Below are 57,671 nucleotides of genomic sequence, written 5' to 3' on the forward strand. Positions count from 1 at the left end.
CAGGAGCACTTCGTTGCAATCTGCGGCAAAGTCGCTGGCCTTCTTCATCCAGAGTTCCGTGGCCTCTTCGCGGGTCTTTGGCTCCCAGACACGTGGCGGGGCAGGCTTTTCGATTTTTGATTTCGGGGAAAAGGCCCCGCCGCAGTACTCGTTGACAAAAGAGCGGAAGCCTTCGGCGTCGTCGGTGGCCAGCCCCTTGCAGTGGCAGTAAAGCCCCACCAGGTCTTCGTTGGTGCTGCACCCGAAACAGTGGGTCACATCTTTTTCAACGTCGTACTTGAAGGCCCCGCCCGGCGTCTCTTCCTGGTGAAAGGGGCAGTGCGCCCACAGCTCGCTGCCGTTTTTCAGGTGGGACTCACACCCGCTCAAAAGGGTGCGCGCGATGCTCTCTCTTTCAGATGCCGTCAGCTTATCTTTTGCTATTCCCATATCCGGTTCCCCTTGGGATGGTTGTAGGATGGTCTAAAGACCATCGGTCGTTGAAAAACGGATTGTGTAATTGTCTGTTTTTATGCGGTTTGTTTAGGGCGTTTAGACGGTTTAGACTGTTGTCCCGCCTCCTGGCTTATTTCCCACCGCCGGTTTTCCCCTCTTCCCCGCCTTTTTAATTCACTTTTCCACCCCCACTTTTTTAAAGAGAAGGTCTAAAAGGTCTAAACTGAAAAAGAAGCCGGAGAAAAAATAGGGCCTTGGCCCGTTCCTTCCCCTCTTGAAAAGGTCTGCCGGGGAAGGTCTAAAGGGTTAAGGCTGGGTCTGCTCGGCGGCAGAGCATCCCGCCTTGACCTTGATTCCGAAGTAGTACACGTAGTTGGTCTTCTTCTTTTCGAAACGTTGTTGCAGCTGCTCGCCAAAGGTGCGTTGGGTGGGGATAAACGCCTCCGCCTTTTCCAGAACATTGCGGCAATAGAGCTTGAAGGAGTCGTAAAGATCTTTGGCTTTGGTCTTGTAGGTTTCGTTGTGCTTGTCCACCAGACACCACTCGGCCACCCAGCGGCCTATCTCGTCCATATCGTCCTGGTACTGTTCGATCTCTTCCGCCACTTTTAGCGGGTACTTAAGGGTCTCGTCTGCGAGGTACTTCCGTGCGCACCGAACGATCCAGGCCAGGATGGCCGGGCCATCCTTCTGGAGCTGGCGGTCAATGGTGGTTCGCGGGATGCCGGGGTAGATGTGGCGGGCCAGATCCACCTCATCCGGGTTGCCGACAAACTGGGCGTCAAAAGGGATGATGCGCATCCGGTTGAAAAATGCCTGATCGGCCTTGGCCACTTGGGGGGTAAAGTTGGCGTGGATAAAAAGCTTGCTGATGGCCATGAACGTGATGTTGTCCATATAGAGGCCGCGCGTGGTGATGCGGTCTCCACCGGTGACCATCTTGATCACCTCTTTATCGAACTTGGAGCCTTGTTCCGGCTCGCTGGCGATGGCCATGCGCAGGCCGTCCAGCATGAGGAGGTCAGGATCTGCACCGGAGCCCTGGTTCTTTTTTTGAAGGAGCACCTCTTTTTTAATGGTGCCGGCGGCATCACCTAAGGCCATCTGGATGGCATCGAAAAAGGTACTCTTGCCGTTGTTGGCCGTGGGGCCTTTTGCCACGTAAAACTCTTTGTGGGAAACCAGGCCCGTGGCCGCATAACCCACGACGCGCTCCACGTAATCCATCATTACGGGATCCCAGCACATGATCTTTCCGAAGGTGTCATGCCAGGAGGCGCTGTAGGCATGAAGTCCAGGGAAGTTAAACGGGCTTGCCTTGCGGATGTAATGCTTGGGCTCGCCTTTGTAGAGCTTGCCGGTTTCCAGATCAATCACCCCGTTTGGACAAGCCAACAGGGTGGGGTGTCGATCCCAGGTGGAGTCGTCGCCGGAGATGCCCATGGAGTCAGCGCCGGAGGTGGCCATGTTCAAAATCCCGGCGATGCGGCGATCGCCGCGCAGCTTTTTGGCACGATCGGAAAAGAGCTTTGCGTCTTTGCTGCAGGTCGTTGCTTCTTCGCTCGCCTCCTTGATCTCCTGATCGGCTTTCTTGGCGGCCTCTTCGTTTTCCTGTTCTTCTGCCTCTTCCTTCTTTTTTTCTGCGCTTTCGGATTTCTTCGCAGCGCTCTTTTTTGTTTTCCGTGCTTCAAAAGCCGCGCGGTCAAAATGCTCTGCCAAGGCCACCACCTCCGCGCGGATCTGGTTGACGCCATCCTCCACCCAGTGGGTGCCCACGTTGCGGTACCACTGCTTGCGTTTGTGGTCGAAAGTGTAGCGGTCGCCCACACGGTCTATGAGGAGTTCGGCATCACCCAGCTGCTCCCGCCAGCAAGCCTGCCTCAACCTCTCCACCCGGGGGCCGCGTCGCTCCACAACCCGCTCCGCCGTCCAGGGCATATGCTCCGGCGGTGGCTTCGGCTCGTCCGTGAGCTTCTTCGCCTTCTCGGTGTTGTGCTTTGCCTGGGCTTCCTTCCACGCCGCCAGTCGTTCCGCCTCAACGTCGGCCCGGATTTCCGCCTGCAATTCGTTGGTGTCCGTCTCGATCATCGTCATCTCCACGCTTGGTCATGGTCTCGTCACGGTCTGTTCCGCCTCAACACATCCCGCCCCGGATCGCCCCGGGCCCGCCGTGAAACACTGACCACTCCCGCCCACAGACGCACGATTTTCAAATTTTCAAAAAAAATCTCACCCCCCAATCGGCCAAGAGTTGGGGCTCGCAGTCCCCGTATGGGGGGGAAGCCTGGACAGGACCCAAAAAGCCCGCCCAGCTCCTTTAGACTTTCGCCGGTTTTCTTAAGAAGGGGGAAGGGGGGAAGGGAAGGGCGGGGGGCACAACTCGCCCCCTTCGGGGGCTCACCCTGTTCGGAGTCGTCGCTCCGCTCCTCCGGCATTTGGATTTGCCGGAGAAAAGGTAATGGCCATCTATAGAGAATTGGGGCCAAATTGGGGCCACCGGGGCAATCACATTGTATGGTGGGGTTGGTTATGCAGGTTGACACGGGCGCTAATAGCCCGTAGGTAATGTGTATAGTTGACTGGCGGGTTAGTTTGGGAAGGTGGATTTTGCTTAAACACTTCGAATCCGTAGGTCGCAGGTTCGAATCCTGCCAGGCGCGCCACTTGGAAGACCAAAGCCCCTTCTGCGGAAGGGGCTTTTTTGTTTTGGTCAAGTCCTTCACATTCCACGGGATCTCTGTGGTATTGCATGCCAAGGATTGTCTTGGGATCGCCTTTCGTTTTACCTCTCTGTGGTCGCTCCACTCCTCGCTTGAAATCCTTTGTGTGATATTCTCAAATTAAAAAAACTGGGGACATGTTGGGGCCACATTCGATGGCCCGTAAATCACGCCGTGACACCCCGGGGAAAGAGATAGGAGAAAACTCTGTGGGTATGGTATATATTGGCCGTTTTGCAGATCAAAGGAAAAGGCCAGGATGTTACGATGGATGCACTGCTGATAACCAAATTCCACATGCCGCCCCTGCCGGATGAGGCTGTTCCAAGACCACGCCTGAGCAACAAGCTCTCCCCAACGACCAGGGTATCCCTTATCTGTGCACCGGCGGGGTTTGGAAAAACCAGCCTGGCCATCGCCTGGCTCAGCCGGCAGACATGGCCGGTGGCCTGGCTTTCCCTGGATGCGAATGACAATGGGGCGCATCGCTTTTTCAGCTACCTGATGACCGCCCTGAACCGTTGTGTGCCCGGGGTTGCCAGTAAATCCCTTGGGCGTTTGTCCTCCCCTTCCTCACCTGATCTCATGGCTGCCATGACGCAATTGATCAATGACCTGGAGCAGGCGGGACGCCATGTTGTCCTGGCCTTGGACGACTATCACCTGATTGAAAATCAGGAGATTCATGCTGCCGTCAGTTTTCTGATCAATCACCAGCCGCACTATCTGCACCTTATTCTTATCAGTCGCACAGAGCCACCGTTGCCCATTGCCAGGCTCCGTTCGAAAAACCAATTGAATGAGATCAGGACCGAGGAGCTGCGCTTCAACACGGACGAGGCCCGCAGTTTTTTTAATCGGTCCATGTGCCTTGGCTTGACAGGGGAGCAGATCGCCAAACTGGAGAAGCAGTCCGAAGGGTGGATTACGGGATTGCAGCTCGCGGCCCTGTCCCTGAGGGAGCACCTGGACGCAAACGGGTTCATCGACGGCATGTCGGGAAAAGACCGGCATGTTGCGGACTACCTCGTCAGTGAAGTTCTTGCCCATCAGGGGCCGGAGATACAAAATTTTCTGATGCAGACATCCATTCTCAAGCGGTTTAACGCAGATGTCTGCGACGATCTCCTTGGCATTGAAAACAGCCAGCAGGTTCTGGAGCAACTGGAGAGGGGCAACCTCTTCATTGTCCCTCTGGACAGCAACCGGTGCTGGTACCGGTATCACCACTGGTTTGCCCAGATGCTCAGCAATCGCCTTCGCATGTGCGGCAGGGAAAATGTCACACGCCTTCACCGCCAGGCAGCAAGCTGGTTCATGGCCCACAGCATGTGGGAAGAGGCCATTGATCATGCGCTGGAGGCAAAGGACTACGACCGGGTTATCACGCATCTGGAAACGCACATCGACCGGATACTGGCCCGTGGGCATTTTAATATCTACCTGCAGTGGTTTAAAAAGGTGCCCGAAGACTACATGCCTTTGACCCTGACCTTGCATCAGTTGTTCTTTTTATATGAAATGGGGGAGTTTGAAGCCTTTGACCAATGCCTTCAGAGCATCGAAAAGCAGCTTGACCCCCTTGGTGAGGTCAAGGCGGGGGTAACCCCCGAACAACGAGGTGTTTTTTTGGCCATCAAAGGCATTCGCAGTGCATCTCTGTTTGCCGTGGACGAAGCAAGGGACCATTTTCATGGCGCCCTTGATGTGCTTCCTGAAGAGAAACGTTTCTGGCGAACCCTGGCACTTGGCGGCTACGGATTCTGCCAGCGGGTCAGCGGCGACCCTGCCGCAGCGATACAGATTTTCAGAAAAGCTGTCTCCATGGCCTTCAATGAGAATCTCTCTTTCTGCTTTTTTATGTATTCCATTGCGTTGGCAAAACTCTACATGGAATATGGACAACTTCAGCGGGCGCTGGAAACCTGCCGAACACTGGTGGACTACCAGGGGGCCGACGACGGAGGCGTCCCTTTTTCAGGCCTTGCCCATGTTGTCATGGGGCAGGTGTACTACCACTCAGGTGAACTTCTCCAATCCGAAAAATACCTTAAGCACGGGCTCAAAAAGATCATAAAAGACGGTGACGTCTTTTCCATTGTGGACGGGTACCTCGTTCTTGCTCTGTGCCTTCTGGATCAAGGCAAGCCGGATGAAGGTATCGAGGCCATGGATGAGATGAGTGCCTCCATTGACAACTTGACCCCACCGGATTCCGTGATCCTCATGGCTGCATCGTGCAAGGCACTGATCCATACACTGACCGGCAAGCCAGCTTCGACGAAGAGCGGGTTTTTGCCGCAAGGTGGCCGGGATCTTGCCGGTAAGGAATATCCCGACTTATCTCCCTTGAACTTTCAGGGCATCTACCGAACCGGCCAACAACCGTTGACATGTTACTCAAATGTCATCCAGCTTTTCGCTGCAAAAATGGCTGTGGAAACCCATAGGGCCGACGAGTCACTCTCCATACTCACTGAGCTTATCTCAACATTTGATGATACAACCAGCCTTCTGTTCAGGGCGGACGTGTTGATCCAGATGGCGCTTGCCCATCGCCGGCTTGGCAACGATGCCCTGGCGGTGGAGAGTCTTAAAAACGCTGTGGGTCTGGTTGCGCCCGAGCATTATTATCAGATATTCATGCGGGAAGGCCTGCCGGTCTGCGAGATGCTCAAGCAGGTCGGCAGCAAACTGGGTCCCGACAACCAGGAGGCAGCGTGTTTTATCGAGCGCATGAATGAAAAAGCAGCCGAGCCCTCCCCGTCCCGAAAGTCACGGCACGCTTCCTTTGACCTGACGCCGCGTGAGCTGGAGGTTCTTGCCTGTCTGGCCAAAGGCGCGAATTACGCAAAAACTGCTGCGCAGCTCTTTGTCTCTGTGAACACCTTGAAAACGCACATCAAAGGGATCTACGGCAAACTGGCTGTGGGCAACCGCACCCAGGCCATCAACAAAGCCAAGGAGTTCAGGCTTCTCCCGCCTTCGTAATGGCCGTGGATAAAACGGCGCTCTTCTCCCACCACCGCCTCAATACATCATGATGTTCTCACCCTTTTGTGTGACGTGCGGCTGTCTGCAAAATCACCCTCAGGGGTGATTTTTTTTCTTCCGTCTCCCTTTACTATGAACAGAGACAACATACACACGCAGGGGCACCCCCTGCAGATTTTTGTTCATGACTGGGAGGTGGAAATATGAGTGGGTCGGGTTCTCGAAAATCAACCTATCACTCGACAGTGGGGCGTCGCGATTTCATGAAGATGCTCGGGATTGGTGCCGGAGCTGTGGGAGCAGGGGCTGTCGGCCTTGGGTCAACGGCCACACCGGCCTTTGCCGATCTGGATGAGATGATGGCATCGCCTTATGCGGAACGCAACTTGCCCTGGTGGGTCAAAGAGGTCGATGAGCCCACCGTAGAGATCGACTGGGAGCATATGGAGATATTTCCTGGAGTCCATAAAACCCTGTTTAATCCCGAAGCGTGGGATAACAAGAAAGAATACAAAGCGATCCACGCGCGCAACATAGCCTCCACAACCGAGAAGGTTAAAAAGAACGTGCCGGGCTATTCCATTCGCGATCGTGCCCTGGGTGATGCCAACTGCTGGGGGTGGGGGGCCCTGAGTTCCATCGCCCCGTCGTGGACCGGGCCTGAGGTTGCGTCCTATAACGGGTGGGAGCATCCGACCATGTTCTATACCCCCGATCAGTTCGGGGTGCCCCGGTATGAAGGCACGCCGGAAGAAAATTCGCGTATGCTTCGGGTTGCCGGGCGTATCTTCGGCGCTGCGGACATGGGGTTTGTCAAACTCACGAAGAAAACCAAAAAGTTCCTTTATGGGAATATCCGTTTTGAGAAGGTCGACAAGGGCTACGATGCCGGAAACGGTACGGTCGTCCTGCCCGATAAGGACTTGTGGGTTATCTGTGCGGTCATCCCGCAGTCGTTGTGGATGGCTCAGTACACCGACCGCATGAGCTGGGCCTCGTCCAACACCGCAGCATACTCCAGGGCCAATATCTACTCCAACCGCATCAATGTGTTCCTGCACGGCCTCGGGTACCAGCACTACGGCGGGGATACGACCGCCGTTGGCCGCAGTGTCGGCTTCGGCATCATGTCCGGCATGGGGGAGTACGGACGTGCCGGTATCCTTGTCAGCCCCCAGTGGGGCACCAACTTCCGTACGGTCATGCTCACCGTAACAGACCTGCCCCTGGCAGAAACCAAGCCCATTGATGCCGGAATTGTTAATTTCTGTAGGGTCTGCAAGAAGTGCGCTGAAATGTGTCCGTCCGGCGCCATTCCGAAAACCGATGAACCTTTCTGGGGGGGAGACAAGTCCTGGCAGGCCAAAGGCATCAAGGGCTGGTATCAGGACGCCAAGAAGTGCTTTGCCTATATGCTCGGCGGCGATCCGGATTGCAGCCGCTGCCAGGCAGTCTGCCCCTTTACCAAGTTTGATGAAGCCGTCATGCATGACCTGGTTCGCATGTCCATTGCCAAAGCCCCGGCCCTCAACGCGGCCATCCGGAAGATGGACGACGTCTTTGGCTATGGGCAGGAACCCCCTTTGGAGAAGTCTCCCTGGGAAGTCGACCCCATGGATATTCCCCTGTTCGGTCTCGACAAATCACGCTCTTAGGAAAAGGAGAATGTCATGCGTATCGTTAGCTGGAACTGGTTCTGGTATGTGCTGCTCGGGTTTATCATGGGAGGGGGGGCTGTTTACCTCTTCACGCTGCTAAAAGAGAAGTGCGTGAGGCTGGTCTGGTATGAATGGGTCCTGACCCTTTTGGCGTTTATCACCTTTATGCTTCTGGGGCAGACCTTCATTGGCTCCTTCAACGAAGGCGAACCCCGGGCTGCCTGGTTAAGCGTTGTTTTTATGGGGCTGCCCATCGTCATCATGGCTGTCGTGACCTTACGGTCGGTTCGTGCCAGGCAGGCTTAGTTAACAGGCCGGGCTCCTTCCGGTCATCGTTTTGTGTTTTGGTGGGCATGCCCATGGAAGGCGGAGGGTCAGAAAGGGCCCTGGGTAAAAAAAGATGTCATCTGAATCCATGATCGAAAAGAAAAAGCCAGCCTGTAGCCACAACAGCTCCCGAAAAAGGGACCGTGTTTTAGCTGTGGGGACCCTGCTTCTCATTATCGCGGCCTGGGCTGCGGGGTTTACGTTGGAGCATGCAGATACGGAGCCCTGCCTGTATCAGGCCATGCCCGGGGCGGACCGTATCGAACAAACATCCCAGGGAAGCTATGCAGCCTATGGGGCTGACCAACTGATCGGCTACATAGGCGTCGGGGAAGGAACCGGTTACGGGGGGCCCATGAGCGTGGCGGTGGCAACGGATCTTGACGGCAAGATCACGGGTCTTGCTGTGATTCGTCACAGGGAGACGCCCGAGTGGTTTAAGCGCGTTCAGGAAAGCGATTATTTTTCCTGTTTTATCGGGAAAAAATTCAGCGATCCCTTTGGGCTTGGCGACGATATCGACGGCATTAGCGGGGCGACATACACCTCCCGGGCAGTGGCGCGGGCGTCCCTTGAGGGAAGCCGATTTGTGGCTGAAAACAATCTGGATCTTCCGGTTCCAGCCAGGAAACCCGTACAGGTTGTCTTTGGACCGCCGGAAGGGGTGCTGCTTGTGCTGTTTGCCCTTGGCTTCCTTGGCCGCCGTAAATCGTTTCGTTACAAGAAAAAGGTGCGTTGGCTCAGTATGCTCACCGGCATGATTGCTTTGGGGTTTATGTATACCAACCCGCTGACCCTCTCCCTTGTCAACAAAATGCTTTTGGGGTTCTGGCCCGATTGGCACACCCATCTGTATTGGTATGTGCTGCTCGGTGGAATCCTGTTTTGCCTGATATCGTTCGGAAAAAATCCCTATTGTGAGTGGTTTTGCCCCTTCGGCGCTGCGCAGGAGTGCCTCGGCACAATCGGCGGGGCCAAATCCCATGCCGTTCCCCGCTACAAGCTGTTCTTTACGTGGACTCAGCGCGGTCTGGCTCTGGCGGCCATTCTCATTGCCATGGTGTATCGCAATCCGGGGATATCCAGTTATGAAATTTTCGGCACCCTGTTTGACCTGAAGGGAAGTATCCTGCAGTTTTTCCTTTTGGGGCTGGTGGTGTTGGCGTCCCTGTTTATCCGTCGCCCATGGTGTCGCTACCTTTGCCCGATCAGGCCCATTGAATCACTGATCAGGTTCCTCAGAAAGTGGGTGAAAAGCAATGACTCAGCAAAAACACAGGTTCCGTAACGCAAAAGAGAGACTGGTGGTTGCCTTTGTGCTTCTTGGGTCCCTTCTGATCATGCTCCATGTTGGAAAAAACCTGACAGATGAACTGCGGGAAACATCGCACATGGATCCACCATCCTCGTGGTCTGCAGCGCAGTAAGCAAAAATCAGCACAAGCCAGGCACCGATAATCGGTCATCTTCACGGTGTTGTCGCCCAAGATCCGGGTGTCCTGCTTCGGGGGGAATACATCTTTTTTCATTGCCTCCGGCGGGTCAGCCGGAGGCAATTCAGGGCAGGCGCGTTACATCAAGTCCACATCCTTTGCTTCGGCGATTTTTACCAGGCGCTCTTGCAGGTTGGGGCTGAGGTTGTCGATGATGTCTTCCAGGTCGATATCATCAAAGCCATCGGCTTCGAGGAATTCGTCGTCAGAGATACCGCATTCGATGAGGGTTTGGATGGATTCAAAATCCGTGTCACCTCGTAAGTAGGTGTCGAACCGCTCCATCCAGGCCTCCTTGTAATCTATCTGCTGGAGCGCTTCCAGGTCCTCGATAAGTGCCTGCGGGCAACTAGCATCCGTGATGAACAGATGATAGGCGGTGATGCGGTCGTCTTTTTTGTGCTCGTTGCACCACAGGCCGAACCGCAGCATCTTTGCATTGCAGAGAAACCTCATGCCCCGGGTGGTTTTTTGAATCACGCACCATTGGTAGTGGGCGTTCTGGTGGTCCTCTAAAATCTCGGCTTTTATCTCCTCGTAGCGATCTTCGGTGATGGCGTCGTCTGAGGGAGGGTATTCGGGCACGAGAAAATCCTTCAACTCGTCGCCGGAAACCGGTTCTTCGTCGTAGGGGATCTGATGTTGCTTTAACCGTGCTTCGAAATAGTGGGGCAGGCGGGCGATATTTTTTTCCAAGGAACGACGCACTTTGTCTAAGGCCATCTTATCGAGTTCTGCCGTGAGCCCCTCCTGGCTGCCCAGGACGCGGGTGGCATGGCGATAGATTTTCATCAGGCGTCGCCGCGGCAAGCGGTGCACACCTATCCGGAGTTCCGAACGGATCGCATCAAAGGGGGCATCCAGGTAAGGCGAGCTCTTTTTCATCGCCTGTGCGGGTGCTGTCCCTTGGAGGTAAAGGGTCAACAATTGGAGGTAATGCAGTTGCGCAGCGGAGAGGTCACCCGGCCGTTCCGGGTCGATGTCATACACATCCCCATCGTCGTATATCCTGTAGAGCTGATAACTCCAATAGGCATCCTCTTCCAGGCCCAGGGGCTTTAAAGACGAGAGAGTGTCCATAAAAAGCTCCATATCGTCTATGTTTTCCAGTGCCGGCAGCATGCCGCTGAGCTGGGAAATCACCTTCATCGGAGCCATCTGAAAGGCGATCTTTAAAAACCTCCGGAAGATCTCCACCCCTTTGAGCGAGGGGATCTTCACAGCCCAGTAGGCCATGACCATGGCAAGGGTTGTCTCGTCCTGTGACCCATCAATCCATCCATACCGGGGCTGGTGTTTTGCAATCTCATCGTCGTCGATCTCGGCGTACCGGTTGAAGTACGCCACAAACGCATCCAGGGCCTTCTGGCCCGATTTTTTTTCAAATTCCCCTGTGCGGACATAGTGTTCCACCGGTTTCCAGTGGTGGTAGTTTTTAAGGATCTCTTTTTGGTGATTCTGCCGGTATTCGGTATCGTACACTGCATCTTTTTCGCTTTCGTACTCATCAAAAAGGGTCCATTGGCCCTGGCTCCCCAGGCAGGAGAGGATGAACCGGGGGCCGTAATCTTCAAGGTACGCCATGGCTGCCGTGGTAAGGTCACCAAACGCTTTGTCCCGGTTATCCCGAACGGCGAGATAGCTGGCCATGACGGCGGCAGCTGGCGGGGAGGCCGGGCAGGTTTTTTTTCCTTTTTCTTCAGTTTTTGGCTTTTCCAGGGCGAACCATTCCAGCAGGTAGGGGGCCGCCTGTTTTTCGTTTTCCTGCAGAAGCCTGAAGAATTTCGGCAGTGTTCGGTGGAGGTCGCTGAACTGGTACCAGTCCCTGACGTTGGTTGGCAGGACCTCGAATTGTTTTTTATAGGTGGTGGGGAAACGCTCTTCCAACTCCTCGTCGGTGGCAATGTTCAGCTCGTCCACAAGCCCGCGACGGGTCTCGCAATAGATGGGGGGAGAGGCCATGCATCGGTGCATCACATCGTAGAACCGGAAAATTTGCTCTTTTCCCAGGATGGGATCCTGCGCGAGGCACTCTTTTGCATAGGCGCCCATCTCCCTGAAAATCCACTTTTCCATGGGAGCATATTTTGCCTGCAAGGCCAGGTCGGAAGCCATGGCGCACTTGGCTTTTTTGGCCCCTTTTGCCAGGTCGGTTTTTTTGACGGCGTCCTGCACCTCCGGCCCTTCCCCCGTGGCGATGTAGTGCCAGAGGGCCTCTCCGTCCGGCAGCACCTTTGTGATTACCTCCTGCCAGGCATCGGCTTGCGGAGTGGCCTGCTGCTCTTTTACTTGATCTTCCAGAGCTTTCTCTTGCTCTTTTTCATCCAGGGATATGACAACCGGGCGCCCCAGGCGCTGTTCCACATCGGCCTTGAGCTCCTCGGCTTCCTGTTTGGCGTCGGTGGTCACAAAGGGCTGAGAGAGGTAGGCATCGGCGTCGAAATCATCGTCCCAGAAGTCCACGGTTCCCAGGACGTACAGCATCTCCATGACCAGGGTGCGAAGCGGGGTCTCGTTGTACTCGTCGAGGTCCTTAGAATACTGGAGAAGCGGCATCTCCCGGTAACGGTCTGCCAGCATCTGCTTGAATGTGTCGTAGGCGTCCGGGTGTTCCCGGAAGTGGGTGATCAGGTCGAAATTGCTTTCGATGGGGTCCCCGCTGTCGTCGTACCCGTCATAGGAGTCATACCCCAGCATGTTTTCCCGAACCGTGGCGTTGTCGGCATAGCAAAACGCCTTCAAGGTATCTTCGGTGATGCCCAGATTGTTTTTCCAGGCGGCCAGGCGATAGAGGGGTTCGTGCATGTGCTCGTCATCCCAGTACGGCACCAGAAAGCTGGCCAGCAGGTACCCGTATTTTGGGTAGCGGGTGGCGACGATGTGCAGGGGCTCGACCCCGAAGGGGGTTTCCACGGTGATCCACATTTCGGACGAATCGTTTAACTCACGGGCGTACCGAACCATGGCTTCACAGGTCGTTTTTATATCCTCTTCCAGTTCGGGATGAATCACAGCGCACAGGAACAACAGGTCTTCTCCGGTCATGGATGCCTGGAGGTTATCCATGTCGGAATCCTTATGGAAGTAGTAGGCGTCTTCCATGAGGTATTTTTGAAGGTCCGGATGATCGTCAAAGGCGGAAAACGGAATATTGTCACCGGTATGGTAAAAATGGGCAACACAATAGGAGGCGGTAAATGCGTCACCTGTTTGGATCAACTCTGTATATCGTTTTAACGCACGGCGCATGCTGGCAATATCTGCCGGGTGATAATTTATGGCATATTCCGGTGTGTATTCTTCAAGTCTCATCTGAACCTTTATCTTTGCATGTGTTTTTATGAACAGCACCAGGGGTGGTCATCAATTCTGGCTTTGCCCGGATATTTCATGAGTCGAGTGCACCCGTATTCAAGGCATCAGAGCGGCAGGTCCGGGTCAGGGGGTGGCCGGATAAAAATCACGCATACCAATGTGTATTTTTTACTTTTGCCATAGCCGCTGTGACGAGTGCTATAATTACTTAAAAAATAGTTTTAATTCGGGTTTGTTTTAGCAAAGTGTCCGATTGATGTATACCGTTTTTGATGGGGTTCGACATGGAAAATCAAGGACAAGCGGCTGTGCTGAAAAGCATTGGTCTAACATAGGGTCACATGCAAATGGAAATAACCTTTCGGGACATGCATCAATACTCTGGTTTTGTGGAGAAGGAACCTTGTGCATGAAACCTCTCTCTCCGTGGGCTTCAATGCGTAACCAAAAAGTAGCATAAGACTATCTCTGTTTTAATTTCTTGCTTGTGTGACGTGAGCTTTTTTCGTATCACGGAGCGTTTAGCAACGGGGCTGTTTCACGCCCTCTATACACCCTGATTCATTTCGCGATAAAGATGTCTGTGTGGTGTGATTTTTTTGATCTGTATTAAGGATGTGTTATGGGACTGTTGGGTAAGTTGAAGGCCGTGAAAAACGCCGTGACGGGCGGTGCTGCAAAGGTGTGTGTGGAATGCGAGGACTTCTCTTTTACCAGGCCTTTCACGGTCACCGTCGTGGCCCAGACCATGGATGCCCCGGTGAAGATGAGTCGGGTCTATATGAAGGTCCAGGGGCAGGAAGAGGTCGAGTTGACCGATACGGATGTGGTGTTTGATTCGGACGGGGACTCGAGTTGCCGTGTGGAGACGATCTCTGCGTCCCATGTAACGGTGGATTTGCAGTACACCGTGGCCGACGGCCAGGAACTTGAGGCCAATACGACCTACCGTTGGGATGTGCAAGTGGCGCTTCCCGAAGATGCGCCGCTCATTTACATCGGGCACAATTGCAAACACACCTATTGTGCCTATGCCGGTCTGGATTGCAGGGGAAACGACCCTGATTCCGGCTGGGTGGACCTGGTCTGACGGGCTTGCCCTGCTTCGGCACCTGTGCAACCCATGTCGAGCTGGCTCCCAGACAAAAAAGGCCCGGGAAACATCCCCGGGCCTTTTTTATTCCCTGTGAGCCGGCACCCCCGCCTTTGGTGCCGGGTCGTTACTTATCCGATGGAATCACACGGCATCGAGAAGCATGTAGGCGTTGGAGAAGCGCCCGCTTTCCGGGATAAAGCAAAGAACCTTGTGGCCTTTTTTCAGGTTGCCGGATTTGAAGAGTTCTTCCAGCATCACGTAAATGGAGGCGGAGCCCGTGTTGCCCTTGGTGCTCAGGTTGGTGAACCACTTTTCGTAGGGGATGTGGAAACCAATTTCCTGCATCCCTTTGTAGAGGGGCTCTTTGAAGAAGTGGGAGGAGAAGTGGGGCAGGAACCAGTCGATCTCGTCGGCGACGAGCCCTTTGTTCTCCACCACTTTTTTCAGGTGGCGGTGAACGGCCATGTTCACGATGTTGTCGCCGAGGAGCCGGGTGTCCTGCTTCAGGGCGAAAAAGTCGTTGTCCACGGCTTCTTCAAGGGAGCTGGTCTGCCGGAATCCCACCATTTTTCCTTCTTTGTTTTTCCTGCCGCCGGAGTACATGCACGTGTCGTAATCGCTGGCAAAAGAGATGTGGTCGATCCAGTCCACCTTGAGGGAGAGCCCCTCGGGGTTCTGCTCATTGGACATGTAGACGGCACCTGCCGCATCCGAGAGCATCCATCTCAGGAATTCGGCGTCAAAGATGAGCTCCGGGTTTTTGTCGATGTCTTTGGTGCCGTTGGTCTCTTTGTGTCTGAAAAAATTGGAGCGCAGGATGGAAGAGGCGATTTCAGAGCCCGTGGTCACGGCGTTTTTGGAGAAACCGGACGCCACGTTCATGTAACCGAATTTCAGGGCGCTGATGCCGCTCAGGCAAATGCCTGCCGTTGAGATCACCTCGCAAGGCGTGGATTTGAGCTCGCCGTGTACCATGAGGCCATGGCCCGGTGCCGTCACGTCGGGCACGGTGGAGCCGCAACACAGGCACTCGATGTCGCTGGCCGAAAACCCGTTGTAAGGCTTGAGGCCCTTGATGGCCTCGGCCGTGAGCTCGGCGTTGGTGTGGGTCATCTCCCCGGTATCCTTGTCCACGGCATAGTATCGGGTCTTGATGCCGTTGTGCTTGAGGATCTTGTTGCGGATTTTCGACGGGGTTTCGTTGATCATGCCAAGAACAGATTCCATCTCGTCGTTTCCAACAGGGGCATTGGGCAGTGCAACAGCGATGTCGTTGATGTAGACGTCTTTCATGGTTGGCTCCTTTGTGTTGAAGGTGAAACGTTATGGATTGACGACAATAACATCGGGTACGCTTAGAAAAGGGTTCGACTCTTTTAGGGCCATGCCAAGAATAAATTACACATGACGGGATCATCCCATAAGTCCTCAGCATGATTTTTTGATCGTTGATTCGATACATATCGAATTTATGTCGGAGTATCGTTATGTATTATTATTTTAGGGCATAGCCCTTACGTGCTTCCTTTTTCCGTGGCAAAGGGGTTGTGAAGGGAGGACAGGTAGGCCCCCACGCGGCCCTGGAAAAAGAGCCGGAGCACCAGGCTTCCCACCAGGCACAGGGGCACGATGACCAGAATCGAGAAAAACAACGAGAGGAAAAACAGGAACTCCATGGGGTAGCGGAGCCCGTACCAGAGGCGGCCGGAGAGTCTTGCCAGCTTGGCCCAGGGCCAGAAGAGGAGCAGGCCGAATTTTTCCGGCAGCATGTATTTGCCGCTCACCTCCGGCACCTCGTCGCTTAGTTTGACCAGGCGGCATTCATCTAACTCATCTTTTTCCAGGGCCACGGCAAGGCGATCGCCAACGGCCTCCAGGGAGTCGATGTCGCGGGTGGAGACCCCGGCGGCCGGCAGGGAGCGGATTACCTGTTTTTGCCCGGTGAAGAGCCACAGGGGGGTGGTAAGGAAGGTGGCCGAGGCGGGACCCTGGTCGATGAGCACCACATGGCCGATGATCCGGCCCCCTAGTCTCCGGACGAGGGTGCTGGCCTGGAACCAGGCGCGGTGCCACATGTTCCGGCAGGCATTGACCATCACCACGGGGGTCCCTTCAAGAACTTTAGCCCCCATGGTGTGCAAAAATCCCAGCATGGGAAGTGAGAGCTTCAGGAACCACACATGGTACCCTAGGATGACCAGGTCGTAGTCCCCCGGGTTCAATTCCATTTCAGGTGTCTCCATGGCCGGCGGAACTTCGAGGTAGGCTTCGGGAAACACATCGAAGAAACGGAAAAAGGTCCAGGGGTAGGGGTAGGCCTTTTTCGGGGAGAGAACCAGGGTCTCAACCTCCACCCCCTCCAATGCTTTGAGGGGCCGGGTCAGGGAATCCAGGCACTCACCCAACTGGCCGCTTTGGGAAAAATAGATACACAACACGCGTTTCATTCATCCGACTCCTTTTCTGGTTCTGTTGACGGGTAAGGGCTCGGTATTTGCTCATCATGCAGGAAATGGGCTCCATCTATTGCCTCACAATACCTGGCGATGAGAAATCCGTTGTGGAAAATTAAGCCCTCCAGGGGCGCGTCATTTTGCTCCCTGAGGATGCAGGCCACCCTCGGGGGTGTACAAAGGGACTGGGCGGAAAAAAATGAGGTTTCGTTTATTGGGATAAGGAGAATAAGGAAGGGTCGCCAACTTGACACACCTCGGGTGTATCTATATATTGGCTGGTAACAGTGAGAATACTTCTCTTATTCTCATGCCTTGGGGGTACAGGGTGTGGCCGCACTCTGTGCTCCCTTTTTTATTTTTTATAAAACTATACAGTATCAAGCAATGAGAGAGGTACCCGGCAACGGTGTAAATACCATCGTCGTATTTCTGGAAGGTCAGTCTCGTGTGTTCGGTGGTGGTCGTTTACAGGTGTTGCGAGGCTTAAACAGGAACAATGGTTCGTTGTTTTCAGTTTATAAATTAGATGGTTTTTCTTTGTCAAGCCATTTTGAATGACTTTTTTGCTTCCTGTTTTCTTATGGGCTTTGATGGCGTGTTTGGACCTTTTTGTCGGTAATGAAAAAGCATTGTTTTTGTGTTGTTCTTGGTCGTATATATCTGTTTATATTCTATCTATCGTTGTGGGTTCCGATTGCGGATGTTGTTTTATGAGGTGAATTGTTCGCTATGTTAGAAATGAGTTAGAGACAAAATTTGTCTTTTCTAACGGTGTTTTTTTATCGTCGTTTCGCGTGAAGGTACCCTTTGCGAGATCTTTTGGATTTCCTTTGTTAAGCTGCACGAAGAAATATGTCGGAAAAGGACCGGCACAGAGGGCAAGCTTTTAGGCCCTGGTGCGTCAATACTTGTTGTAAGATATTCTTTAATAATAATATCTTGTGAAGTTTTGCTTAGGGTGTCGAAATCATTGCCCGTGCCATTTTGTGTGTTATGGTGTGAAATGGTTTGCTTCTCGTGGGCACCCCTGTAGCAGGCTTTTGGGGTTGTCCGCGATTTCTGTGACAGAAAAAAGCCGGGGCATACCCGATTTTCTGGATGCACGCCGGTTGGAAATCCCTCGTTCCACCAAAATCCCCCCTTTGGGTCTCTTTAATTTGACAGTGTGCTGTCAATATGGGAGGGTGCTGTCATGGATACGGAAAACCAAACAAAACGGACAGACGCAGCTGAAAGGTTCACACAGATCATTCTTGAAACCTTTCGCTTCAACGGAGCTCTCATTGCGGCGGGGGATCAGTTGACGAAGGAGTTTGGGCTGACAAGTGCCACGTGGAAGATACTGGGGGCCATCCAGGAGGAGCCATTGACCATGGCACAGATTGCCCGTGACAAGGGGCTTACGCGGCAAAGTGTCCGAAGGACGACGGCTCTGCTTGAATCCAGGGGGTTCGTCGAATTGCAGGAGAATCTGGACCATCGTCGGGCCAGGCTGGTGACCCTGTCTGAAAAAGGGGGCGCTGTGCTGGCGCGGGTCACTGAGGTTCAAGCCGTGTGGGCCAATGCCATTGCCGAGGGGATGGATCCCGAGGCACTGGCCGTGACCCTTCGGACGTTGAGGGCCCTGTCTGCAAAATTGTAAACCATCGTGTATCGAAAACCACGTTGGCCAGGATAGGTGAAATATCCGGGTTAGGAGGCAGCCATGAAGACCATGAGCCGATCGCAGCAGAACATGTTGAAAGCGGTCCACCTTATTGCAGCGGGCCTGTGGCTCTCAAGCGTGATCATCATCGCGGTGATGCCGTATGTTTCGAAAGGCATCTCAAGCGGTGAAGCCCTGTACATGTACAATCTGATTTTTCATTTTATCGATATGAAGATCCTTACCCCGGCAGCCGTGGTGACGCTGATCACCGGTCTGCTCTATTCCCTTTTTACCCGATGGGGTTTCTTCAAACACGGCTGGCTGATTTACAAATGGGCAGCCACCCTTGCCATCATCCTCAGCGGCACCTTTTATCTCGGGCCCATGGTGACCCAGAGTATGGTGATATCGGAGCTGAAGGGCATGGCGGCGCTTCAGGACCCCGTTTATCTTCATGGCTTGACGGTGGGGGCCTGGGCAGCGGGTATCAACACGCTTCTTCTTGGCCTTGCCGTTGTCTTTTCCATCTACAAACCCTGGAAGAAAAAAAACGGATAGGGGTGCCTTTCTCTAAAAGGCAAAACGGGCGGCTCATCTGAGCCGCCCGTTTTTATTTTACGGGGCGTTTGGTGCCTTGCGTTTCAGTACACCGCATCTGTTTCTGGCTTGCGCCCCTTGTGACCACGGGCCTTTGGCCTACTGGTATGACACGGTAAGGCTCACGCCGGAAAAAGCGGAGTAGGCCCGGATGCCGATGTAGGTGGCCCCGGCATTGGGGGAGGCATTGGTGCAGGTTTCGTTGTTGCCCCACTTGTATGGTCTGCAGTCGTAGTCGGACTGGGTGGGCTTTTCGCCGAAGCGGGTATAAAGGTCCGCGTCACCCGAGCCGTTGTCGATGTCAATGGTGAGGTTTGAGGCCCCTGCCGGGAGAAGGACCTTGTAGTAGAGCCAGTCTCCCTTTGCAGCGGAAAGGTTGGTAAGGGTCTCTCCGTTGGCGATGACCGGGACCCCGTCGTCGGCCGTTACCATCACCTGACGGGTTGTGGTGGCGGTGAGGCCATCGTTGTCGGTGACCGTGAGGGTCACCGTGTACGACCCTGCCGCGCCGTAGGTGTGTTGCGGGTTGGTCTGGGTGCTGGTGGTCCCGTCTCCGAAGGCCCAGCTGCGGGAGGTGATGCTGCCGTTGTCGTCGCTGCTTTCGTCGGTGAACTGAACGGCCAGGTCTGTGGCTTCAAAGGAGAAGGCGGCCGTGGGCGCTCCGGGTTGGGTCACGGTGAGGAAGACGGCGCTTACGGCGCCCCAGTTGTTGGCGGTATCTTTGGCGTGCACGAAGATCATGTGTTCGCCGGGGGGAAGGCCCGAGGTGTTCACCGTGCCGGTGATGCCTTCGGAGGTGGCGTTAAAGGAGCCGTCGGCGGCATTGAGGGGGTAGGTTACGGCACCGGAGGCCCATGGGGGCGTGTCCACGGAGTATTCGGCAGCGGCGATGGCCTGGGAGGCTTCCGTGCCGTTGGCACTGCTGTACCGGGTGTCCACGGCCGTGGCTGTCAGGGTGTGGCTAGCGTCCAGGGCCAAGGTGACAACGTCCGGTCCTGCCGGGATTTTGTATGGGGCCCGGGCCACCTTGGCCGCGTAGATGAGGGCGGGCAGGTTGCCGGGGAGGATCTGGTTTTCATAGGTTGAGCAGGACTGGAAAAAGGCGGTGCCAAGCTCAAAGCAGTACCCGGCGATGCCCAATTCGCCGTAGGCGTAGTCGTCGGTGGTGCCGGTGGTGGGGTAGAGGCCCACGGCCTGCTGGGGGGTGTACTCGTTGAAGTAGGCGAACTTCCTGCCCAGGGTCTGGAGCTGGGTGCCGTTGGGGGCGGGGTTGCTGGTGTCGCCCCAGGGCCAGAGCACCAGCTCGCTGTAGCTGTGGATGTCGATGTACAGGCCCGAGGCGTCGTCGGACACCAGGCCCCCCGGAGTGCCTCCGTTGTGGTCCTCGAAGATGGCCTTCATGTAGTTCTGAACGGCCTGGGTTTCGGGTTCGGACGCGGCGTGGGAGCCCCGGTAGGTCTGGTCGCAGGTGTAGGTGCTGGCCCCGCTGCCGCCCCAGTGAAAGTCAAAATTGCGGTTCAGGTCCGCGCCGGGGGTCTGGTGGGCGCAGTAGTCGGTGTTGTGGTTTTTCCGCCAGGAAGCACCGCCCTCGGCCTGTTTGCGCCCGTCGGGGTTGGCGTGGAGCATGAGATGAACTTCATGGTGATCCAGGATCCACCTGCTGTCTGCATCCGTCTGGTAGGTTTCCAGGAGGCGGTGGGCAAAAGCCAGGGCCAGGGGAGATGTGGTGTACTCCCGCGCGTGGAGGGCACTTGTGATGAAGAGTTTGGGTTTGTCTCCGGTGAGGGTTTTGTTGGTGAGCTTCAGGACAAACAGGTCGTAGCCGCCGCTGGTGTTCTCTTTTTTCCAGGAATCCCCGGCATCGATGATCTCAGCCAGGTTGGGGTTGGACGTGACCATGGCCTGGGCGTCGCTGAAGGTGGCTTCCACGGTCTTGTAGCAGGGGTATCCGGGGATGGTGTCCGCTGATTGTGCGGACAGGGCCATGGGGGCTGCGGCATCTTTCCGGTGGAGGATGTACCCTTCATGGGGTTCGATGCGGAACCCCAGGGATGTGAGGTAGGCTTCGTCTTTCACGGTAGCGTGAATCACCAGAAACCCCTCGTCGTAATTGATCTCGGGCGGGGTGGGCTCAAAGGACTTGATCACGTAAAGGGCGATCTCTTTGTCCGTGAAATAGGCCTTGACGTAGCGCCTTGTCTCCTCGCTCTTTGCCTGGTCGGCAAAGGCTGCGGTCCCTAAGGTCATCAGAAGAACACTCGCGAAAAACAGGCATAGACATTTGGATCTCATGCACATCTCCTTTTCGATGGGTTGAACGTCCGGTGCGTGGAACAGGACCTCTTTTGATGGGACGGAGACGCCCAAATGCATGGGGCTTCGACCCATCACGACAATCGGGGGGGAGAACATCGTAAGCACATCGCAGGGCGTAGCGGTGACCCGAGCGCGATGTGCGTCATGGGTTTTCGCATTACCGGCAGGGCCATGGGGACCGGGGTCCGGTTTTTTGCTTCTATCTGTTGGTTTTCAACGGCCCTTGGGCCGGAGGCGTGATGCTTTTTTACAGATACCGTGAGTCAATGGCAGGAAGGCTATGGCTTGTGTCGTGATGACAACAGGCGTTTGATTTCGTTGGGTATTATATCGTCGTTTTTTCGGATGTCAAGGCGGCGGGACTGGGGGAGGGGGGCAGGTGATGGCGGAGGAGCACGTTTTATGGTGACGCCCGGAGCACCGCACCTCCGCGCGTTTAAAAAAAACGCGTGGGTGCGACGACACCGGGCACAACAGGTGAGTCGGGCGGCAGTGGCTTAAGGTTCGTACGCTCTCAGGCCATATGCCGGGCCGTGATGGCGTGAACGCCGCCCGACCCCATGTTGCACCTTACTTTTCGGGGTAGAGGAAGGCAAAGGCCTCCTCTTTGAAAGCGGTTCTTTCGTGCATTTCGGCTGTGGCCTTGTCGATGTTGCCTGCAAGGACGGGCACGGCATGTTCAAGGATCGCCAGGTAGTGATCGGCGTCCTGGGCGGTAAAGGCCGGGATCTTCCAGGTCTTGACGGTCTGCTCTGAGACCACCATGGAGAGAACCGCGCACATGCCGGGCATGATGCCGCCGCCGCCCACCAGGTTGTGGAGGTCAGAGGACATGAAGGTCACCCCTCCGGCGTCCTGGCTGACGATGGTGGCCAGCTCGCCCACGATGCGGACTTTTTCGCGCGCCGTGTCTGCTTCGGCAAGCGAGTTGCCCAGGGCGGCGATGCGCTCGCCCAGCTCACGGGTGCCCTTTGCCATGTCTCCTTTTCCCCTGGGAAAGGCGGTGTCGGAGTGGGTGCAGGGAAGGCCTGCCGCGTTGATCCCTTTGATGAGGGCTTCAAAGACCGAGGGGTTGTCCACCTCTTTGTTCATGCGTACCCAGAACATCTCTTCCCGGTTGTCCTTGAAGACGGCAGGGGCATAGGCCTTGCTCTCCAGAACAAAGGTGGGCAGGGCGTCCAGGCCCAGCTCTTTCATGACCCGGCCCTTGTCTCCGAGCATGACGTTGCCTTCCAGGTCCTCATCGGGGCCCAGGCCGCCTTCGCTGGCGTTGATGACCGCCATCACCGAAACGGGGATGCCGTCGATGTCCAGGACGGTACCCATGATTTTTCCCACCTTGCCGGGCATGTCCTCAACCCCGGTGACGAACTGTCCCGGGTATTTTTTTTCAAAGGTGTCCACCACGGCCAAGCAGGCGGCGGTCTGAAGGGCCACGGGCAGCTCCAGGACGCCCTGGCCGTAGATCCGGCCAAAGGCGGTGCAGGCCACGGTCTGGCTGTAGATGGCATCCATGCCGATGGCAAGGCGGGCCAGGGTCGCCTCATACGGGGTGATACCCCGGCGGGTGCTGGCTGTGCCTGTGCCGCCGTCCTCTGTGGTGACGGTGACGGTTCCGGTCTCAATGTCCGCATCCACCGAGGCGATGGTGGTGCGTGCGGGAAAGGCTTTTCGCAGAAGGGCGGAGACGACGGCAAATCCTGCGGAGTCGTCCTGGACAAACCCGAAGTTGGTGTGGACATGGCCCGCGCCCACATGGCCGGTGATGCCTAACGTACCGCGGGATACGTTGCTTTTGGAAATCTTCATCATGCTGGCTCTTTTTTTAACTGTTGAGAGTAGGGGTGCCGGCTGCGGTTATGCAGGCGGCACAGGCGATACAGAGAAAAAACGACAAAATCTGCCTCCGGCTGGTCGCCGGAGGCAGATGCACGCTGAGTCGTTTCCCCGGTGTCCCGGGGAAAAGTCCGCAAGGTGGGGTCTTTTTTTATTACAGTCCCGGCAACCAGAGGGCCAGGGACGGCACAAAGACGATGGCCAGAAGGGCCAGCACCATGGTGAGCAGGAACGGGAGTACCGCCACACTGAGCTTTTCAATGGACAGGTTACTGATGCTGCAGCCCACGAAGAGGTTGACGCCCACAGGGGGAGTCAAAAAGCCCATGGAGGAGGTCACGATCATGACGATGCCGAAGTGGATCGGGTCCATACCCAGGTGCTTGACCACGGGAAGGAGCAGGGGCGTCAGGATCAGGATGTTGGCCAGGGCGTCCATGAAGGTTCCCATGACAAGGAGAAATACCAGGATAATGGGAATCAGGATGTACCTGTTGTCCGAAATGCCCGTGAGGATGTCCACAAGCTGGTTCGGCAGGTTGTAGAACAGGAGGATCTGACCCAGGGCCGTTGCTGTGGCCACCACGAGGAAGATGGAGGCGGTGGTCAGGGCGGTGCCCTTGAACACGTCGGCGATTTTGCTCCAGCTGAGGGTCCTCAGGAAGATCCCTTCCATGATGAGGGAGTAGACCACGGCAATCACGCCCGCTTCCGTGGGGGTGGTAAAGCCGCCGTAGATGCCGCCCAGAACAATGAGGGGAACCATCAAGGCAGGCAGGGCCGACTTGAGGGAGGAGAGTACCTCGGAGACAGGGGCGCGTTTCCCGGAACCGGTGAACCCGTATTTTTTTGAGAGGATGTAGCTGCACAGCATGAGGCAGGCACCCACAAAGAGGCCGGGGATGACACCTGCGATGAAGAGGTCGCCTACGGAGACACCGGCCGTGGTGCCGTAAATGATCAGGGGAACGCTGGGGGGGATGATGACCCCCAGGCAGCCTGCGGCGGTGTTGACCGCGGTGGAAAAGGACTTGCTGTACCCTTCTTCCTCCATGGCAGGCACCATGATGCCGCCGACAGCGGCCACGGTGGCGGGTGCGGAACCGGAAAGGGCCCCGTAAAACATGCTCGTGAGAACGGAGATGTGAGCCATGCCCCCTGTGATATGGCCCACCAGGGACCGGGACACCGCCAGCAGTCTCTGGGCCATGCTGCCCTTCTGCATGATCTCGCCGGCCATGATGAAAAAGGGAACCGCCATGAGGGGGAAGACATCCAGGGACGTGACCATCTTCTGGATGAGAAATTCATACGGAAGCAGGTCGCTGAAGGTCATCCCCACGGTGACGCTCAACCCGATGGCGATGCCGATGGGCACGCTCAACAGGAGAAATGCCGCAAGTGAAACAAACGTTAAAATAATTGCCATATCCATAGGGCAGGGTCTTCCTTAATTGATTTCCATGATTGAAGGGTCGTACTTGCCCGTGATGACCCCCCAGAGTCTCTCCAGGGTACGCAGGGCCATGAGGCCTAAGCCCACCGGAACGCTGAGAAACACCCAGTACATCTGCACTTCAAGGGCCGGTGTTTTCTGGCCCGTGGTGGCCAGGAACTGAATGAACTTGATGCCCCAGAAGGTGGCGCAGGCGCAGAACACCAGGGTGCAGAGGTGAGCTGCGATGGTGACGGGCTTGGCAAATTTTCCCCCGAACATGTTCCGGATCACCGTGACTTCCAGGTGGCGGTTCATCTGGGTGGCGTAGCTGCATCCCACGTAAACGGCCCAGATAAAGAGATAGCGTGCGACTTCCTCGGACCAGTCGAGGGAGTTCTGGAGCACGTATCGGTTGAAGACCTGGACAACGGTGATGCCTGTCATCAAAACCAGCGCCAACGAGGAGAAGATCTCCTCGGATCGGTTGATGACGGATTTGGTCGATTTAATCATGCGGATGAACTCCTGTGGCCGGGTATGCCGGAGGACCGGCATACCCGGGTGTTCTTCATTACTCGGCGATGGTTGCCTTGGCCTGTTCGATCAGCTCTTTGCCGATACGTTTTTCAAACTTTTTGTAAACACCTTCGGTGGCTTTCTGCCAGCGCGCACGCTCTTCGGGGGTGAGAACGGTGACGTTGACCCCTTTGTCTTTCAGGTTGGCCAGGATCTCTTTTTCGCCGTCACGGATGAGCTTGCGCTCATAGAGCTTGACCTCTTCGAAGGTGGTCAGGACGAGCTCTTTCTGCTTGGGAGTGAGGCTGTCGAGGAATCGCTTGGAGATCATGACGAGGTGGGGGCTGTAGAAGCTGTTGACGATGGTAACGTTGTTGTTGACTTCAGGGAAGTTGTTGTGCCATGCCAGGTTCAGGTCGATGTCGATGCCGTCCACGGTTTTCTGCTGCAGGGCGGTGTATACCTCGCCCCAGGAGATGGGGGTGGGGTTCATGCCCAGGCTCTTCAGGGTGGCGATGTGCGCCTTGGAGGGGGTGGAGCGGATCTTCAGGCCCTTGGCATCTTCGAGGGTGGCAACGGACTTTTTGTTGTTCCAGAGGTTACGGAAGCCGATTTCGATGTAGCCAAGGCCGATGATCCCGCTCTTTTCGAGGGCCTTGCTGGCGTTTTTACCGATGGGGCCGTCGGTGATTTTATCGGTTGAAGGGTAATCGGGGAAGAGGAAGGGCAGGTCGAAAATCAGGAATTCGTCGGAAAAGGGGGAAAGGTTGGCGGTACCTGCAGAGCCCATCTGGAGCATGTTGAACTGGAGGCCCTGAACCACGCTGTCGAAGTTACCGAATTTTGAGCTGTCGAAGATATCCACGCGGAACTCGCCGTTGCTTCGCTCTTCAAGCAGCTCCTTGAATTTTTCGAACGCCTGTCCCATGGGGTGCTGGGGAACGTTGGGGTGGGCAAGTTTGATCACGATGGGTCCGGCCACGGCGGTGGTGGCGGTTAGAAACAGGGCGATCATCATGGCTGCGAAAATGGTCTTTAGTCTGGTCATCCTTGAACTCCTTAACTCCTTATGTATTAAAATGTCCGAGAGCCTCTCCGGAGCTCCCGGGCTGTACCGTCACGCATTCGGAATGTGGTGCCGCATACCGTTAAAGCGTGCGGTGCGCCGGATTCCATCCCCGTTGGCGTCAGGTTGCGGGGTGGCCACCGCGGTTCGAAAAGTACCGAACGCTGCGCTGGGCCTTGGTTTTCGCGTTCCCGACCAGGGGACACTTTCTCCTTTGTATGAATCTTTTTGACAGGTGTCATGAGTCTTATTGAACACACTGTGCCTTCTTAATTGGACATGATAGGGGGCTTTGGTTCAAAACTAAATATGAATACAATGTCTAAAAAATGCCTATTCAAAATGGGCATTATGCGCTGCGGCGCTGTGGCCTGGACGGGAACGATTCATGGGGAGAAAGGTGCATGATTTCGAGGGTCTGGTTTAACTGCCGGTCTATTCTATCATTTATAAGGTTTGAAGGGGAAGACGCTGTGCCTATTTTTAATGGGCACTTTGAGGGGACTTGATGGTTGTTCGGCTCTGTTCGGGTATGCTATTTAGGTGACAGGCAGTGCCCCTGTAGGGTTCAAAATGCTGTTGTCTGTGTTTGACAAACAGGTTTTGAAACGATGGGAACGCCTGGCTGTCGGTGGCAGGCAGCATGGAAACGGGTGTTGTCGGACAGGGAACCAAACGGTGAGGGTCGCTCCATGGGGGTAAAAAAAACAGGTTTTATGCCCGGGCTCTGGAAGCAGAGCCTCATGGCTCGTCTGGTGGGGTCGTTTCTCTTTCTGTCCCTGACCATTGTGAGCCTGGTGGGGTACATCGGGTATCATCAGGCCACCGACGCCCTCAAGGCATCGGTGTTCGACCGCCTGGACACCGTGGCCACCTTCAAGGCCGGGGAGCTGAACCGCTGGGTGGAAGACCGCATGCTGGATGTGGCTTTTTTTGCCAGCCTGTCCGATGTGCGCGGGCCCGCGGAAATCCTTCTGACGCACCCCTCGTCGGATCCGGCCTACGGGAAGGCCCACGCTGACCTGGCCCACGTCATGGACGATATTCTGGTCGGAAGGTCCGATCCCGAGGAGATTTTTATCCTCTCGGCCGTGGGAGGGCAGATCCTTGTCTCCACCGATTCGTCCCAGGAGGGGATGTACAGGCCCAAGGATATCTATTTTTCCCGGGGGCTCCAGGGTAACGCCATCCAGGGCGTGTATGCGTCACCCATGACCCTGAAGCCCACCCTGACCCTTGCCACCCCGCTTTTTGACGGGGCAGGGGAGCGGCGGCTGGGCGTGCTTGCCGCCCACATGAACCTGAGGCACATGGACCAGATCGTTCGCAACGCGGAAGGGCTGGGCCAGAGCGGCGAGTCCTACCTGGTGGATTCGCTCAATGTGTTTGTTTCGGCAGACCGGTTCGGGCGGCTGGAGTTTCCCCGTGGCATCCACACTGAGGGCATCGATACTGCGGTATCGGGCCTCAACGGCTCCGGTATCTACGAAAATTACGCCGGGGTGAAGGTGATCGGTGTGTACCGCTGGCTGGAGGAGCGGCAGCTGGCCCTGCTGGTGGAGATGAGCCTGGAGGAGGCCTTTGCTCCGGCCCGGAGGCTGGCCCGGAACATCATCGTCGTGGGGGTGGTCTCGGCCTGGCTCCTGGCCCTGGGAATCTATGCCCTGGCACGTCAGATCGCGCGGCCCATCCGGACCATTGCCGACACGGCCGTTCAGGTGGCCCGAGGGGACCTGGACTCCACGGTGCCGGTGCCCACCGAAGATGAGGTGGGCCGCCTGGCCCGCTCCTTCAACCGGATGGTTGCAGAGGTAAAAAAACACCGGGATCATCTTGAATTCCGTGTTGCCGAGCGCACCGCCGACCTCAAGGAGGTCAACGCAAGGCTTCAGCATGAGATTGCGGTGCGCAAAGAGGCGGAAGGGGAGGTCCGTGCCCTGAACGAAGGCCTTGAGCAACGGGTCCAGGATCGAACTTCGGAGCTCTCCGTGGCAAACGCCCTGCTTCAGCGGGCCAAAGAGTCTGCCGAAGCCGCGAGCCAGGCCAAGGGCCGGTTCCTTGCCAACATGAGTCACGAGCTGCGGACCCCGTTGAATATCATCCTGGGGTTTTCACATCTGTTGAACCGGGACGAACGAACCACCCCGGACCAGCAGGCGTCCCTTAAGACCATTACCCGGAGCGGGGAGCACCTGCTGGCCCTCATCAACGATATCCTGGAGATGTCCAAGATCGAGGCGGGCCGGACCACCCTGAAGAAGCAGAGTTTCGACCTCCACCTGGCCCTGGAGGGCATCGAATCGATGATGCGCAGTCGGGCCGAGGCCAAGGGCCTTGCCCTGACGGTGGAGACCTCCGTTGACCTGCCCCGCTATATAAGGTGCGATGAGACCAAGCTGCGTCAGGTCCTGGTCAACCTGCTGGGCAATGCCGTGAAGTTCACCGATGAAGGCGGCGTGACCCTGCGGGTCCGGTGCGGAACGGGGGGCCCTGAGGCGTCGCGTCTCTTTTTTGAGGTGGAAGACACCGGCGTGGGCATCGACCAGGGGGAGACCGGCATCATCTTCGACGCCTTTTCCCAGGCCGGGGACGGTGAGACGGAAAGGGAGGGAACGGGCCTGGGCCTTGCCATCAGCAAACAGTATGTGGACCTCATGGGGGGCCAGATTGCCGCCCAGGGCCTGGATGCCGGAGGATCGCTTTTTCGGTTCGATGTCCGGTTCGACCCCGCGGATATGGAAGAGGTCAAGGTCAAGGGTCCTTCCCGGCGGGTAACGGGGCTTCAGCCCGACCAGCAGGCCTTTCGGGTCCTCATTGTGGAAAACAACCCCGAGAGCCGCACCCTGCTGACAAAACTGCTCACCTCTGTGGGCTTTGACGTTCAGGGGGCGGGCAATGGGCGGGAGGGTGTCGACCTGTTCCAACGATGGCACCCCCACCTGGTCTGGATGGACCTGAAGATGCCGGAGATGGACGGATACGAAGCCACCCGGCGGATCAAGGCAAGCCCTGAGGGGCAGGCCGCCAAGGTCATCGCTTTGACCGCCAGCTCCTTTGACGAGCAGAGGGGCGATGCCCTGGCAGCGGGTTGCGATGATTTTGTGGGCAAGCCCTTTAGGGAAGACGATATTTTTGGCGCCATGGAGAGGTACCTTGGGGTGCGATACCTGTATGAAACAGGCGCCGAAGTGGCCGGTGGGGCGGATTCCGGGGACGAGGCGACCCGGCCTGTGGCGGCCGCGGACCTGGGCTCTCTGCCCGAGGCGCTGATCACCAGGCTCTCGGATGCGGCAACAGCCTGTGATGTGGGCAGCGTGGCAACGATTATCGAGGAGGTCAGAGAAATCGATTCCTCCGTGGCAGAGTCCCTTGCCGAGCTGGCCGATGGTTTTCGGTACGATGATATTCTTGCGTTGATCAATGGGTAATGCATGTCGGGGCGGTCTCTGCCGTGTGGAGCCCACTGATACGTTATAAAATTCTGTTTGCCCAACTTTTCAAATGTTTGGCCCTCGGCGGTATCGCCGGAGGCACGTGTATGCGGAGAGACCCAAATGGAGAAGGACCACATGACGTCGGGGCACTGGAACCACGCTGAAGGAAATATCCTTGTGGTAGACGACAACCCCGAGAACCTGAGGATTCTGGTGAAGCTGCTCACCGAGGCCGGTTACAAGGTGCATGCCGCAGCCAAGGGCTCCCTGGCCCTTGGGGCGGTGGAGCGATCCCTCCCGGACCTGATCCTTCTCGACATCAAGATGTCGGGCATGGACGGGTACGAGGTGTGCCGCCGGTTGAAGGCCGACGGGCGAACCGCGGAGGTCCCCGTGATTTTCATCAGCGCCCTGGATGATGCCCAGGACAAGGTCAAGGGGTTTGGCCTGGGCTGCGCCGATTACATCACCAAGCCGTTTCAGCTTGAAGAGGTCCTGGCGCGGGTTCGGACGCACCTGGGGGTTTTCCGCCTGAAACGCCAGCTCAACGATAAGATCAGGCTCCTCCATCATGAGATCATCGAACGCCAGCGCGTGGAGGCCATGCTCCAGGAAAAACACGATCAGATGGAGCAGGAGGTGGCCCGGCGCACGGCGGAGTTGCAGGAAAAATCCCGGCACCTCGAAGAGGTGAACCAGGCCCTCAAGGCCATGCTGGATCACAGGGACCTTGAGAAACGGGCCATCGAGGACAACATGGCCGCCAACCTGAAAAAATACGTGACCCCCTACCTTGATCAGATGAGAAGAACCGTCCGGGAGGAGGAGCACAGGACCACGCTGACGATTATCGAGACAAACCTCAATGAGCTGGTGGTCCCGATCCGCAACAGCATCTCCTCCAAGTACATGGAGCTGACCCCCACGGAGATCAAGGTGGCGGACCTGATTCGGCAGGACAAGGGGAGCAAGGAGATTGCCGAGCACCTGAATCTGTCCATCAGCACTGTGGCCAATTTTCGGCACAACATCCGAAAGAAGCTGGGGCTCAACAACAAGAAGACCAATCTCAAAACCTATCTCTCCACCCTGGCCCCGTAAGGGGGGAGGCCTGGGGAGATTGGATTCGGCAGGTTTCAGGGGACGGCACGCTCCTTTTCCGGGCGCGGCAACGGCAATGTTACGAAGGGAAAGACCATGTTGAATGTAAACTACTTATTATCCCTGCTCTGCTCCGCATTGGTGGTGACCCTTGCTTCAGGGGGCCTGTCGGGCTGCTCTTCCCCTTCGCCTCCGCCTGAGATACGCATCGGCGTCATCGCCCCCCTTACCGGAGACTCGGACGCCAGGTGGGGAAAATCCTACGTGAACGGGGCCATGCTTGCCGTTGCCCGGATCAACGAGCAGGGCGGCCTCATGATAGACGGCCGCAAGCTCAAGGTCACCCTCACCTTTGCCGACAGCCAGGGCAATCCCCAGCTGGCCCTGAACGTGGCCCGCAAGCTCATTGCCCGGTACAACGTGGACGCCCTGGTGGGGGCCCCCAGGAGCCAGGTGGCCATTCCCGTTGCCGCCCTTGCCGAGATTCGCCGTATTCCCTTTGTGACCTCCATGGCCACCCACCCAGCGGTGACCCGGGGAAGGCAGTTCAGTTTTCGGACCATCTTCAGCGATACCTTCCAGGCAGAGGTCCTTGCCCGGTTTGCCTTTCATGACCTGGGAGCCAGGCAAGCCGCTGTCCTGTACGAGGTGACCAGCGATGACAACAGCAGCCTGGCCGGTCTGTTCAAGTCAGAGTTCGAGGCCAAGGGGGGGCAGGTGGTGGCCTTTGAGCCCTATGTCTCCGGGGAGTCGGACTGGACCCGCCAGTTCCAAGCGATCCGCGCCAGCGGCGCCCAGATCCTGTTCCTGCCCAACTTCGGCAACGAGGTGCCCCGTCAGGCCCGCCTGGCACGCCAGGCCGGTATCGGCATCCCCCTTCTCGGCGGTGACGACTGGTGGGGCATCGAGACGGGAAAGGACCGCGCCGCCCTGGAAGGGGGGTTTTTCAGCACCGACTACGCCCTGGACCTGGACAGTCCGCAAAATAAAGCGTTCGTGGCAGCCTACCGCGAGCGTTACAAAGAGGATCCCAACGACAACGCCGCCCATATTTACGACGCCCTAGGCCTGATCTTCAACGTCATCGCAGAGCAGGGCCGCGTGGACTCCGAATCCCTTCGCCATGGTCTGGCAGGGGTCCGGGATTACTCCGGCGTCACCGGGACCATGCGTTTCAAAGGCAGCGGTGACCCCGTCAAAAGCGCACAGATCATCCAGGTCACCGAGGGAGGGTTTTCCGTGGTGAAGACCATGGAACCGTCGCAACATCAGTGATAGGCCTGCCCGAAGATAAATGGCCCGGGCATGGCAATGCGTTGTGGACAAGGGGCAAAGAGCGTTTTTTCTTTGAACCCTTCACCCCGCTATTCCCTTCATTTTTTCATGTTCTTCCCTGTAAATAGCCACCATGCGATCGATTTTGGCGTACTGCCGCGTCAAAAGATCTTCGGCAATGGTTCGGAGCCCCCACTTTTTAAAATCGACCTGAAGGCCGTTGCCGCTTGGGTTGTCTGTTCCGTGAAGTTCATGGAAAAAACCGCCCACCGATATCAGCAGGCGATGAACATCCTTGATGGCGTCGCACAGTTCCGCAATTTCAGCCCCTGAGAACATTTCAGGGGTGGGTCGGGTATCGGGCAGGGTCATGATGGACTCCTTTTTGAATGGTGGATGGTGAGCGGTGAATGGTGAGTAGTGAATAGTGAGTGGTGAGTGGTGAGTAGTGAGTGGTGAGTAGTGGCGGCGCTACCGTTATGAAACACCCCAGACTCAAGCCACCGTGCATGGGCCCTCAGCCCGTAGGGTGCTCTCCGTGCACCATTCCCGGGACCGTCGGGCCGCTGAATATGGACGCAGCAATCACTGCCCGACACACAGCGTATCCCAACACCGCTTCCCCTCATCTTAAAATCAAACGAGGCATTTTTTTTTGCGGCGGCCCATGCTCAAAAAGAGCACAGGTCCGCCTGTGACATCGGGAACGGGAAAACGCGCCTCAGGTGAGATCAGAAAGAGGAAACAGACGCAACACCACAACTGCCGGGGCTGTTCGAGAACGCGCAGAAATCCGAAGGGGCGTTTTCCCGATCGTTAAGCAGAAACGCGCGCCTGCCTTGGCCATTGGGCACAGCAATCGTGTCTGTGAAGGGGTTTTCTGGGACCGTGTGATAAGGAAAATACGGCTTGAAATGGGGGTGGGGGTGGTGTAAAAAATCGCTTAGCCATGACGACCTCCTTGTAAGGTTGTTTTGGTCAGGCCTGGCAGGATGTTGCAGCATCCTGTCGGGTCGCACCATTGAGATGGTTGGATCAATCAATAACTAGTTATTACCTCTCACCATAATTTCATCTTTTTGGCCTGTCAATATTTTTCTCTGATAAATTCGTGTGTTATTTATTTCGATGGCCGTGGAAACCATGCTTTGAATGGTCGAGGATAAAGGGTGCGCTTTGCTGTTTTCTGCAACCCCCGTTTTTCTTTCGGTACCCATCGGGCACGGGAGCAACCGAGCCTGGTGAGAAAAGATATCGACGGATGATCGGTGGGGGACCTTGGTCCAAAGGGTAGGCGAAGGCCGTGGGAATCTCATTTCGTTGCGGGATGGTATGTATTTATCGAGATGTGTGGGGACGATTTTGGTTCACAGCGATTCACATCACAACACCCAACACGTGCCAGTACGGTTTGAATCCCTCCTCCACAACGGCCGCTATGAGTTTTAGAAAAGGCGTGTAATCCTCTTTTGTGTGCGCGGTATCAAGGGTTTCGTAATACTCCAGGCGTCTCTCCACCGGAAGCACCACGGGCGGAAAGCCACTCTTCATCAGCTCCAGATTCATCAACAGCCTTGATGTCCTTCCATTGCCATCCATGAAAGGGTGAATTTTCACAAAATCGGCATGTACCCGCGCGGCCCGATCCACGGGATGCAACCGGGGGCCCGAGTTCTTGTACCACTCGATGAACTCGGTCATGGCGCCTTCTACCTGGAGCGCATCGGGTGGCGTATGGTCAGCCCCGGAAATGATGACGTTATTTTTTCTGTACACCCCTGCATGGGGGTCATCGATCTGCTTCAGAATCAGTTGATGAATGGACTTGATCTGCCATTGAGAAAGGGGCTCATTTTTCTGAACCAGCTCTTCCACAAAGAAGATGGCCTCCCGGTGGTTGATGGCCTCAACGTGCTCACGAATGGTTTTTCCACCCACCGTGATCCCCTCCAAAGCCACCTTCGTCTCCTTTAAGGTCAGTGTGTTGCCTTCGATGGCATTGGAGTTGTACGTCCAGCGCAGGACAAGATCTTCATGTAGATTTTTCATGACCTCGTCGGGCAGAGGCCTGTGGGCATCAAGGGTCTCTTTCATGAGATCAAGCGTGTTGAATATGTCGTCCATGGGGTGTCCTTCATTCGTTACGGCAGTATGGGCCTACTTTCTCGCCAGCAACATGCCAAGAATGCCTCCAATGGCTGCACCGGTTAAGGCCGCACCAAGGTTACCGCTCCCGACCTCTTTGGTTGTTGTCATGCCGACTTAAGTCTCTTTATTAAGCGCCGAAACACCTTCATTTACATTGGCTATGATCTCTTGAGGTTCAACCTTGATGGCGTTGCAAATAAGAAATAGCCGATTCTAAAAGCGAAAACAATTCTTATAAAAACATTAACATGAAAGGAGAATCGTGAGCACCTCAATTTGGCATCCTGCGAAGCCTCTGTGAAGCTGGTGATGATGCGTCAACTAGTTGATATGAACCCTTCATCTCATTCGGTGAAAACCCTCACCGACGGATACGCCTTCAACCCGTAGGATGGGCAAAGGTGGTGCCGTGCCCATCGGGCGCGGGACCCCTTCTCCGCTAATCCACCCATTTTCCAGGTTGGGTGTATTCCGACAGTTCGCTGAGGGTTTTGGCCAGGCGTGCTTCTTTTTTTGATATTTCTGGTTTGAGCTTTTCGTCGTCAAGCAGTGTCATGATTATGATCTGGTATTTCAATTCCCTTGCCTGCTGTAAGAGGATCGCTCCTTCTAACCGAGTCGTCCAGTTTGGGAAACCGATGGTCCGGGACTCCCAGTCCGAGTATTTGTATTTTTTTTCATGCAAATGAAACGATGCGGACTGTGAGGTATCTTTCAACAAGGGTGCATATCCCTTTTCAAGGGCATCGCGTATGCTGCTGATTTGGGCTGCGGGGGCTGAAAGTTCCGAAAGGATGGTGTCTATGGTGCTTTCATCCATGTCAGATAAAGGTAGCTGCTGCCAGTTGTTGTTCTTTGCTAACGTAATAAGTTCATGTTCCGGATAGACTTTTCCTGCATAAGCTGTAGTGCAAAATTGACCAATAAATAGTGCCATACAAAGAGACGACAGGATCCGGGTCGAGATAACCCGCAACGTATTGGATAGCCTTTTCGTGAACATAATCCTCTCCTTATCATACTGGATACAGGTGATTAAAGCACTGTAGAATAACTATCGTGACCACGTCCGATGCGAACCCGTATCAACGTGGACAAAGGTAGAGTAAAGGCCAAGGCCACCAATTTTATTGGCTGACCATAACCTTTTACATAGCTTTTTGAGCTTGGGAAGATTTGAGCACGAAATGTCAGCGACGTTTCCTTTGACATGTTGAGAGTTTGAAACTCCCCCCACTGCAGCGTTATGGGTTTTACACCTATACCCACTGTTGATGTAAATGGTTTCTCCTAATTCATTTTTTATTTCGTTGCATAAGGTTACTACGTCATCATGAATTAAATTGTTTCCACATCCACACTTGCACATAAAATCAGCTTTCGACGGCATGTCTGCTCCTATTCTGATACGGCTGTATTGATGCGTTTTAGTTATAGGTGTAGGAAGGAGGATTACTTTTTTGAGTGGCAAACGAGTAGTAACATTTTCGGGTGGTATGTTCAAGTTAAAACGAGATGTTAGAATTTGAAACGTTGCTGTGTCAAATTTGCAAGGAGGGGAAGCTAAGGTCGGGTGGTTAACGGTGGCGCCGTGCCCCTTGGGCTCATGCTCAACCGGTAACGTTGGCGACGTTAATTGGGCTCACTGATGTTGAGCCGGTCGATTTTGGTGAGCAGGGTTTTGTAGCTGATCTTGAGGATCTTGGAGGCATGGGTCCGGTTCCAGTTGGTGCGGTCCAGGACCTTGGCAATGACCTCTTTTTCCACGAGGTCGGTGGCGTTTTTTCGGATGGCTTTGAGGGAGAAGGTCTCCATGGCCTCGGGGGAGTCGGCGGCCATGGCGCGGAGTTTTTCCACCAGGCCGTTTCCGTTGGCCGGGGTGGCGTCCGGGGTGGTGGGGGCGGGGTGTTCGTGGAGGATCTCCGAGAGGGTCTCGTCGTCGCAGCCGATGAGGAGGATGCGCTGCAGCACGCTTACGAGCTGTCGCACGTTACCGGGCCAGGAGAAGTCGCAGAGCCTGCCGTAGGTGTGGGTGCTCAAGGGGGCGATGACCCGGTCCGGGTACTTGTCCTGATAGTGGCGGGTGTAGTGGGTGATGAGCTCGGGGATGTCTTCGGGCCGCTCCCGTAAGGGGGGGATGTTGATCTGGATCATGTTGAGGCGATAGTAAAGGTCCTCCCGGAATTTTTTCTCCAGGATCCTCTGCTTGAGGTCGTGGTTGGTGGCGGAGACCACCCAGGTGTTGGAGGTGATGTTGGTCTCCGAGCCCAGGCGGCTGTACTCCCCGCTCTGGAGGACGTGCAGGAGCTTGGCCTGGAGGGGAAAGCTCATGTCCCCGATCTCGTCCAGGAAGAGAACGCCCCCGTCTGCCAGCTCGAATTTTCCCTTTCGCTTGCGGTGGGCACCGGTAAAGGCTCCCTGCTCCACCCCGAAGAGCTCGCTTTCCAGGAGGGTGTCCGGGATGGCTGCGCAGTTGACCTTGACGAACTCTTTTTTTCGCCGTGGAGAGAGCTCGTAGAGCACCCGGGCCACCACCTCCTTGCCGACACCGGTCTCACCGGTGATGACCACGTTCAGCGAGGTGTCCTGGGAGACCAGGCGGATGATTTCCCGGATTTTCTGGATACTGGGGCTGGAGCCCACAAGGGGAGTGTCCATGGCGTGGCCCTCTTTGCTGTGTCCGGGTGCGTTAACGTGGCAGTATCGGGGAAGGGGAGATAAGGCGCGGAGCATCGGGTGAGGGGCCGACGGGCGCGGGCCATGCCTCGGGGTGAACCGGCGGGACATGGAGGCTCGGTGACGTCCGAGCGGGGCGCGGGTCGGGAAAGCGAGCAACACATCGTGAGATCAATGTCCCTAATACCGGCGGTGCCTTGCTGGGCCAGGGAAGGGGGGACGGGCTGTCCATCCGTATCCATGGGTCGCGAGGCGATTCCAGGCGGCGTTTTTGTTGTCAACGGATGCATCGGCAAGACCGCCCATAAGGAATACCGATCTCCTGCGGCGCGCATCATTTTACAGGCGCCGATGGTCAACGCATGTGCATGAAAAATCATGCCGTGTCGTCATTTTTCAGATCATGAATAGTGTTGAATCTTGATAAATAATAGATTATTATAAATGCCATATCAAGTTCAAAATTTCCTATCTGGTTTCATCTGAATCCTCCTCTCCTCCGGGTGTTTCACAATTTCCATTTGCCATTTTCCTGAGTCTGTTTCGTACCGACCGACGGTACCACGGGAAGTTTGCAGGATCGGTGTCCGGTGGCGCCGGGAGCCCATTGCCGCAGGGTTCACGCGGGACCCACCTGTCCTTTTCCACGCCTGTGGGAGAGTCGTCTACCGATACGTACGGTCTGCTGTCCCCTTATCCATTCATCGACAAGACAAACGAACGGACCTCATCGCTCACCGGTACGGTTCCGGTTTTTCAGAACCGGCCAACGACTGCTGGAGGACATATGAAAGGCATCCGACGCGATAAGAACGACATGGAGTTCTACATCGGGATGGTCGCAAAGTGGTACTGGATCGTTCTGATCACCCTGGCCCTTTCCCTGAGCTTCGGCATTTACCGTGTGCTGACCCTGCAGAATTTCTACGAAGCCAAAACCGTGATCCTGGTCCAGCCCCGGAACCTCTCACCGGAGGTGGTCCGGACCATCGTCTCCGAAGAGACCAACATCCGCATCACCACCCTTGCCCAGCGCATCCAGAGCCGAACCAACCTGGAGAAAATCATCCGGGAGTTCAACCTGTTTTCAGGTGACGCCCACCGGGAGATGTTCATGGAGGACAAGGTGGCGATATTGAGGAAACGCATCTCCGTGGAGCTCACCCGGGGGCGCAACCGCACCGCAGACTCCTTCACCGTCTCCTATCGGGGGACGGACCCGGTGCGGGTGACCCAGATTACCGATGCCCTGGCCGCCAACATCATCGAGGAAAACCTGAAGCTCCGGGAGAGCCTGGTCCTGGGGACCAACTCCTTTCTGGAAGCCGAGCTCAAGACCATGCGGGTGAAACTCGTGGATACGGAGGCCAAGCTCAAAGAGTACCGGGAACGTTACATGGGCGGGCTTCCCGAGCAGCTGGAGAGCAACCTGAGTATCCTGGACTCCCTGAACGAGCGCCTCACCGAGGTGCGTACCGAGGTGAGGATGTCCAAGGATCGCCTGGACATCTTCCTGCAGCGGGCCAACCAGCCCGTGGACCCGACCCTGGATGCGGTGCCGGTGCGTTCCCTCACCAAGGAACAGGAGCTGGCCCGCCTGCGGGAGGAGCTGAACTTCCGGTTGAAGCGCTACACCGAGTACCACCCGGATGTTCTGCAGGTGAAGTCGGCCATCCGGCAGCTTGAGGCGGAACCGGACGAAGCGGCCGTGGCTCAAAAGCCGCAGACCAGGCCTTTGACGGCCTTTGAGCAGCAGAGGGCGGCGCTGTTGGCCGAGGTTCGGGCCAATGAAAAGGAGCGGGACGACCTGATGGCCCAGATCCGGCTTTACAAAAAGCGCGTGGAAGACACTCCCAAACGCGAGCAGGAGCTGATCTCCCTGCAGCGGGACTACGACAATATCCGCAGCGCCTATCACTCCCTTCTGAATCGCCAGATCGAATCCCAGATCGCCGTGAACATGGAAAAACAGCAGAAAGGGGGCCAGTTCCGCATCATCGATCCGGCCCGGGTACCGGAAAAACCCATGGTACCGGACATGAACAAGCTCGTGCTCTTCATTCTGGTGGGGGGCCTGGGCCTGGGCTGCGGCATCGTGGCCTTGCTGGAGGTGACCATGCAGACCTTCCGGGGGGCAGGCTCCGTAGAGATGTACACCTCGCTTCCCGTGATCGCTAATATCCCGACCATCCAGGAAGGTTTCAAGATCAAGCGGTTTTTCGTGAAACGATTCATTCCCGCAGTGGGCGGCCTGACGACGGTGTGCCTGCTGGGGACCCTTTTGGGACTCATCTTTATCAAGGGGTGACATGATGGGGCATTTTTCCAAAGCACTTGAGAAAAGGGGGCTGGAACGCAGCGATAAACCCGAGGTCTCCACGGCTGAGGCACCTGTGCCGGAGGTCCCTGAGGACCTGGCGGCACCGGGGGAGGAGACCCCGGAGGCGCCGCCCTTGGGTATCGCCGGGCATCCGCTGGTGGTCCTGTCGGATCCGTGGAGCTACAGCTCGGAGCAGTTCCGCTCCATCAAGACGACGATCATGTTCCCGGAAGACGGCAAAACGCGCCGCGTGATCCTTGTGACCAGCGCCGTGCCCGCCGAGGGGAAGTCCTTTGTGGCCGCCAATGTGGCGGCGGCCATCGCCGGGAGCCTGGACAATCAGGTGATGGTCATCGACAGCGACTTGAGGCAGCCCGTGGTGGCGGATATTTTTTCCCTGCCCAGCGAAGCCCCGGGTCTGGATGCCTTCCTGAACAACCGCTGCGGGCTGGATGAGGTGATCCACCCCACGCACCTTGAAAAGCTCTCCGTTATTCCCGCCGGAAAGACCGTTGAGAACCCCTCGGAGCTTATCTCTTCTACGTCCATGCACCACCTCATCGATGACCTGAAGATGAGGTATGCGGACCACTACGTCATCATCGACTCTCCGCCCCCCTTGTTCGCCCCGGAAACCGTGGCCCTGTCCCGGCACGTGGACGGGATCGTGGTGGTGGTCCGAAACGACAAGACCTCCAAAAAGGTGGTGGGGGAGATGCTGGACAAGGTGGACCGCACCAAGGTGATCGGTATCGTCCTCAACAGACACGACGTCCCCTTCGGGCGGGACCGAGGCTATAGCGAGTACTACGCCTACCGAAAAGGGCGCGGAAACGGGAGCAAGTCTTAACCGAATCAGACGGGGCTCGGGTATTTCCATGATCAATCTATTTGAACGGTATTACACGATTCGAAATATCTTTCTGGTTCTTCTGGAGAGCCTGCTGCTCTATGTGTGCCTGCTGCTTACCTGGTTCATCGTCTCCGGGGGGAGCCCCTGGAGTGACCACTCGGGCCTTCACCTGAAGGCGGTGTGCATCATCCTGGTCTGCGTCTTTTGCCTCTATTGCAACAATGTCTACAGCCTCAGGGATATCAGCGGCTATTTAGACCTGGCCGTCAAGCTGTTTCAGGCCCTGGGCATGGCCCTGATCCTGCTGGCCCTGATCTATATCGGCTTCAGCCGGGCCAGGCTGGCCACGGAGTTCTTTCTCGTCTACGTGCCCGTGGTGGTCATGGTGCTGTCGACCTGGCGGTTTGTCTATGTCTTCATTTTGAAGACAGGCATGTTCAGCCAGAAGATCATGGTGGTGGGGGACGGCGACTTTGCCGTGGATATCTGCCGGGAGATCGAGCGCGAGATCGACTGCGGGTACAGCGTGGAGGTCCTGGTCACCGAAAAGCACGTGGACGGCCTCGACACCCTGAGTGCACCGCACCATCACTCCTACGAGAAGCTGGCGACGACCGCCGAAGAGTTCGAGGTGGAGCGCATCGTGGTGGCGTTAAAAGAGAAGCGGGGCAGTCTGCCCGTGGATGAGCTCCTTTTGTGCCGCATGAACGGCATCGATGTCATGGACGGCAACACCTTTTACGAGATGCTCACCGGGAAATTTCTGGTCTCCTCCATCAACCCGGGGTGGCTCATTTTTTCAGACGGGTTCAGGAAAGGGCCCCTGCGCAGCATGCTCAAGCGTCTGGAGGACATCGTGGTTTCGCTGACCCTGCTGGTCCTCTTCTCCCCTGTGATGCTGGTGGCCGCCGTCTTTATCAAGCTGGACTCAAGGGGGCCGCTCCTGTTTGCCCAGGAACGGCTGGGGCAGGGGCACAAGCCTTACAAGCTCTACAAGCTCAGGTCCATGGTGGAGAACGCGGAAAAGGAGTCCGGCCCGGTGTGGGCCCTGAAAAACGACTCCCGGGTGACCCGGGTGGGGCTTTTTATCCGGAAATGGCGCGTGGATGAGCTTCCCCAGCTGTTCAATGTCCTGAAAGGGGACATGAGCCTGGTGGGGCCGCGGCCGGAGAGGGCGCATTTTGTCGAGCAGCTGGAGGCCGAGATTCCCTACTACGGGGAGCGGTTTACCGTGCGCCCCGGGGTGACCGGCTGGGCCCAGGTTCGCTACGAGTACGGCGACTCCGTGGAGGACGCCATGGAAAAGCTCAACTACGACCTGTTTTACATCAAGAACATGAACCTGTTCATGGATATCGTCATTATTTTTCGCACGATCAGAACGGTGCTTTTCGGTGTGGGGGCGCGTTGACTGGGTCCTCCACCGTTTGGCGATGAGGTTGAATCGCCGATGTTGAAGGGGGGCTGATCTTCCTGTCGACAGGTGTTTTGGCATTTTATCCCGCATCTTTTTGTCAACAAAAAATCAACGTTTGAAGAGGGTTCTGTAACCCGAGGGGCGGAGCTATGTCTAATCAATCGCGTATGGCGGTCATTCTGGCGGTCTGTCTGATGGTGACATGTGGCACGGGCATCGGTGGGGCCCTGGCCGAGACAAAGAAGTCCAAGGTCTCCAAGAGTCCGGAGAGCTACACCCTGGGCTTTGGGGACGTCATTGACGTGCTGGTGTGGAAAGAACCCGATTTTTCCCTTGAAAACACGGTGATCCGCCTGGACGGCAAGATCACCCTGCCCCTGGTGAGCGACGTCACCGCCGCGGGCAGGACCACCCGGCAGCTCAAGGCCAATTTGGAGAGCGCGCTGCGCAGGTACATCGACAACCCGGTGGTCACGGTGATCTTAAGGGAAGCACGAAGCCAGCGATTTTATATCCTGGGAGAGGTGGTCCAGGCCGGTGAATACCCCCTGGCCAAGGAGCTTACCGTGCTCCAGGCCTTTGCCATCGCAGGCGGGTTCACCGAGTGGGCCAACAAAAAAGAGATCTTCGTGCTGAGGCGAAACGATCAGGGAGACACCAGGATCCGCATCAACTACCACGATATTCTCTCGGGAAAGGATTTGAAGGGCAACATCGTTCTCCTGGCCGATGACACCATCATGGTGCCCTGATGATGAGGGCGCGCAGGACGGCAACAGACAGCCGCAAATGGGTGGTCCCCGCGCTGGTGTTTATAGCCGTCGCCCTGGGCGGAGGCGTGGCAACGGAGTCCGTGCGGGCTGATGTGCGCATCGGGCTGGAAACCCAGGTGGAGTACAACGACAACCTGTTCCTGGACGAAGGGGACGAGACCGACGATATCATCTACCGCGTCGCGCCCTGGATCGAGGCCACAAAGCAGTGGCAGCGCCTTTTGACGGAACTGAGATACCAGCCGCGGTTTACCTGGTACGACGAAAACACGGACCTGGATTTCACCGGCCACAATGCGGACCTGGTGCTGTCCGGGAACGTCTCCCGCAACGTCAGCCTGGTGCTGGACACCCGGTTTGTCCGAAGCGAAGAGGAGAACCGGGACCGGTTCAACTCCCAGCGATCTTCCCGTCTGCCCTACACCAACCTCTTCTCAAGCTTAACCGGCACCTGGCTTACCGGCAGGGACGAGAGCCTGGGCTTTGTCGTGAGCGGGGAGGACCTGGACTACGATGAGGAGAGCCTCTCCCAGGACGGCAGGGAGTATGAGGGGCGAGTCAATGGGCGACACCGGATTCAGGACCTGGATTTTGCCACCTTTGATGTGGGCTACGCCACCGGGGAATACGAAGACGACACCACCTACGACGTCTTCAACGGCGTGGTGGGGGCCGAGCGCGGCATCGACCGGCAACGCCGCCTGTTTGCCCGGCTGGGTTTTTCCACCACCTCCGGGGACGCCAGGGCAAACTACAACACCTTGAACCCCCTGGTGGGCATCGCAGGGGAGATGAAAAACCTTCAGTACGATATTGGGGCCGGGTTTCTGGTCTACGACCAGGATGATGCCGACACCGAGATCTACCCCTCCCTGGTGGCCAATGTGGTGGCCACCAGAGGGTGGCGCCGGGGCGAGGTGGTGCTGACCTTTACCAGCGGGTACGAAGAGGAGTTCCTGGAGTCGGAGAACCCCGGGTTCAATACCTATGCCCTGGCAAGGGCCACGGGCCTGTACAGCCTCACCCAGGACTGGCGGTGCAACGCCCTGGGCGAGCTGCGGGGGGACGCCTACGAGGACAACCGCCCCAATCAGGATGACCGCAAGGATCTCTCCCTGGTTGTGGGGGGCGGCCTCGAATACCAGCTGATGCGCAGGGCCGTGGTGCGCCTGGATTATACCTTCCGCGCACGGGAGTCCGAGGACAATACCTTTGAGTACAAGGAAAACAGGGTGCTGATGACCTTGAACCTCTTCACGCTGTGATGCGTCGGGGGCAAAGGGGGATCGGCGTCCGAGCAAATGAGGGCGCAAGGTGACGGACCATGCACAGGGCCGAGCCGCTGGCAAGGGCGGATGAACATCAACACGGCGGTCTGGCACAGGATGCCGCGGGGCAGGAGCCCCCGGTGTTCCTGCTGACCGTGGACGTGGAAGACTGGTTCCAGGTGGAGAACTTCAAGCCCTGGATCCCCTTTGACTCCTGGGGCAGCCGTGAGCTTCGCGTGGTGGACAACACCCTGCGGCTCATGGACAGCCTGGAGGCCCTGGGGGGCAGCCAGCCCGTGAAAATAACCTTTTTTGTACTCGGCTGGGTGGCGGCCCGGTGCCCGGAGCTTATCCGGGAGATGGACGCCCGTGGCCACGAGGTGGCATCCCACGGGTACAACCACCAGCTGGTGCCCACCTGTGCCGACGATGAGCTCACCGAAGACCTGGTGGCAAGCCGTCAGTGCCTGGAGGACATCCTGGGAAAACCCGTGGCCGGGTACAGGGCCCCGAGTTTTTCCATCGAGCCGCGCCTGATCCGGATCCTGGCCGAGTGCGGATACCGTTATGATGCCAGCTACAACTCCTATGGGGGCAACGCCCGTTACGGCAGCTTTGACGACATGCCCCCCCCGGACCGGGGGGTGGCCCGACTTGCCAACGGCCTCTACGAGCTGCCGGTGAGCAACCTGTCCGTGGCCGGACGCACGGTGCCCTGGGGGGGCGGGGGTTTTTTTCGCCTGATTCCCAAGGGGCTGTACATAAGGGGGGTCAAGGCCGAAGCCGCCCGGGACGGGGTGTTTCACTTTTACCTCCATCCCTGGGAGATCGACCCGCACCAGCCCCGCGTCCGCCAGGCCTCGCCCATGTTCAAATTTCGCCATTACCTCAACCTGGGGCACTGTCTCGCCAAACTCACCTACCTCCTGAAGCGCCTCGACGGGTTTGTCTTTTCCACCTGCTCCGAGCACCTTGGCAAGGTCACCAACGATTCGATTGAAGGCTGAAAAAATCGATGCCTCCGGCGGCAAGGTGAGCCACCTTGAAAGCTGCTTGCTGCTGCGTTTTAACCTTCGTTCCTCGGGTTAAATCACAGCAGCATGTATGTGTGACTCCCTGAAGGGCCGGTGGCGTTATTCTGGTAAACGGCACGCACATCCCACGTCCCTTTCATCGCGTTTCCTGAGAAATGAAATGGTCCTCTCCTGCATAAACGGTTGCCACATGTCACACGCCACGCGAATGCCCCCAAAACGAGGGCATCATGTCAGCCTCCATGCATTCACTATAGGGTTTCCAGGTGCCTCCACCTGGCCGCCGGAGGCAAATTTTATTTCATGAACTATCCGGGATAGAGGGGACCCCATGCACATCGTGAACACAGAAACGGATCGCACCGTCACGGAGGAGGCCTGGAACGCCTACCTGTTTGCCCACGGCAGGGGGTCGCTTTACGCCATGGCCCAATGGGGGGAGCTGGTCCGGGAGGTTTACGGCCATCGGGATATTCGCCTTGCGGCCTTGGAGAGGCGCCACGGCGTCGATGAAGTGGTGGGGGTGCTTCCCCTGGTGGCCATGCGGTCCCGGATTTTTGGCCACAAGCTCGTCTCCATGCCTTACGTGGACATGGCCGGGGTGGTGGCCGACACCCCGGAGATCGAGCAGGCCCTTGTGACTCGGGCCCTTGAGATCGGTCGTGAAACCGGGTCGCGTTGTGTGGAGGTGAGGCAGGCCGGTTCCCTGGGCTCCTTTGACGGACAGGAGACCCTGGACATGGGGGCAGGGGTGTATACCCTCACCGTGGCCCGGGACAAGGCGCGCATGGTGCTCTGCCTTCCGTCTTCGTCCAAGGATCTGTGGAGCTCGTTCAAGTCCAAGCTCAGGAACCAGATCTCCCGGGGAACCCGGGATGGGCTTTCGGCGCGGGTGGGAGGGGACGAGCTGGTGGCCCCTTTTTATACGGTGTTTGCCGAGAACATGCGGGACTTAGGGTCCCCGGTGCACTCCAAAAAGCTGTTTCACCGGGTGATGGAACGCTTTTCCGGCAAAGCCAACATCATCCTGGTGGAAAAAGACGGGGAGCCTGTGTCCGCGGCCGTGGTCTGCTCCTTTGGAAAGGCACTCCAGAACCCCTGGGCTTCCACCCGGAGGCGGTTCAACAAGATGAGCCCCAACATGCTCTTGTACTGGCGCATGCTGGAGTTCGCATGCGATGCGGGGCACACCACCTTTGATTTTGGTCGCTCCACCCCTGGGGAGGGGACCTACCGGTTTAAAAAACAGTGGGGGCCGGAGCCCCATCCCCTGCACTGGTACAGGTTTACACCCGGAGAGCAGCCCCGGTCCGAAGGGCCCGCCGGAGAGCGGGATCGGTTTGGCAAGGCCATGGCTTTCTGGAAAAAGCTGCCCGTCCCCGTGACCCGGGTCATCGGGCCCATGGTGAGGGGGCAGATCAGCCTGTGAGACTGGGACGTACACTGCCGCCCGCAGCCGCCCCCGTGCCCTTGAAAAGCGTGCTGAGCGGCCTCAAGGGCGTGATGCGCGGTAAAAACGAACTCCGGCGTTTTGAAGAGGAACTCAAAACGTACCACGGATCTGCCCACGTTTTCCTCGTCTCGTCGGGCAAGGCCTGTCTCTACCTGATCCTCAAGGCCCTGCAGCGGCTCAACCCGTCCCGCAGGGAGGTGGTGATCCCGGCCTACACCTGTTACTCCGTCCCTTCGGCCGTGAAACGGGCAGGGCTTACGGTGTGCCTCTGCGACATCGACCCGGTAACCCTGGATTTTGATTATTCGCGGCTTTCCCGGCTTCTGGCCGAGCGGGGCGATGAGATCCTGGCTGTTGTGCCCACCCATCTCTTCGGGGTGGCCTCGGACGTGCCGAAGGTGCGCAAGCTCACGGCCGGGACTCCGGTGACGGTCATCGAAGACGCGGCCCAGGCCTTAGGGGGACGGCTTCGGGGCAAGCCCCTGGGCACCCTGGGGGACGTGGGCTTTTTCAGTTTGGGGCGGGGCAAGGCTCTCTCCACGGTGGAAGGGGGCGTGGTCCTCACCGACAACGGGGACCTTGCCAAAGCCCTTTTTGATGAGCTTGCGTTTTTTGGCGGGTACTCGGCCCTTGATCTCGTGAACCTTGCGGTGCAGGCTGCGGCCCTTGCCCTGCTCATGGATCCCAGGCTCTTCTGGCTTCCCAAGGCCCTTCCGTTTTTGAAACTCGGGGAGACCCATTTTGATACCGACTTTGCCTTAAAACGCATGTCCGGCTTTCAGGCAGGGCTGGCCCGTGGCTGGCAACAGCGGCTGGAGGAGGCGTCGTCAGCGCGGCGCCGCCACACCGATGCCTGGGCCGAGGCGCTTCAAGGTGACGGGGGCGCAGGGCTCACGAGCCCTGCCGAGGGCCTTTTGAGGTATCCCCTTCTGGTGTCGGAGCCGACGCAGAGGCAGACGCTTCTGTCGGCCAGCGAGCGCCTTGGCCTGGGCGTGATGGCCGCCTACCCGCGATCCCTGGATCGCCTTTCCGCCATGGGGGCCCATTGCGGGGACACCCACTGCCCCGGGGCCCGGGAGGTTGCGAGCCGGTTGGTGACCCTGCCGGTGCATCCCTATGTGACGGATGGAGACCGACGGCGCATCCGCAAAGCGCTTCCGTTTACCGCGACGTCCGGTGGGGAGGCCGTGCCATGAGCGCCGCTCACCGAAAAATCCGGTTGATGCAGATCACCCACGATCTGGCCATCGGCGGTCTCCAGCAGGTGGTGGTGAACTTGTGCCGCCACATCGACAAAGAGCGCTTCGATGTCTCTGTGCTCTGTCTGAGAGAACTGGGGGAATTTGCCCCGGAGGTGGAGGCCATGGGGATCCCTGTCTTCCTGTTGCCCCAGAAGGAGGGCACCGACTATTTTTCGTTTATGAAGGTGGGGCGCCTGTTGCGGCGCGAGAAGATCGAGGTGATCCATACCCACAACACCCAGCCCTTTGTGGACGGCATGGTGGGTGCCCTCATGGCCGGGGTGAAGAGACGGATCCACACGGACCATGCCCGCGCCTTTCCGGACAAATGGCGGTATATGGTTGCCGAATGGGCGGTCTCCCACGTTGCCCACAAGGTGGTGGGGGTTTCGGACCATACGGTGTCCAACCTGAGGCGTTACGAGAAAATTTCTGCTGCCAAGCTGGCCACCATCGTCAACGGCATCTCCGGGGAGACCTACGCCGTTCCCGTGGACCGCAGGGCCAAGGCCCGCGAACTGGGCCTGAATTTTGACGGGCCTGTGTTGGGGTTTGTGGCGCGCCTGGAGGAAGAAAAGGGAGGGATTTTTCTTATCCGGGCCATGCCGGAGATTGTCGCCCGTATTCCCGGTGCAACATTGGTGGTGGCCGGGCAGGGCAGCCGACAGGGAGCTCTGGAAGAGGAGGCCCGGAACCTTGGCATGACCCATCGCATCCGCTTTATCGGGCCCCGCATGGATGTGCCGGAGCTATTGGGGCTCTTTGATTTGTGCGTGCTCCCGTCCCTGCGTGAAGGGTTGCCCATGGTGATCCCCGAGGCCATGGCCGCCGGGTGTCCCTTGCTGGCCACCCGGGTGGGGGGCGTCCCGTCGGTGATCACCCACGGCGTCAACGGTTCCCTGGTGCCCCCGGCAGACCCGGGGGCCCTGGCCGCAGAGGCCGCAGCCCTTTTGGACGACGAGGCCAGGCTGGCAGCGTACCGGGACGCCGGACGGCAGGTCTTTTGGGATCGGTTCAGCGCCGAGACCATGGCGGCACGGTATGAGGCCCTCTATCTCGGGCGGAACGGGACGGACCCATCATGACTGTCGTTGAAAAAGCGTTCAAGGGCGTCTCCTGGCTGGCCCTGTTCCGTCTCTTCAGCCAGCTCTTCTCCTGGGCGGTGACGATCTTCATCGCCCGGGTTCTGGTCCCCGAGGACTACGGGCTCATGGTCATGGCCACCATCGTGACGGGCTATGCCGAGATCTTCAACGAGCTGGGCTTGGGGGCCGCCATCATCCAGAAGCAGGACATCGTCACCGAGCACCTCTCCAGCGTGTTCTGGTTTGCCCTGGGGGTGAGCTGCCTGGTGGCGGCAAGTTGCGTGCCCCTGTCTTACCTGACCGCCTATCTTCTCCGGGAGCCCCGGGTCGTGCCCCTGACCCAGGCCGTCTCCGTTATTTTCATCCTGTCGGGCCTTCAGATCATCCCCTTGAACCTCATCAAAAAAGAGCTGGGGTTCAAGTTCCTGGGGTTCATGACCATGGTGGGCACCGTGGTGTCGTGCCTGGGCATGATGATCATCGCCACCCGGGGCGGGGGGGCGTGGACCCTTCTGGGCGGGCGGATCATCTCCTTTTCGGTCATCACCGTCTTTGTCTTTGCCAAGACCCGCTATTGCCCCCGGCTGCACTTCAGCTACCGGGAGCTCAAGCCCTATGTTTTCTTCGGGCTCACCAAGGCCTTCAGCGGGTCTGTTTTTTATGTCTGGGAAAAATCAGACCAGTTCTTTGCCGGGCGCGCGTGGCAGAGCGGGACCCTGGGGTACTACTCCCTGGCCCTTCAGCTCTCGAAGATCCCCACGGAAAAGATCGTCTCCCTTATCAACCAGGTGGCCTTCTCCGCCTTTGCCAAGCTCCAGGGAAACAAGGAGGAGTTCAACCGGTTCTACTTAAGCATCACCAAGGTCTCCATGCTCCTTGTGATTCCCTTTTTTTTGGGGGGCTTTCTCACCGGGGACGTCATCGTCACCCTGCTCCTTACGGAGAAGTGGAGCCCCATCATCCATGTGTTCCGATATCTGTGCATCGCCCAGATCTTCATTGCCTTAAACGCCAACAACAGCTTTGTGCACTTTGCCCAGGGGCGGCCCAAATGGGGGCTTTACTACCAGCTGGCCTGCGCCGTGTGCATGCCCATCTCCTTTTACCTGGTTATCCCTTACGGCCTTAACGCCATCGTCATCCCGTGGCTCACCGTCAACCCCCTGCTCTGCCTCGGCTGGGTCCTTGTGACCATTCGAAAGATCGGGATCCCGGTCTCCACGTATGTTGCCAACATCATGGGGTCTTTGGTGGCGTCTGCTGCCATGGTGTGCGGGGTGACGGCCTTGCGCTACGGGGTGGACTCGGCGCCCTTTGATGTTGCCCTGGGGGCTGAGCTGGCCCTCTACGTTGTGGTCGGGGGCGTGGCCTATCTGCTGGTTCTTTTCAAGCTGGAGCGAGCCGTCTTCGACAAGGTGGCGGAGTCTGTCTCCGGGGTGGTGTCGGTGGGCATCAAGCGCCTGCGCATGAGCCATGATGCCACCAAGCCGTAACCCTTATTAAGGATCGGGCCATGCCGTGGCCCGGCCGTTGATTTCACGGGGTGTGAAACCGATGAAGAAAAAAAAGATATTTGTCGTGGCCGGGGCCCGTCCCAATTTCATGAAAATTGCGCCCATCGTCCGTGCCATGGACGCCTCCCCGGCCTTTGAGACCGTGATCGTTCATACCGGTCAGCACTACGACCACAACATGTCCGGTTCCTTTTTCGCGGAGCTGGGCATCCGGAGGCCGGACCACAACCTGGAGGTGGGGTCCGGCACCCACGCCTTTCAAACCGCTTCGGTTATGATGAAGTTCGAGGAGATCTGCCTGACGGACCGACCCGATTACGTGATGGTGGTGGGGGACGTCAATTCCACCATTGCCGCTGGCCTTGTGGCCAAAAAACTGGGGGCGAGCCTGATCCATGTGGAGGCGGGCCTGCGCTCCGGGGACCGATTGATGCCCGAAGAGATCAACCGGCTGGCCACCGATGCCATCACCGATATTTTTTTTACTACGGAAAAGGGCGCCACCGCCAACCTTGTCTCCACAGGATGCGACCCCGGACGGGTCCACTTTGTGGGCAACGTGATGATCGACAATCTGTTTTACCAGCTGGGCCGGCTTGAGGCCTCGGCGGTGTCCGGTGAGGTGGCGACCCTGAAGCAGAGCATCCGCGGAAACTACATCTGCCTGACCATGCACCGGCCCTCCAACGTGGACAACCCCGAGGTGCTGGAGGCCATGCTGGCCGCCCTCGGAGACCTGGCCGGGGAGGTGCCTGTGATCTTTCCCTGCCACCCCCGGTCGCGAAAAAACATCACGCGCTTTGGTCTGGACGGGTATCTCAGCGAGCCCCCCATCAACGGGGGTACCGTGAAAGAGGGCCTGTTGTGCATGCCGCCCCTGGGCTACAACGATTTTCTCTACCTGTGGAAGGACGCGGCCCTGGTCATCACGGACAGCGGCGGGCTCCAGGAGGAGACCACGGCCCTTGAGATCCCCTGCATCACCATCCGGGAAAACACGGAGCGGCCCGTCACCGTGGAGGTGGGCTCCAATCTTATCGTGGGCTCCGACGGCGAAAGGCTTAAAGCCGAAAGCCTGAAGGCCCTGTCCGGCCGGTGGAAACCATGCACCGTGCCGGAGCTGTGGGACGGCCATGCCGGTGAGCGGATCACGTCGGTTCTTGAGGGCGCCTGTGGCATCTAAAAACCTATTGATGGTGTGTTACTACTTTCCGCCCTTGACCGATGTGGGGTGCAAGCGGAGCGTTGCCTTTGCCACCTACCTGAAAAAGGAGGGCTGGAGCCCCTATGCCCTGAGCGTGAAAAACCCGGACAGGCACTACTGCTCCCTGGGCACCGACGCACCTCCGGACGGGGTGCCCGCGGTCTACACCCGGTCCCTTGTCAACCCCATCAAGTTTCTGGGCAAGGCCAACGGCCTGGTGGACAGAGTCCTCTCCCTGTTCAACAGGGGCGTATCGCGGAACTATTTCTACGAGTTCCTCTGCATCCCAGATTTTTTCGTGGGGTGGGTGCCGCTGACCGTTGTTCGGGCCGTCAAGCTCATCCGTGCCCACAATATCGAGACCGTCTATGTCTCCTGCTCCCCTTTCAGCGCCGCCCTCATCGGGGTGGCCTGCCGACGGCTCACCGGCAGGCGGCTGGTCCTTGATTTTCGCGATCCCTTCGGGTTGACGCTGGAGGGCTCCAAGGCCAGCCGCACCAAAGAGAGGATTGATGCCTTTTTTGCGAGGCTGTTTCTGAAGCACACCGACCTGCTCATCGTCACCACCGACGAGACCCGGCGGGAGTATGCAGCCCAGTTCCCCCAGTTCAAAGAGAAGGTGGTCACCGTCCACAACGGCTTTGACGCCACCCATCTGGTGACGGATCAGCCCGAGAAGTTCCACCGGTTCACCATCATCTATACCGGGCAGTTCTACTACAAGTTCAACCCCTCCCTGAACATGTACGCGGACAACTTCTTTTCGGCCCTGGCCCAGCTGAAGAAGGAAAACAGGATCTGTTCCGAGACCTTTCAGTTTCTCTTTTACGGCTCCGAACAGGGGGCGATCCGCGACTATGCGGCCCGCTTCGGGGTGGAGGACCTGGTGACGGTCAACGGCCGGGTGAGCCACGCAGAGGTGCTGCTGGCCATGCGGCGGTCCCATTTGCAGCTCTTACGCATCATGAAGCTGATGCTCAGCACCAAGCTTTTTGAGGGGATCCCCATGAACATCCCGTTTCTGGCCACCATCCCGCCCGGTGAGGCCGAAGAGATCATCCGGCGTTACAGCCCCGGCTCCTATGTCATCACCGAGGACTCTGCGGAGAAGATCAAAGGGGCCATTGTGGATGCCATGGACAGGTACGCAAAAGGCCCCCTGCCTGACAACCATGTTGAAGAGTTTATGGACTGCTTCTCACGGGAGGCCCTGACGCAAAAGCTCATGGGCCACCTTACCCCGGATATTTCATGAGTAAACTGGACCGAGGAGAGCGTGTGATGGAAGGCAACGGCAACAGGAAAAAGCTGGTCTTTATCGTTCCCCGCCCTTTAAGCAAGGTTTCGGAACTGTCCAAGTACGAGGACCTGTCTGCCCATTTTCAAGGGGTGGTGCTGGGCTCTTGCTACGGGCCCATGCTCAAGGTGCGCAAGGCGGGACATTTTCGGTTGATTCTTACGAAAATCCGCTACGACCGGTACCTGATGTACAACATCCTGTTTTTCATGCGGTGTGTGGCCTTTGCCCTGGCCTCACGGATGAAAAAGGACCGCTACGACCTGGTGGTTACTTACGATCCGTTGAAAACCGGGGTCTGGGGCGCTGTCACCGCCGCCATCTTAAACACGAAGTTCGCCCCGGAGGTCAACGGGGTCTACACATCCCCTGCCGAGTACATGGACGACGCCCATACCCTCTCCGTGAGGCTGAAAAAATTTTTTTACCCCAGGATCGAGGCCTGGGTCCTTAAAAGGGCCGACGGGGTCAAGCTCCTGTTTCCCACCCAGGTGGATCCCTTCAAACCGGTGATGAAAACCGACGTTATCCACAGTTTTTCCAATTACGTGCCCATCGACCGGTTTGCCGGGGGAAACGGGACCGAGAACCACGAGGTGCTCTTTGTGGGGTATCCCTTCAAGCGCAAGGGCGTGGATATTCTCATCGACGCCTTTAAGCGGGTGGCCCCGGAGTTCCCCCAGTGGCGGCTGAAGATCCTCGGCTGGTACCCGGATCCCCGGGAGCTGGAGGCATGCATGGGCAATCATCCCCAGATAGTCCATCACCCCCCGGTGGAGACCTCGGAGGTTCCGGATCACATCCGGGGGTGCTCCATTTTTGTGCTGCCCTCCCGGTCGGAAGCCATGGGACGGGTGCTGGTGGAGTCCATGGCCGCCGGAAAACCCCGCATCGGGGCCAACGTGGACGGGATCCCCACCGTGATCCGGGACGGGGTGGACGGGGTGCTCTTTGAACCGGAAAACACGGCGGAGCTGTCGGAAAAACTGGCGCAGCTCATGGCGGACAAGGCCTTGAGGGACGTCCTTGGTGAGGCCGCCCGAAAGCGGGCGTTTACCGAGCATGTGAAGGAAACCTACCTCAACAATGTCGTGAGCTTTTACAACGCCGCCATGTGAGCGTGGCGTTGTGGCAAGACCACGGGAAGGAGGGACCATGAACAGGGCAGGGGTCGGCACGGCGGAGAAAAGGGCAGTGGACCTGTCAAATCAACCCGGCACGTATTTTGTCTGGACGCTGCTGTTTTTATGCCTGGCGGCGATTTTTTTCATCATCATGGTGACGGACATGGAGCTCTATCTCCTCCTGGTGAAGGAGAGCGCCTACACCGAGCTGTTGACGGCGATTCTTTACCTGGCTTCGGGGTTGATGTTCTGGGTCCGGGCCTGGCAGGTGTACCGGGTCGAAAGGTCCTTTAAAGGGATCGTGTTCTATCTTCTCTTCGGGTTGATGTTTGTGTTTATCGCCGGGGAAGAGGAGAGCTGGGGGCAGTGGATGTTTCATTATGAGGTTCCGGAGGGCATCACCCGCATCAATGTCCAGAACGAACTCAACGTCCACAACATGGCCTTTTTTTCCAAGTACTCCCACATCTTCAACACCCACCGGCTCCTGGCGGCCATGGCCGCCATCCTCTTTGTCATCCTTCCCCTGCTGAAGGCGTGGGTCCCCAGGGTGCGGGCCCTCCTTGAGGCCCTGCGGTTTCCCGTGGCGCCCCTGCTCTGCGTTCCCCTGTTTGTGGTGGCCATTGCCTACGAAAAGGTGGCCATGATGGTTCTGGCCCACTGGTCCCACGCCGAGATCGCCGAGTTTTTCTATTCCATCGGATTTTTGCTCTATGCCCTGTCGGTCTACACGCGGGCCGACCAAGGGGACCGGAAGCTCCCGAAAGGAAATACCGCCGAAACGTGAGCAGCAACTTATTTACCTGCGGGTCACGGCCCTGAGCCCTGGCCTTGGAAACCGGATCGGAAGGCCTATGTCCAACGTAACGCAACCCGGGTTGACCATGGAGCGCGGAACCCAGCACGCGTCGTGGTTTTTTTTCACCATGATGTACCTTGTGGTGGATTACGGCAGGCCCCAGGTGGTATTGCCCATCGCCGCCATGCGGCCCGCCCTGATCCTGACCCTGGTCCTGTGCTTCTACCTTTTGATCAACGGGTACAAAGACTACCTCCAGTACCGACAGGTGTGGCTCATGGGGCTGTTCATCCTGCTGCTGGCGGCGTACGTTCCCTTTGTCCGCAACCAGTATTACTCCTTTATGGCCTTTAAGACCCAGCTTCTCTACATGCCCTTTGTGCTCTCCCTTATTGTGTGCGTGGACTCGGTCCGTCGCCTGCGGACCGTCATGACGGTGGGGGTGATCCTGTCGATTTACATCGGCCTGTACTCCATGACCCACGGCTGGATCGGGCCGGGGCACTACTTTCACGATCAGAATGATCTCTCTTTGTACATGAACATGTGGTTTCCCATCAGCTACTACCTCTATGCCACGGAACGCAGCCGGAGCCTCCGGCTTCTCTTTCTCGCCGGGGTGGGGGTGGGGCTGCTGACGGTGGTGGGCTCCATGTCCCGTGGGGGCTTTGTGGGGCTGCTGGCGGTGTGCCTTGCCATGTGTTTTTTCTCAAAGAGAAGGGCGCTTTCCCTTACCCTGGTGGCCCTGGCCTGCGTGGCCGTGGTTCTGTGGGTGGACTCCGGGTACATCGATGAGATGGCCACCATCACGGATTTGTCGGAGAGCACCGCAGACACCCGGCTCAAATCCTGGGCAGCAGGCTGGCGGATGTTTCTGGACAATCCCCTGGGGGTGGGGGGCAACAACTACCCTATCCGTTTTCCCGAATACCAGGGGAATGATTTCCAGAGGAGCATGTGGGGGCGTGCCGCCCACTCCCTCTGGTTTACCCTGATTCCGGAGACCGGCATCATCGGAACCCTTCTCTACCTGCTTCTGGTGCACGCCAATGTGAAAGACGTCTTCTGGCTGATCAGGGTGTCGACATGGGATGAGGACTGGGACGAAGACGAAGGGGATGATGATGACGAGGCCGAGGATCGCGGATTCCTTCGCGCCCTGGGCCTGGGGTTTATCGTGGCCATGGTGGGGTTCTTTGCTTCGGCCACCTTTATTTCGGTCCTGTACTACGCCCACTTCTGGTACCTCACCGGGTTGATCATCGTGACGGTCAACGTTGCAGAACCCCTGGCCGAGGCGTGGGAACCCTCCGAGGCGAGCCATGGGGCCTTTTGACCTGACGGGCGCCAAAGGCGCCGTGAAGCGGGCCATGGCCTGGGCATACTGCCGAACGGGGCTCATGGCCCGGAGGCTTGCCGATCTCTCCTTCGGGGCCTATCCCGTTCTCATGTATCATCGCGTGCTCTCCGAATCCGAGGCCGCGGGGACCACACAGCCCGGGATGTACGTGACTCCCGAGACCTTTGAGGCCCATGTGGCGTTTCTTAAAGAGCGGTTTGACATTGTCTCCCTTGAAAAAGCCCTTTTGCTGGCCCTTTCAGCCAACGGTGCCGGATCGGGGCGTCCCTATTGCGTCCTGACCTTCGATGACGGGTGGATCGACTTTTACGAAAACGCCTACCCGATTCTCATGGGGGCCAGGGCCACGGCCACGGTGTTTTTACCCACCGCTTTTATCGGGGAGGACCGCATCTTCTGGACCGACAGGCTGGTGGCTCTTTACTACGGGCGCCAGAAGGACGCAGGACCCACCGGGCCCAGCAAGGACAGCCGGGTGAGGGCCCTGGAGGGGCTCAAGGGGCCCGTGGAAGCACAGATCGAAGCTGCCGCGGCCCTGCTGAAAAAAGAGCCCATAGCAGAGATCGAAAAGGTGCTTACCCGTCTCTCCGAGAGGTGGCAGGTGGGGTTTGACCCGTCAAAACGTGCCTTTATCAACTGGCAGGAAGTCGAGGAGATGCGGGCCTCGGGCCTGATCACTTTCGGGTCGCACACCCACGGCCACCATCTGCTCACCCTTCTCAGCGACGAGGAGGTGGCCGAGGAGCTTTCGGTCTCCATGGCACAGCTTTGCGCCAGGGGGGCCGTGGATCCCGGGTTCTTGCCTTTTTGCTATCCCAACGGCAACTGGAGTCCCGCCGTTGCCCGGCAGGTGGAATCGTGCGGGTTTGCCGCGGCCGTGACCACCGAGTGGGGGTGGAACGACGGAAGAGGCGATGTGTACAGCTTGAGCAGGATCCCGGTGCATGAGGACATGACGAATTCGGACAGGATGTTCGGCTGCCGGTTGGCGGGCCTTTTGTAAGGGCCGTGGGGCGGTGTGTTTTTGCATGGGGTTTTGAGGCAAGTCGAAAAAAAACGTGGATGGAGGAAAATGATGGACGAACGGACAAGGACAAAGGGCGCTGCGGGCCGATGCTGCATGGTGATGTGGGCGGTGCTGCTCATGATTGGGGCCGGGGTCGCGGAGGTCCGGGCAAAGGCGCTGTATGTGGCACCCGGGGGCAGCGATTCCGTCTCCTACGACAGCAACACCATCGACAAACCCTGGGCCTCGCCCCGGCAGGCCTGGTTCAACGCACGGGCCGGAGACACCGTCTATTTCCGGGGTGGCAGCTACACCATCTCCTCGGAGATCGATACCAAGAGCAGCGGAAATGACGGCACATCCTCAAGTCCCATCACCTTTCGGAACTACGAAAACGAAGACGTGACCTTTGTCAGCACCCTGGGATCGGCCAAGGTGTTTGACATCGAGCGAAACTACAACGTCGTCAGGGGGATCAACTTCCGCGGGGGCGGCATCTTTTTCCATGTGGGCTACAACACCACGGCAACGAATTTTACCATCTCCCACTGCACGGCCGAGATGACCGACGGCGGGGACAACGTGGCCTTTGTCAAAGCGTCGATCCGGGCCGAAAACCTCCTTATGGAACACTGCACGGTGAGGGGGCCCGGCTTTAACGTCCACCAGAACACCGCCGGGGTGATTTTCTTCCGCAGCCCCGGGGCCAGGGTTCTCCACTGCGAGTTTTCCAACTCCCCCATCGGCATCTTTTACAAGCATGCCAACGAAGTGAACTCTCCCCAGATCGAGATCGCCTACAACTACATCCACGACACGGCCACTCGTTACTCCATCCTCACCAACACCAACTACGCCTACATCCACGACAACGTCATCGGCGTGAATAACGTTAACTTCCGTGTGAACAGCGAAAACGGCGGGGACGGGGGAGACAACAACAAGATCTGGTACAACACCGTGTTCGGGGCCCAGCTGCTTTTGAGCGACGACGCGGACGGGGCCCGGAACAACGACATCCGGGGCAATGTTTTCACCCAGGAGATCCCCATCCACCGGTATGAGAGCACGGCCCACAATTCGGTCATGGACGAGAACCTGCATCCCAGCGGGACCATCGTTATCGAAAACAGGGTGAACTATGACCTGAACGCCTGGCGCAGCCACACCGGTGGCAGCGCCAACTCCAAGCTCATGGGCTCCACCTCCGCAGATTTTGTGGGGGGCAGCTCGCCCTCTTCCCTCGACGGGTATGCCTTGAGCAGCTCCAGCGCCGGGTACATGGCCATCAGGCGGGATGTGGATGGAGACGGCACGTCCGAAGCGGCCAGCATGGGGGCATACATCCCCCTGGTGGGACCCCAGGACGGTGGGGACG

General features: G+C 57.5%; 42 protein-coding genes (2 of these 42 running past the window's edge). 27 read left to right on the forward strand and 15 right to left on the reverse strand.

What is annotated here, in order from left to right:
- Together MSL71_RS10210 and MSL71_RS10215 are read right to left on the reverse strand one after the other, a co-directional pair.
- Positions 1-429, reverse strand: partial view of a CHC2 zinc finger domain-containing protein gene (locus MSL71_RS10210; protein ID WP_180139828.1) — the beginning only. It extends 750 nt beyond the left edge of the window; 429 of the gene's 1,179 nt are visible here — the first part of the coding sequence; it begins with the start codon at positions 427-429; the stop codon falls past the left edge of the window.
- Positions 430-741: 312 nt separating this feature from the next.
- Positions 742-2,523 carry a DNA primase family protein gene (locus tag MSL71_RS10215; RefSeq protein WP_180139829.1) on the reverse strand — a complete coding sequence of 594 codons (1,782 nt, stop codon included), beginning with the start codon at positions 2,521-2,523 and terminating at the stop codon, positions 742-744.
- 899 nt (positions 2,524-3,422) lie between these two features.
- On the opposite strand from MSL71_RS10215, the gene MSL71_RS10220 reads away from it, so the two are divergent.
- The 4 genes from MSL71_RS10220 (at position 3,423) to MSL71_RS10235 (ending at position 9,422) form a co-directional block, all read left to right on the forward strand.
- Entirely contained in the window at positions 3,423-6,146 is a 2,724-nt protein-coding gene (locus MSL71_RS10220) for a winged helix-turn-helix domain-containing protein (RefSeq protein WP_180139832.1), read from the forward strand.
- 206 nt (positions 6,147-6,352) lie between these two features.
- Positions 6,353-7,804 (forward strand): reductive dehalogenase, encoded by a 1,452-nt coding sequence (locus tag MSL71_RS10225; RefSeq protein WP_281374470.1) that lies wholly within the window; start codon positions 6,353-6,355, stop codon positions 7,802-7,804.
- Positions 7,805-7,819: 15 nt separating this feature from the next.
- Complete coding sequence (locus MSL71_RS10230) at positions 7,820-8,113, forward strand: dehalogenase (RefSeq protein WP_180139835.1); 294 nt, start codon at positions 7,820-7,822, stop codon at positions 8,111-8,113.
- Between the two features lie 109 nt (positions 8,114-8,222).
- Positions 8,223-9,422, forward strand: coding sequence for an FMN-binding protein (locus MSL71_RS10235; RefSeq protein WP_180139838.1), 1,200 nt, complete (start codon positions 8,223-8,225; stop codon positions 9,420-9,422).
- A 283-nt stretch (positions 9,423-9,705) separates the two neighbouring features.
- On the opposite strand, the gene MSL71_RS10240 is transcribed toward MSL71_RS10235, so the two are convergent.
- Positions 9,706-12,846, reverse strand: coding sequence for a hypothetical protein (locus MSL71_RS10240; protein WP_180139842.1), 3,141 nt, complete (start codon positions 12,844-12,846; stop codon positions 9,706-9,708).
- A gap of 718 nt (positions 12,847-13,564) precedes the next feature.
- Here MSL71_RS10240 and MSL71_RS10245 point away from each other — a divergent pair.
- Positions 13,565-14,032 (forward strand): hypothetical protein, encoded by a 468-nt coding sequence (locus MSL71_RS10245; protein WP_180139845.1) that lies wholly within the window; start codon positions 13,565-13,567, stop codon positions 14,030-14,032.
- 147 nt (positions 14,033-14,179) lie between these two features.
- Here the strand turns inward: MSL71_RS10245 and MSL71_RS10250 are convergent, their stop codons facing one another.
- Both MSL71_RS10250 and MSL71_RS10255 read right to left on the reverse strand, forming a co-directional pair.
- The gene (locus MSL71_RS10250; RefSeq protein WP_180139848.1) at positions 14,180-15,331 is read right to left on the reverse strand and encodes a beta-ketoacyl-ACP synthase III; all 1,152 of its coding nucleotides are present in this window, start codon (positions 15,329-15,331) and stop codon (positions 14,180-14,182) included.
- A 221-nt stretch (positions 15,332-15,552) separates the two neighbouring features.
- A complete protein-coding gene (locus tag MSL71_RS10255) occupies positions 15,553-16,485 on the reverse strand; it encodes a hypothetical protein (protein WP_180139851.1) in 933 nt (310 codons plus the stop codon).
- Positions 16,486-17,686: 1,201 nt separating this feature from the next.
- Between MSL71_RS10255 and MSL71_RS26675 the strand changes: the two genes are divergently transcribed.
- Both MSL71_RS26675 and MSL71_RS10265 read left to right on the forward strand, forming a co-directional pair.
- Positions 17,687-18,136, forward strand: a complete 450-nt coding sequence (locus tag MSL71_RS26675; protein ID WP_180139854.1) for a MarR family winged helix-turn-helix transcriptional regulator — start codon at positions 17,687-17,689, stop codon at positions 18,134-18,136.
- Positions 18,137-18,199: 63 nt separating this feature from the next.
- Entirely contained in the window at positions 18,200-18,700 is a 501-nt protein-coding gene (locus tag MSL71_RS10265; RefSeq protein ID WP_180139858.1) for a hypothetical protein, read from the forward strand.
- A gap of 138 nt (positions 18,701-18,838) precedes the next feature.
- Here the strand turns inward: MSL71_RS10265 and MSL71_RS10270 are convergent, their stop codons facing one another.
- The 5 genes from MSL71_RS10270 to MSL71_RS10290 all read right to left on the reverse strand — a co-directional run bounded on the left by MSL71_RS10270 (position 18,839) and on the right by MSL71_RS10290 (position 25,893).
- Positions 18,839-21,031 (reverse strand): M14 family zinc carboxypeptidase, encoded by a 2,193-nt coding sequence (locus tag MSL71_RS10270; RefSeq protein ID WP_180139862.1) that lies wholly within the window; start codon positions 21,029-21,031, stop codon positions 18,839-18,841.
- 594 nt (positions 21,032-21,625) lie between these two features.
- On the reverse strand, positions 21,626-22,867 hold the full coding sequence (locus MSL71_RS10275) for a hypothetical protein (protein WP_246317766.1): 1,242 nt from the start codon (positions 22,865-22,867) through the stop codon (positions 21,626-21,628).
- Positions 22,868-23,045: 178 nt separating this feature from the next.
- Entirely contained in the window at positions 23,046-24,326 is a 1,281-nt protein-coding gene (locus MSL71_RS10280) for a TRAP transporter large permease (RefSeq protein WP_180139866.1), read from the reverse strand.
- 15 nt (positions 24,327-24,341) lie between these two features.
- On the reverse strand, positions 24,342-24,842 hold the full coding sequence (locus MSL71_RS10285) for a TRAP transporter small permease (protein WP_180139869.1): 501 nt from the start codon (positions 24,840-24,842) through the stop codon (positions 24,342-24,344).
- A gap of 58 nt (positions 24,843-24,900) precedes the next feature.
- Positions 24,901-25,893 carry a TRAP transporter substrate-binding protein gene (locus tag MSL71_RS10290; protein ID WP_180139872.1) on the reverse strand — a complete coding sequence of 331 codons (993 nt, stop codon included), beginning with the start codon at positions 25,891-25,893 and terminating at the stop codon, positions 24,901-24,903.
- Positions 25,894-26,603: 710 nt separating this feature from the next.
- Here MSL71_RS10290 and MSL71_RS10295 point away from each other — a divergent pair.
- From MSL71_RS10295 to MSL71_RS10305, 3 genes are all read left to right on the forward strand, one after another.
- Positions 26,604-29,339 (forward strand): response regulator, encoded by a 2,736-nt coding sequence (locus MSL71_RS10295; RefSeq protein WP_180139875.1) that lies wholly within the window; start codon positions 26,604-26,606, stop codon positions 29,337-29,339.
- 126 nt (positions 29,340-29,465) lie between these two features.
- Positions 29,466-30,446 (forward strand): response regulator, encoded by a 981-nt coding sequence (locus tag MSL71_RS10300; protein WP_180139877.1) that lies wholly within the window; start codon positions 29,466-29,468, stop codon positions 30,444-30,446.
- A gap of 96 nt (positions 30,447-30,542) precedes the next feature.
- The gene (locus tag MSL71_RS10305; protein ID WP_180139880.1) at positions 30,543-31,721 is read left to right on the forward strand and encodes an ABC transporter substrate-binding protein; all 1,179 of its coding nucleotides are present in this window, start codon (positions 30,543-30,545) and stop codon (positions 31,719-31,721) included.
- 81 nt (positions 31,722-31,802) lie between these two features.
- On the opposite strand, the gene MSL71_RS10310 is transcribed toward MSL71_RS10305, so the two are convergent.
- The 5 genes from MSL71_RS10310 to MSL71_RS10330 all read right to left on the reverse strand — a co-directional run bounded on the left by MSL71_RS10310 (position 31,803) and on the right by MSL71_RS10330 (position 36,527).
- Positions 31,803-32,093: a hypothetical protein gene (locus MSL71_RS10310; RefSeq protein WP_180139883.1), complete on the reverse strand. Its 291-nt coding sequence runs from the start codon at positions 32,091-32,093 to the stop codon at positions 31,803-31,805.
- Between the two features lie 1,005 nt (positions 32,094-33,098).
- Positions 33,099-33,845, reverse strand: coding sequence for a Fic family protein (locus tag MSL71_RS10315; protein WP_218950999.1), 747 nt, complete (start codon positions 33,843-33,845; stop codon positions 33,099-33,101).
- 463 nt (positions 33,846-34,308) lie between these two features.
- Positions 34,309-34,872, reverse strand: a complete 564-nt coding sequence (locus MSL71_RS10320) for a hypothetical protein (RefSeq protein ID WP_180139886.1) — start codon at positions 34,870-34,872, stop codon at positions 34,309-34,311.
- Between the two features lie 51 nt (positions 34,873-34,923).
- On the reverse strand, positions 34,924-35,259 hold the full coding sequence (locus tag MSL71_RS26890; RefSeq protein WP_180139889.1) for a YcbK family protein: 336 nt from the start codon (positions 35,257-35,259) through the stop codon (positions 34,924-34,926).
- 242 nt (positions 35,260-35,501) lie between these two features.
- The gene (locus MSL71_RS10330; protein WP_180139892.1) at positions 35,502-36,527 is read right to left on the reverse strand and encodes a sigma-54 interaction domain-containing protein; all 1,026 of its coding nucleotides are present in this window, start codon (positions 36,525-36,527) and stop codon (positions 35,502-35,504) included.
- An 805-nt stretch (positions 36,528-37,332) separates the two neighbouring features.
- Between MSL71_RS10330 and MSL71_RS10335 the strand changes: the two genes are divergently transcribed.
- From MSL71_RS10335 to MSL71_RS10415, 17 genes are all read left to right on the forward strand, one after another.
- Positions 37,333-38,853, forward strand: a complete 1,521-nt coding sequence (locus MSL71_RS10335) for a GumC family protein (RefSeq protein WP_180139895.1) — start codon at positions 37,333-37,335, stop codon at positions 38,851-38,853.
- 1 nt (position 38,854) lies between these two features.
- Entirely contained in the window at positions 38,855-39,715 is an 861-nt protein-coding gene (locus tag MSL71_RS10340) for a polysaccharide biosynthesis tyrosine autokinase (RefSeq protein WP_180139898.1), read from the forward strand.
- A 28-nt stretch (positions 39,716-39,743) separates the two neighbouring features.
- Positions 39,744-41,129: a TIGR03013 family XrtA/PEP-CTERM system glycosyltransferase gene (locus MSL71_RS10345; RefSeq protein WP_180139902.1), complete on the forward strand. Its 1,386-nt coding sequence runs from the start codon at positions 39,744-39,746 to the stop codon at positions 41,127-41,129.
- 155 nt (positions 41,130-41,284) lie between these two features.
- Positions 41,285-41,887 (forward strand): polysaccharide biosynthesis/export family protein, encoded by a 603-nt coding sequence (locus MSL71_RS10350; protein WP_180139905.1) that lies wholly within the window; start codon positions 41,285-41,287, stop codon positions 41,885-41,887.
- Entirely contained in the window at positions 41,887-43,173 is a 1,287-nt protein-coding gene (locus MSL71_RS10355) for an outer membrane beta-barrel protein (RefSeq protein ID WP_180139908.1), read from the forward strand. Before MSL71_RS10350 ends, MSL71_RS10355 begins: the two co-directional genes overlap by 1 nt.
- 59 nt (positions 43,174-43,232) lie before the next feature.
- Positions 43,233-44,183, forward strand: coding sequence for a DUF3473 domain-containing protein (locus MSL71_RS10360; protein ID WP_180139911.1), 951 nt, complete (start codon positions 43,233-43,235; stop codon positions 44,181-44,183).
- Between the two features lie 358 nt (positions 44,184-44,541).
- The gene (locus tag MSL71_RS10365) at positions 44,542-45,639 is read left to right on the forward strand and encodes a FemAB family XrtA/PEP-CTERM system-associated protein (RefSeq protein WP_180139914.1); all 1,098 of its coding nucleotides are present in this window, start codon (positions 44,542-44,544) and stop codon (positions 45,637-45,639) included.
- Entirely contained in the window at positions 45,636-46,859 is a 1,224-nt protein-coding gene (locus MSL71_RS10370; RefSeq protein WP_180139917.1) for a DegT/DnrJ/EryC1/StrS family aminotransferase, read from the forward strand. The genes MSL71_RS10365 and MSL71_RS10370 overlap by 4 nt, the downstream gene beginning before the upstream one ends.
- Positions 46,856-47,989 (forward strand): glycosyltransferase, encoded by a 1,134-nt coding sequence (locus tag MSL71_RS10375; RefSeq protein WP_180139920.1) that lies wholly within the window; start codon positions 46,856-46,858, stop codon positions 47,987-47,989. Before MSL71_RS10370 ends, MSL71_RS10375 begins: the two co-directional genes overlap by 4 nt.
- A complete protein-coding gene (locus MSL71_RS10380; protein WP_180139924.1) occupies positions 47,986-49,482 on the forward strand; it encodes a lipopolysaccharide biosynthesis protein in 1,497 nt (498 codons plus the stop codon). Before MSL71_RS10375 ends, MSL71_RS10380 begins: the two co-directional genes overlap by 4 nt.
- 61 nt (positions 49,483-49,543) lie before the next feature.
- Positions 49,544-50,686 carry a non-hydrolyzing UDP-N-acetylglucosamine 2-epimerase gene (wecB, locus tag MSL71_RS10385; protein ID WP_180139927.1) on the forward strand — a complete coding sequence of 381 codons (1,143 nt, stop codon included), beginning with the start codon at positions 49,544-49,546 and terminating at the stop codon, positions 50,684-50,686.
- On the forward strand, positions 50,676-51,962 hold the full coding sequence (locus tag MSL71_RS10390; protein WP_180139930.1) for a glycosyltransferase: 1,287 nt from the start codon (positions 50,676-50,678) through the stop codon (positions 51,960-51,962). The genes wecB and MSL71_RS10390 overlap by 11 nt, the downstream gene beginning before the upstream one ends.
- Complete coding sequence (locus MSL71_RS10395; RefSeq protein ID WP_180139934.1) at positions 51,959-53,122, forward strand: glycosyltransferase family 4 protein; 1,164 nt, start codon at positions 51,959-51,961, stop codon at positions 53,120-53,122. Before MSL71_RS10390 ends, MSL71_RS10395 begins: the two co-directional genes overlap by 4 nt.
- 37 nt (positions 53,123-53,159) lie before the next feature.
- Entirely contained in the window at positions 53,160-53,915 is a 756-nt protein-coding gene (locus tag MSL71_RS10400) for a hypothetical protein (RefSeq protein ID WP_180139937.1), read from the forward strand.
- A 67-nt stretch (positions 53,916-53,982) separates the two neighbouring features.
- Positions 53,983-55,263: an O-antigen ligase family protein gene (locus tag MSL71_RS10405; RefSeq protein WP_180139939.1), complete on the forward strand. Its 1,281-nt coding sequence runs from the start codon at positions 53,983-53,985 to the stop codon at positions 55,261-55,263.
- Entirely contained in the window at positions 55,250-56,290 is a 1,041-nt protein-coding gene (locus MSL71_RS10410) for a polysaccharide deacetylase family protein (protein WP_180139942.1), read from the forward strand. The genes MSL71_RS10405 and MSL71_RS10410 overlap by 14 nt, the downstream gene beginning before the upstream one ends.
- Before the next feature lie 69 nt (positions 56,291-56,359).
- Positions 56,360-57,671 carry the 5' portion of a right-handed parallel beta-helix repeat-containing protein gene (locus MSL71_RS10415; RefSeq protein ID WP_180139945.1) on the forward strand. The gene runs 1,181 nt beyond the window's last position, so only the first 1,312 of its 2,493 coding nucleotides appear in the window; the start codon lies at positions 56,360-56,362; its stop codon lies beyond the right edge, outside the window.

The organism is Desulfoluna butyratoxydans (assembly GCF_900699765.1).
GTDB lineage: Bacteria > Desulfobacterota > Desulfobacteria > Desulfobacterales > Desulfolunaceae > Desulfoluna > Desulfoluna butyratoxydans.

Excerpts from the sequence above, each read along its gene's own strand:
- MSL71_RS10215 (WP_180139829.1), bottom strand. The coding sequence starts at position 2,523 with ATGATCGAGACGGACACCAACGAATTGCAGGCGGAAATCCGGGCCGAC.
- MSL71_RS10220 (WP_180139832.1), top strand. The coding sequence starts at position 3,423 with ATGGATGCACTGCTGATAACCAAATTCCACATGCCGCCCCTGCCGGAT.
- MSL71_RS10225 (WP_281374470.1), top strand. The coding sequence starts at position 6,353 with ATGAGTGGGTCGGGTTCTCGAAAATCAACCTATCACTCGACAGTGGGG.
- MSL71_RS10230 (WP_180139835.1), top strand. The coding sequence starts at position 7,820 with ATGCGTATCGTTAGCTGGAACTGGTTCTGGTATGTGCTGCTCGGGTTT.
- MSL71_RS10235 (WP_180139838.1), top strand. The coding sequence starts at position 8,223 with ATGATCGAAAAGAAAAAGCCAGCCTGTAGCCACAACAGCTCCCGAAAA.
- MSL71_RS10245 (WP_180139845.1), top strand. The coding sequence starts at position 13,565 with ATGGGACTGTTGGGTAAGTTGAAGGCCGTGAAAAACGCCGTGACGGGC.
- MSL71_RS10250 (WP_180139848.1), bottom strand. The coding sequence starts at position 15,331 with ATGAAAGACGTCTACATCAACGACATCGCTGTTGCACTGCCCAATGCC.
- MSL71_RS10255 (WP_180139851.1), bottom strand. The coding sequence starts at position 16,485 with ATGAAACGCGTGTTGTGTATCTATTTTTCCCAAAGCGGCCAGTTGGGT.
- MSL71_RS26675 (WP_180139854.1), top strand. The coding sequence starts at position 17,687 with ATGGATACGGAAAACCAAACAAAACGGACAGACGCAGCTGAAAGGTTC.
- MSL71_RS10265 (WP_180139858.1), top strand. The coding sequence starts at position 18,200 with ATGAAGACCATGAGCCGATCGCAGCAGAACATGTTGAAAGCGGTCCAC.
- MSL71_RS10270 (WP_180139862.1), bottom strand. The coding sequence starts at position 21,031 with ATGAGATCCAAATGTCTATGCCTGTTTTTCGCGAGTGTTCTTCTGATG.
- MSL71_RS10275 (WP_246317766.1), bottom strand. The coding sequence starts at position 22,867 with ATGATGAAGATTTCCAAAAGCAACGTATCCCGCGGTACGTTAGGCATC.
- MSL71_RS10280 (WP_180139866.1), bottom strand. The coding sequence starts at position 24,326 with ATGGATATGGCAATTATTTTAACGTTTGTTTCACTTGCGGCATTTCTC.
- MSL71_RS10285 (WP_180139869.1), bottom strand. The coding sequence starts at position 24,842 with ATGATTAAATCGACCAAATCCGTCATCAACCGATCCGAGGAGATCTTC.
- MSL71_RS10290 (WP_180139872.1), bottom strand. The coding sequence starts at position 25,893 with ATGACCAGACTAAAGACCATTTTCGCAGCCATGATGATCGCCCTGTTT.
- MSL71_RS10295 (WP_180139875.1), top strand. The coding sequence starts at position 26,604 with ATGGGGGTAAAAAAAACAGGTTTTATGCCCGGGCTCTGGAAGCAGAGC.
- MSL71_RS10300 (WP_180139877.1), top strand. The coding sequence starts at position 29,466 with ATGGAGAAGGACCACATGACGTCGGGGCACTGGAACCACGCTGAAGGA.
- MSL71_RS10305 (WP_180139880.1), top strand. The coding sequence starts at position 30,543 with ATGTTGAATGTAAACTACTTATTATCCCTGCTCTGCTCCGCATTGGTG.
- MSL71_RS10310 (WP_180139883.1), bottom strand. The coding sequence starts at position 32,093 with ATGACCCTGCCCGATACCCGACCCACCCCTGAAATGTTCTCAGGGGCT.
- MSL71_RS10315 (WP_218950999.1), bottom strand. The coding sequence starts at position 33,845 with ATGGACGACATATTCAACACGCTTGATCTCATGAAAGAGACCCTTGAT.
- MSL71_RS10320 (WP_180139886.1), bottom strand. The coding sequence starts at position 34,872 with ATGTTCACGAAAAGGCTATCCAATACGTTGCGGGTTATCTCGACCCGG.
- MSL71_RS26890 (WP_180139889.1), bottom strand. The coding sequence starts at position 35,259 with ATGCCGTCGAAAGCTGATTTTATGTGCAAGTGTGGATGTGGAAACAAT.
- MSL71_RS10330 (WP_180139892.1), bottom strand. The coding sequence starts at position 36,527 with ATGGACACTCCCCTTGTGGGCTCCAGCCCCAGTATCCAGAAAATCCGG.
- MSL71_RS10335 (WP_180139895.1), top strand. The coding sequence starts at position 37,333 with ATGAAAGGCATCCGACGCGATAAGAACGACATGGAGTTCTACATCGGG.
- MSL71_RS10340 (WP_180139898.1), top strand. The coding sequence starts at position 38,855 with ATGATGGGGCATTTTTCCAAAGCACTTGAGAAAAGGGGGCTGGAACGC.
- MSL71_RS10345 (WP_180139902.1), top strand. The coding sequence starts at position 39,744 with ATGATCAATCTATTTGAACGGTATTACACGATTCGAAATATCTTTCTG.
- MSL71_RS10350 (WP_180139905.1), top strand. The coding sequence starts at position 41,285 with ATGTCTAATCAATCGCGTATGGCGGTCATTCTGGCGGTCTGTCTGATG.
- MSL71_RS10355 (WP_180139908.1), top strand. The coding sequence starts at position 41,887 with ATGATGAGGGCGCGCAGGACGGCAACAGACAGCCGCAAATGGGTGGTC.
- MSL71_RS10360 (WP_180139911.1), top strand. The coding sequence starts at position 43,233 with ATGCACAGGGCCGAGCCGCTGGCAAGGGCGGATGAACATCAACACGGC.
- MSL71_RS10365 (WP_180139914.1), top strand. The coding sequence starts at position 44,542 with ATGCACATCGTGAACACAGAAACGGATCGCACCGTCACGGAGGAGGCC.
- MSL71_RS10375 (WP_180139920.1), top strand. The coding sequence starts at position 46,856 with ATGAGCGCCGCTCACCGAAAAATCCGGTTGATGCAGATCACCCACGAT.
- MSL71_RS10380 (WP_180139924.1), top strand. The coding sequence starts at position 47,986 with ATGACTGTCGTTGAAAAAGCGTTCAAGGGCGTCTCCTGGCTGGCCCTG.
- wecB (WP_180139927.1), top strand. The coding sequence starts at position 49,544 with ATGAAGAAAAAAAAGATATTTGTCGTGGCCGGGGCCCGTCCCAATTTC.
- MSL71_RS10395 (WP_180139934.1), top strand. The coding sequence starts at position 51,959 with ATGAGTAAACTGGACCGAGGAGAGCGTGTGATGGAAGGCAACGGCAAC.
- MSL71_RS10400 (WP_180139937.1), top strand. The coding sequence starts at position 53,160 with ATGAACAGGGCAGGGGTCGGCACGGCGGAGAAAAGGGCAGTGGACCTG.
- MSL71_RS10405 (WP_180139939.1), top strand. The coding sequence starts at position 53,983 with ATGTCCAACGTAACGCAACCCGGGTTGACCATGGAGCGCGGAACCCAG.
- MSL71_RS10410 (WP_180139942.1), top strand. The coding sequence starts at position 55,250 with ATGGGGCCTTTTGACCTGACGGGCGCCAAAGGCGCCGTGAAGCGGGCC.